The organism is Butyrivibrio sp. LC3010 (genome assembly GCF_000424385.1).
Lineage (GTDB): Bacteria > Bacillota > Clostridia > Lachnospirales > Lachnospiraceae > Butyrivibrio.
This window is the reverse complement of sequence record NZ_AUJU01000004.1, coordinates 173,015-230,685: the sequence shown is the minus strand read 5'-3', so window position 1 is coordinate 230,685 and position 57,671 is coordinate 173,015. Positions and strand designations below refer to the sequence as shown.

The window sequence follows — 57,671 nt, the reverse complement described above, 5'->3', positions numbered from 1 at the left end:
TACCACCATTTGTAAGCTTCATATCATACTTAATAGCCATGGTTGATTTTCTCATATCAGCATCGATAAGAGCTGTCTTAATTCCTGTCTGTGCAAACTGTCTAAATAGCTGCATAGTAACAAAACTCTTTCCCTCATTAGGGGTTGAAGATACTATCATGATTTTCTTTACATCTTTACCCAAAAATCCAATGTTTATACGAAGAGAATTAAGTGCCTCTTCCATTGCATAGGGTAACTCTGGATTATTATTAAATACTATCTTATTCATGAGCACTTAGCCTCCTTTCCACTTTTTTCATCTTTAATATTCTTTATCTTTTTCCCGGATGTTGATTCATTTCCCTCTGCTAAAACTCCAATATTCCCCTCAGGAATAACCGCAAGAGGAAGAATACCAAACATTCTCTCGATATCATCAGCGGTATTAACTGTATCCTGAAGTACAAAGATTACAGTGAAGACTCCTAAAACAAGTACTGTTGCTCCAAGAGCTCCAATCATTATATTCTTAGAATAACTTGGAGAACTCTTAAACATAGGTACAATTGCAGGTTCAATGATATGAGGTTTAGGCGTATCCATGAGCTTTGGAATTTGAATCTCAGCCTGTTTTGCAATATCATTTGCAATCTGTTCAGCTTCATTAGGGTCATTACTTGTAACACTGATAGTCATAATTCTTGTATTCTTAACAACTGCTATTTCTACCATTTTAACAAGTTCTTCATAAGTATAATCAAGATCAAGATCCTTGATAACCTGATTAAAAATCGGTCTTATGGTAATAACCTGCTCATAATCCGCCGATAACCCTGTTCCAAGATTAAGGTCAGTAAGATTAACCATTGTATCAGTCGATGCAGAAACTACATATACTTTTGCTGTGGCAGTATATAAAGGTTCCACCAGAAAATAAGTATAAGCTCCAGCCAATACTGACCCAAGTACAAACGCTGCAATAATTATGATCAGTTTGCTTCTGAAATAACTAAGCAATCCAAAAAGATCAATCTCCATCTCTTCCTGATCATCATCAACTTTTAAAACCTTTATCTGTTTTTGTTCCATTTGTTTCTTTTCCATGTCTTCTCCTCTAAATCAACTTCAATAACTACTCTTTTACAGGCGTAAGGTGAAATAATTTATCCATCACCTGATAATAAGAACCTTCATTTATATAGAACTCCTGATGCTCTAATCCATCGGCGAGTAATTTTCCGATTTCGTATCTACCTTCAAATTTCAATGTTCCAAGGTTTTCTCCTCTATTTGCTCTGTTTAAAACTCTTGAAAAATCATTCCCGGTCATGTTAGTCTGTGCGACTTCTTTCAACTTCTGATATATTTCATTAGGGAATTTAGGATCCTCTTCTGTTTTTTCCATAAGCTTATTCAAATAGGCTTTTATATAAGCTTCCTGCCTTGCCATTCTTCCTTCATTGGTGCCATCTCCGACTTCCATTCTGGCATGAATGTAGTTATAGGCCTGCTTATCATTGAGGGTAATCTCCTCTCCTTCAATTAGAGTCGGATCAACCTGGCTAAAATCGCCTTCTACAGTGACTGTTACTCCACCAATTACATTATTTAGTTTTTCTATGGAATCCATGTTAAGCTCATAGTATCCATCAATTGGTATTCCACCTAAAAGCTCCGAAACAGCATTCACTGTGTTCTCGCTGGACATCTGTGGATTACCTCCAAACCAGTGCGCAGTGCATATCTGCATAAGGGACCTCGCATTGACACTGCCGTCCGGATTCATCATTGGAACTTTCATAATTGTATTACGATCTATTTCCAAAACTGCATAATTATTATCAGATCTGTTGAGTACTACAAGAAGTAATACGTCCGCCATATTCCCATGATAATCAACAGCTTCTTTATCTTTATAAGTCCCTGATACATCTGTTCCTATTACCAGGTAATTCCTGACTGCTGCATTGTATCTACATACATTCCCATTTATCAGAAGTTCGACATCTGAAAGGACTGTATCTTCTTCATAAACATCTTCCATTTCTTGCATATCTATATATTTTTCAACAGCATTTATGCCTAAAAAAAGCACTAATAGTAGAAAAACTATTACAAAAGAAATCCCTACTACCTTAAACTTTCTACGATTCATCATTTCTCCACAGTTTATCTGAAAGCATATCTATATCATTCAAAATCACCTCTCCGAATTTCTTCTTCAAGGCTTCTCTACCTTGTGACATATTCACTGGTCTGTCTGTATTATTATGCGCATCTGTACCAAGAATAATACTATGCCCATCATTAATAAATTTAAATACAAAACGTCGTGACATCCAAGACTGGAAACACTCTGTATTTATCTGCGGTATAACCGGAAGTTGCATAATCTCATTCCAAATTGAAATATCTTTTTGATATTTTCGAAATCTCTCAATATGAGCCAGAATAATTGTAAGGCTCTGCCTCTCTATAATCTCTTTAACTTCCCTGTATACATCTTTTGTCCATTGTCTAAAAGGCATCTCCAGAAGTAAGACCTCAGTCCCTTCAATACACAAATCTGATAAATTCTTGGATTTAGCCATTCCTGAAAAGAAATAGACCTCTGCTCCTAATTTAAACTTCGGATTTGTTTGATCTGAAAACTTCTTATCTAAAGTCAAATCATTATACAATTCTTCGATGACTTTATTATAAGCTCTTTGTCTTCTTTCGATGAATCTTACAGGATCATCCTGCTGTGCATAGAAGTGAGGTGTAAGAACAATTCCGTTAACGCCCTGATCTATCTCTGCTTGAATCATCTCTTTTGTTATATTTATATTTTTGCTGCCGTCATCTATCCCCGGCAATATATGTGTATGGAAATCAAACATGATAAATCCCGCAGCTAAAAACTTCCTTCTGAAAAAACATGATGTACAAAGACTTAAAATACACAATGAATTATTTATCTACATATAAACAATTCATTTCAATATAGTATATATAAATTTTCTATAAACTTCAAATAAAAATAATGTGAAGTTTCCATTAAGTTTTTGTGCAAAAATAATGAATATAATTAATATATAGTTATCTTTTACAACGACTCTATAATTTAAAATTAATTTCAACAATAAATTAGAGCATATCCAGAACTAGTAAAATTATATTACCAAAATACACTTCCAACATCTGCATTACTAAAGTTCATGGTTCTAATTCTTTCCCATCTTTAATAAATTCAGTAACTCAATCATAGGCTAAGTCTTATTCTTTTGTTAAATAATATGCATCAAATGGATAATAATCATATTGTATTCGGGAAAGATATTTTACTTCGAAGCCTTCTACATACTCTTCAGGGAGTTTTTCACCTATATCTACGATAAATATTATATTCAGTTATTCATGTTATCAGATTCAGTTATTCATGTTATCAGATTCATTTTTTTCTGCTTGACATTATTTTTAAATAATGTTTATATATTTAACGTTTCTATTCTAGAAACTTATATGCATTCAGTATATAACCTTCACATATATAGAATTTATTTTCGAATGAAGATGCATTTTGAAAGAAAGGAATTATGATAATCATCATTTAGATGAACAAGATGTAGAAACATGAATATTGATAATTTACTTCCAAAGTTTGATTTTACGCAAGAATTAGCAGAGCGAAAGCAGCAACTAGATAGAGAAATTACAGCAAGAAGAAAGCGTTTAATGGACGCACCCGGCGGTAATCTTCATATTAATAATTTAATAATTTTATCAATCCTAATGATATGAAAAATGATTCTCAATTTTTATGATATTTTAGTTGTATTTTCACAAATTTTTATTTTGATAATTTTAACCAATATTACATCGCTCTTTTTAATAAATAAAGCTTGCTACTATCTGCACCAGGTATCTATGATTTGTTATACTAGATAATTAAAGAGGATGATGTCGAATTAGATGATTAGCTCTAGTAGCTCTTTTCTGCATATAAGGCAGAATTCATAAACTATCTTTTACGTATATCTCATAATTTCAGTAGGCCAACAGTGTATTGAAAACGCTCCGCTTAAACATAGAAGCCTCATGTAAGAGTGATCTTTGTTTTATATATCTTCTTGAATGGATGCCAGTACCAGATCAATCAACTATTGCTTGGGTTATTTCGCTACATATTTTCGGATTTAAGAAAAAAACATAATAATTGCAACTTTAATTCAAATCTTTAAGTTTAATCCGAAGATATCAATATCCCTCATAAAGTTCATTTCATGTTCAAATCATCCTCAAAAAGCACATAATAGAAAATGAGTTACACTTTTTCACCCTCAAAAGTGTAACTCATTTTATTGGCTTTAAAAATTCAGTTCCTTACAATGCTACTATCTCACACTCATGTTTCTTACTTTTGCTATCGTAATTAATCCCAATAAATAGGATATCACCATTATATTCTTTCAAAGCTCTTCCATACTGTTTCTCAAATATCTGCTTAGTCGCTTTATCTACTGTTTTATCCCACTTTAGTTCAACTATAAGCGCTGGACATTTAACATCCTTCTTAGGCCAAAATACTATATCCGCATAGCCTTTTCCTGTCGGAAGCTCTTCTATTTTAGTGTAATAATCCACTGCACTTATATAAGCCATTTTTATAACACTTCTCAGTGCCTGCTCGTTATTGTAAAAATCAGGAGCAGTTTCATCCATATGCATATCTTCTATGATACCGGCAACTACTTCGCAATCCTTATCCCAGGTTGCCCTAAGAAGGCGATCTGACTGCTGTACTGCCTTCATTAGTTCTTTTCTATTACCATTTTTCACAGCTCTGATAAATTCACTTTTAATCTCATCATTAGGAATAGATACCATTTCTGAATCTTCATCGAAGGTAAGATACCCCAAATGTATAAGAAGTGTTAAAACATCATCTCTGCTCTCCATAGATGTAAGATCATTTTGAAATGAATTAGTGTCAACCTTTATTCTATTTCCACCAATCATATCTATGACCGCATCCTTTAGTCCATCAAAATTCATATCTATATAATCTCTGAGAGATTCATAAGTTTCTGTCTTAGTCCAATAATTACTAAGCTTTTTCCGCAGCATCGATTCCATAACAGACTTCGGATTAAATATATGTTCATCTCCGACACGATAACCATCATACCAACGCTTAAGAGCCTGGTAATCCATTGAATTTTGTTCACATAATTTTTTCACTTCCTGCTCTGTAAATCCGATGTATTCCTGTAATGGTCTTGGTTCCACCATACTGTATTCATAAAAATCGCTCATCGCAGATTCGTGTCCATATTTTTTTATAGGTAAAATTCCTGTCATATAAACGCCATCAAACAAAAGATCAGTGAAACTGCTCTTAAAAAGAGATCTTAAAAGCTTGATATATTTTTCCAAAATAACAGAATTCCCTTTATACTCTCTAAATGGCGCATCCCATTCATCTATGATGAGTATGAGTTTCCTTCCTGTTAATGCTACTAATTTGCTAAAAGCATTAACAAGGTTTTGTTCATTGCGCACCTCAGGAAAATCATATGAAAGGTCTTCGATGACATCCCGTTCCATACTGTCTATTAACTCACTGCTCTTATCAACAACTGATATGAAATAAGTCATGTCCAGATAAATGACATCATGGTTATTTATGTGTTTTTCAAATGATTTATCTTTAGCCACTATCAGATCGGCAAAAAGATCATATGAATCGCAATCATTGCAGTAATATGCACAAAGCATTTTAGCACCATAAGATTTTCCAAAACGCCTTGGTCTACTGACACAAACGAGTTTTTGTGGCGTGGACAAACACCCATTCATAAATGAAATGAGGCCTGATTTATCAATATAATTACCATTTCTTATTGTTGAAAATCCATCGTTTCCAATATTTAAATATTTTCGTGTTCTGACTGAATTATCTATAGTTTCACTTACAACTCCGGGTACATAGGTATAATTGTCAGGAATAATCCATCTTCCTTTCTCCATTTTTGCGCCTACTATTTTCCCCTGCGCGCAGAGAGAATTGACCTGCCTTTTAGAAATATTCCATTTATCTGCTGCTTCTTTTGATGTCATAATATATCCTCCTGACATTATTATATCACAATAGTGGGAAGTGGGAAGCCCAGGCTTCCCACTTCCCACTATATAAATTACTATTATAATCCACTCATCCCACAACCTGAATAGCTTTCTTCGGGCACTTCTGTGCGCAGAGGCCGCAGTGTGTGCACTTGTCCTGATCGATGGTTGCGACGTTGTTCTCTACGGTGATGGCACCGGAAGGACAATTCTTCTCACAGATGTGGCAGGCGATACAGCCGACCTTACAGTACTTGTTGACTGCCTGGCCCATATCCTGAGATTTGCAGCGAACTGATTCTGTCGCATCGTAAGGTATAAGATCAATAAGATGTCTGGGACAGATGTTCACACACTGGCCGCAGGCCTTACAAGCTTCTTTGTCGACTACAGCGATTCCGTTTACTATATGAATCGCATCAAACTGACACACGCTTACACAACTGCCGCCGCCAAGGCATCCGAAGGTACAAGTCTTAGGGCCTGCGCCCGGAACCTGGTTGATCACACGGCAATCATCTGCGCCGTAGTACTCGTATCTCTGAGTAGCCTGCTCGCAATCGCCTCCGCAGTGAACATATGCAACCAAGCGCTTTGCATCACCTGCATCCACTCCCATGATTTCTGAGATCTTTGCTGCAACCGGAGGTCCTCCGACAGGACACTGACTTACAGGCGCCTCGCCCTTTGCTATTGCAGCTGCACAACCTGAACATCCCGGGAATCCGCATCCACCACAGTTGTTACCTGGAAGTGCTTCCAATATAGCCTGTTCTTTCTCATCAACATCTACGTGCAGTTTCATGTCAGCAACGCCAAGGATTATTCCGATAAGAATACCTACTCCTGCGACCACTGCCGTAGCAATGAGTACACCACTAATCATAATTTTCTCCTTTGATATTTACCTAAGTGTTGAAAATCCTGTAAATGCTATTGCCATAAGTCCTGCTGCAAGAAGTACAGTGGGCATTCCTTTGAAAGGTCTTGGAATGTCGTTAAACTGGATCTTCTCACGAATACCGGCAAGGATTACTATTGCGATAGTGAAGCCAACAGCTGTCGCAAAACCGCAGATTGTACTCTCAAGAAGATTGTAGCCATCGGTTACGTTGTTAAGAGCAACACCGAGCACTGCACAGTTTGTTGTTATCAAAGGAAGATACACACCAAGTGACTGATAAAGTGATACAACAAACTTCTTAAGAAACATTTCCACGAACTGAACCAGCATAGCAATAACCATTATGAAAACAATAGTCTGCAAAAATGAAAGATCAAGTGGTGAAAGTATAAACTTATAAATTGCATTTGTTACAAGTGAAGCCAATGATATAACGAACACGCACGCCATGCCCATACCAAAGGCGGTATCTGTCTTTCTTGAAACTCCAAGGAAAGGACAAAGTCCAAGGAACTGACTCAGGACTACGTTATTTACAAGAGAGGCAGTTATCATTATGGATAAAAGTCCGATTATAGTGTCTGTCATTTCTTATCCTCCTCTCCCGGTGTTACTACTTCTTTTATAGATGCATTTGTATTAGCCTGTGCTGTTGTAGCCTTGATTTGTTCAAATCCTGATAATACCTTTTCTTTTTCAGGAGCCTTTATATCACCGGGCTTTATTGTCTCAGGCTTTGCCTCAAGCTTTGCTGCCTTTTCTTTTGCAAGAAGTTCTTCCTTAACCTTCTTGGGATCCTTGATTTCAACGTCGCTGCAGCATCCGCCAACACCAAACTTGGATGTGTCCTTGCCCTTCTTTTCCATATTGAACTTAACCTGGTTCATTATGGCAATCAGTACTGCAAGTACGATAAATGCCCCTGCCTGCTGTATGAATATTCTTATAGGCTGATACAGGCTAAAGAAATATCCCACAGGTCCCGGTACTACAGAGCCTTCACCAAAAATCTGAACGTCGAACATTGTGCCGCCGCCGATGAGTTCTCTGAAAAGTCCGATAACAGTAATAGCACAGGTAAAGCCAAGTCCCATGCCGATTCCATCGAAGAAGGAAGGAACCACATTATGCTTTGAAGCGTATGCCTCTGCTCTACCGAAGATGATACAGTTAACAACGATAAGCGGAATGTAAACACCCAGAGCTGCATACATCACCGGCACGTAGGCCTGCATCACAAGCTGAACCAATGTAACAAAGGATGCAATAACAACGATGAAAGCAGGAATACGAACGGTGTCAGGAATCACTTTTCTTAAAAGTGAAATAACTGCATTACTAAGGGCAAGCACGAAGGTTGTAGCAAGTCCCATGGTAACACCGTTGATTGCAGATGTCGTAACCGCAAGTGTAGGACACATACCAATCATAAGAACCAGTGTGGGGTTCTCAACTATAAGTCCATTCAGGAAGCGCTCCGCAGGAGTGTCCTGTTTGAAGCCTAAAGCTCCTTTATTCTCTTCACTCATACGAACCTCCTTAATTTGCAAGTGCAGACTCGAAATACTGCACTGCTGCATTTACGCCAAATGTTATAGCCTTTGATGTGATCGTTGCACCTGAAATAGCTTCTATCTCACTGTCAGATGCCGGATCATTTTTAGTTACTGAAAACTGTGCGGCCGGTTTTCCTTCAAACTGAGGAACGATAACCTTCTCAGCATTCATTCCAAGTCCAGGAGTTTCATTTATAGAAATAATTGAAATTCCGTTAACATTTGAGTCATTAGTAATACCAACTGTGAAAACGATCTTGTCTCCGTAACCGCCACTGGAAACCTGAACAACATAGCCAAGTCCGTTTCCTGAAGCATCAACTGCCTTTTTAGCACTTACTATATCGATTTTGCCATAATCAGCTCCGCTAAGAACTGCTGCTTTCTTCTCTTCGTCAATGGCTACATCCTCGAAATCTGCTGCATCTGAGAACACAGCCTGATTAGCCTTTATCTGAGCAAGCTCGTTCTGATAAGCGATAGGTTCCTTTGTAACCTGATATACGAAACCAAGAGAAACACCTGCAACTAAAGTTATTACGAAAAGAATGAGCGCATTTTTCAGCATTGTTTTTATATCTGTCATGCCTTTTTCTCCTCCTTCTTTTCAACGGGTCTGATACCGAATGCTCTCGGGATTGTGTACTTCTCGATGAGCGGAACGATCAGATTACCGATAATGATCGCATAGGATACACCCTCAGCCGATACTCCAAATACACGGAAGATTCCGGTCAGGATTCCAAGGAAAACACCGTAAATATATTTTCCTTTTGCAGTTATCGGGCAGGTTACGTAGTCCGTAGCCATGAAGAATGCACCGAGCATAAGACCGCCTCCGGCAAGCTGGGCTGAGATATAAGCTCCGTTTAATCCATGTCCTCCAAAGATAATAATGAAGAGCACAAATGAAACTATGTAGGAGCCGGGAATCTTCAGATCAATAATTCCAAGCATTATCAGAATGCAGGCACCAACTACGATTGCGATCATGGATGTCTCACCGATGGTTCCGGGAATTTTACCTATGATCATATCGATGACTGATACTTCCTCTCCTGCCTTAAGAGCTGCAAGAGGAGTTGCTGATGTGTAAGTATCTGTTGTGAAGTTGGTCATGAATGCCGGGAATGAAATAAGCAAAAAGCATCTTGCTCCCAGAGCCGGATTCATGAAATTCTGTCCAAGTCCTCCAAAAAGCATCTTAACAACAAGAATTGCAAAAATGCCGCCTATCACGGGAAGCCACCAGGGGGCTGTGCTTGGAAGGTTCATTCCAAGAAGCAGTCCTGTAACTACCGCTGAAAAATCTCCAACCGTTATCTTTTTATTCAAAACTTTTTCAAAACAAAACTCGGTAAGGACTGTGGATAATACCGAAAGAATCAGTATTATCAACGCATCTATCCCGAAATTGTAAATGCCAAAGCCTGCAGCCGGAAGAAGTGCTATGACAACCCACATCATAATATTTGAGGTTGTCACACCGGACCGAACATGCGGATTTGACGAAACTTTCATCATATCACTCATTGTTTTTTTCCTTTCGTTTACTTCTTCCTCTTTCCAAGCTGGATTTTACGCATACCCTTTATCAGCTGAGTGAGCTGTCTTCTGGCAGGACAAATGTAGCTGCAGCATCCGCATTCGCAACATTCCATTCCATATTCGGCAAGGAATTTTTCTTCCTGACCATTCTCAACATCATCAGCAAGGTTCTTGGGAATTAGTCTCTCAGGACATACATCCACACACTTTGCGCAATTAATGCAGGCACTTGGCTCCATTGCAGAAACTGCATCCTCTGTCAGACAGGTAAGAGCTGATGCCGTCTTGGTTGTAGGAACATCCAGGTCAAATAATGCAAATCCCATCATGGGACCACCTGAAATAATCTTTGCAGGTGCTTTAACAAATCCGCCGGCATCATCGAGTAGTTCTCTGTAATTTGTGCCGATTCTGACCTTATAGTTTCTGGGATCTGCTACTGCATCACCTGTGATGGTAACGATTCTCTCCATAAGCGGGCGTCCCTCTATGACAGCTCTGCTTATGGCGCACAAGGTATCAACATTATCAACTATGCAGCCTGCATCAGCAGGAAGCATTGATGAATTAATCTCTCTTTTTGTACATGCATAAATCAGCATGCGTTCTGCACCTTCAGGGTATTTTGTCTGAAGTGCCTTAACCATAATCTTATCGTCATCCTTTGTGAGCTCACGGAATTTTGCAATACAATCAGGCTTATTGTCTTCGATAGCCAGAATTCCTCTCGCATTTGGGAAAAGAGAAACTGCAATCCTAAGTCCACTCAAAAGTAGCTCAGGATCCTCTATCATACGTCTGTAGTCACTTGTAAGATAAGGTTCACACTCCGAGCAATTGGCGATTACATATTCAATTTTCTCTGGTTCCTTTGGAGACATTTTGACCGCAGTAGGGAATCCGGCACCGCCCATTCCGACAACTCCGGCTTCTCTGATGAGATTGATCTTCTCCTCGGTGGTAAGTTCTTCGAGAGGCTTCGTGGGAAGCATTTCTCCTTCCTCGTACAAGCCGTCATTCTCGATGATGATGCTGTCACACATACTACCTGTAGCCAGTCTCCGTTTTTCGATTCCTTTGACTGTTCCTGATACCGATGCGTAGATCGGTGCTGAGACGAAACCTGCCGATTCTGCAATCTTCTGTCCCACCAGTACATGATCGCCTTTTTCAACAATAGGCTTTGCAGGTGCACCGATATGCTGTGATATCGGATAGACAAGATCACCCTTTGGCAGAATTTCCTTGATGGGTTTATCCTTGGAAAGTTCTTTGCCTTCGTAAGGATGCACTCCGCCCACAAAAGTTAATTTAGCCATTTCCTACCCTTCCTTTTTAGCCATAGCAGGCCATATTTTCTTGTTCAGAATATTATTTACATAATGGAAAATAATAGAAGCCCCCATAAGTGTAATTATTCCAAACGAATAAATACCTTTTTTATTATACTACAAATTAAATAATTAGTCAGATTTTAATAAGAAATCTACTCATTTATTTTCACAATTTCTATGATAAAATGAATATGTTTGAAAAACAGATACTGATCAATGAGGTGTGCTTGTATGAAAATTATTGATGAAATTATCACTGAATCAGCAGAAAGCTATCCCCTTGAGAGAATATCCGACTCTCCGGAGGATATTTTATTTATCGACATTGAAACAACAGGTCTTTCACCAAAAAACAGTCTGATTTACCTGATAGGCTGCGCTTATTACAGAAACGAGACCTGGAATCTTAGGCAGTTTTTTTCCGACAGCCGTGGTGAGGAAGAGGATCTTCTGCTCTCTTTCATGGACTTTGCAAAAGATTTCCATGTTCTGCTCCATTTTAACGGCAATAGATTTGATCTTCCTTTTATTGAATTTAAGTGTGATCGTTTTCATATAAAAAATCATCTTGAAGAATGCGAATCCATAGATATTTATAAGCGTCTTGCTCCATATAAAAATATTCTTGGAGTTCCGGACTGCAAACAGAAAACCATCGAGCTATTCCTTGGCATAGACCGCACCGATGTATATTCAGGAGGTGAACTGATAAAGGTCTACAAGGATTATCTTTTGAATAAGGATGAGAAGTTATATAATCTTCTGCTCCTGCACAATGCCGATGATGTCCGTGGAATGTTCATGCTGCTTCCGGCGCTTTTCTATCATGATCTTTTCCGGGCTCTTTTAGACAGAAAGGTTGTGCTTTTCAGAACCGATGCTCCGGAATACCCACAGGTTCGTTCCGGATTTTGTATAGATGAATGCTCTGATAATGAGTCTCCCGATGCAGTTATTGACCTTCCGGTTCGTGCAATGAAGGTGCAGGCCAATTATTACAAGGATTTTGATGGAAAACAAAAAGAAGAGATACTTATGAAAATATCTCTTCCTGATACTCTTCCATCTTCCATTGGCGGGTCTGCGGACGGATGCTTTTTCAAGGCGGAAGGCGCTACAGCGACTTTGAGAATTCCGCTTTATGAGACTGAGCTTAAGTATTTCTACAACAATTACAAGGATTACTATTATCTGCCTGCTGAAGATCAGGCGCTTCATAAATCCGTTGCTCAGTTTGCTCCCAAATCCCACAGAGTCCAGGCCACTGCCTCCACCTGCTACACCAGGAAACCGGGACAATATCTGGTTGAGTGGGATGCAATATTCTCCCCGGTTTTCAAAAAAGACTATGCCGACAAGTCACTGTTTTTTGAGCTGACCGATGAGCTGAAAAAGAGCCGCGCAGCCATGAGCTTATACGCTGTGCATGTTATGGCTCATATAATTGAACGAGCTTAAACCTTGTTCTTTCTGACGTTATAAAACCTCCCGGGCTACGGGAGGTTTTATTTAAGCAGCGCACAAAGCGATGCCCTTCACGAACTTGTTACTTAATATATCAAGCTTCCAATGCCTGTCTGATATCTTCTATAAGGTCTTCTTTATCTTCAAGGCCGCAGGAAATTCTTATAAGTCCTGCAGGGATTCCTGCTGCTTCAAGCTGCTCATCAGACATCTGTCTGTGAGTTGAGGTTGCAGGGTTGAGGCAGCATGTTCTTGCATCAGCTACATGAGTCTCGATAGCACAGAGCTTTAATCTGCCCATGAACTCCTCTGCTGCCTTCCTTCCACCCTCAATCTCGAAGGATACAACTCCGCATCCACCGTTACCCATATATTTCATTGCAAGGTCATAGTACTTGTTGCTCTTAAGTCCGGGATAATTTACATTTACAACTTTCGGATGTTTTTCAAGAAACTCAGCAATAGCAAGTCCATTTTCAACATGGCGGGGCATGCGCACATGAAGTGATTCAAGTCCAAGATTTAAATAAAATGCGTTCTGAGGTGCCTGAATGCTTCCAAGGTCTCTCATAAGCTGAGAGGTGGCTTTAGTTATGAAAGCGCCTTCTTTTCCGAACTTCTCTGCATAAACGATTCCGTGATAGGATTCATCAGGCTTTGTAAGTCCGGGATATTTGTCGGCATGAGCCATCCAGTCAAACTTTCCTGAATCAACGATGGCACCGCCCACTGCTGCTCCGTGGCCGTCCATGTACTTTGTTGTGGAATGTGTTACTATGTCAGCGCCCCATTCAAAAGGTCTGCAATTCACAGGAGTGGGGAATGTGTTATCAACTATAAGCGGCACTCCGTGAGAATGAGCAGCCTTTGCAAATTTCTCTATATCAAGGACTGTGAGCGCAGGGTTCGCAATCGTCTCGCCGAATACTGCCCTGGTGTTATCCTGAAATGCTGCATTAAGCTCTTCTTCTGTACATTCAGGATCAACGAAGGTTGCTGTGATGCCCATTTTTGCCATGGTCACAGAGATAAGGTTGAAGGTTCCTCCATAGATAGATGCTGAAGCAACGATATGATCACCTGCTTCGCATATATTGAAAAGTGCAAAAAAATTAGCTGCCTGTCCGGAAGATGTGAGCATTGCTGCTGTTCCTCCTTCAAGTTCAGCAATTTTTGCTGCAACATGGTCATTTGTGGGATTCTGAAGTCTGGTGTAAAAATATCCTTCCGCCTCCAAATCAAAGAGTTTTCCCATATCGCTACTTGTATCATATTTGAATGTAGTAGACTGAACTATCGGTATCTGTCTGGGTTCCCCATTTCCCGGAGTGTAGCCTCCCTGAACACACTTGGTGTTGATCCTGTAATTTTTCATAACTTCTCCTCTCTTGTTTATATTGGATATCGAATTTCTTAATAAAAACTGAATCCATTTTTTATTTAGCATCTAAAAAGTAATAGCTGACTTTCCTCTATAACTTACGTCCGTTTATGAACCAAAATACCACTGATAATATAAAGAAAACAAGTGTTGCAAGCGCAAGTACTGCTTCTACTATAAGTGATATCTTCCACTTAAGATGCATTTCTTTAATATTCTGCGGTCTCTCAGGCCAGGATATTAGTATTATAGCCCCTACAATTCCACTAAGTGTAAGGGTTGTTGTTCCTATTAAAATAAAAATATCAAGCATGACGCCACCTCTATATTATTAGACAACCTGCCTGTCACTTCAAGTGTTTTTCAATTGTGTCATTTTTATTATATATTGATAATCAAATCCATTGCAATACATTGCAATTATTGCTATTGTATGTTGGTGATTGTTTTATTCCACAGACAAAATGGAGTTTTTATGAAAAAAAATCTGAAAACAGAATTCAGCACCAGACAGTATATGCTGTCACGTGATTTTGAAATCTATTATTACAATGACAAAACTATCCCGGATGTTAAGGCTCATACCCATGATTATTATGAGTTCTATTTTTTCATGGGCGGCCATATCATTATGTATATTGACGGTAAATCATTTGTGCCTGTTCCCGGAACCATGATCATTATTCCACCCGGGGCTGCCCATTTTGCAAGGCTTTTGGATTCAGACTCTCCCTACAAGAGATTCGTCTTTTGGGTAACTGAGGACTTTCTTCATACACTTTCAAATATTTCTGAGGATTACCTTTTTCTAACTGACAAAACGAAGCCATCAGGTCGATTTTTCATACATAAATTTACTGAAATTGAATTTAATGCTATTCAGGGAAAAGTGTTCACTCTCATTGATGAAATTAATTCTGACAGATTTGGAAAGGATGCAAAGATACTGATATCTGTCAGTGATTTTATGTTATCAATAAACAGAATGGTTCATGAAACAGAGAATCCTTCAATAACCGATTCTGAACCGGATTCACTGTATCAGAGTATCATTTTATACATCGAGTCTCATATAGACGAAGACCTCTCGCTGGACAGATTGTCCGATATTTTTCATGTGAACAAGTTCCATATATCTCATCTGTTCTCTGATACGAACGGTCTTCCTTTACATAAATATGTAATAAAAAAGCGCCTTGCCATGTGCAAAGACGCAATTTTGAATGGTCAGGATATTTCTGCCACAGCTGCAGCTTATGGTTTTACGGATTACTCGGTATTTTACAGAGCATTTGTTAAAGAGTACGGTATTTCGCCTAAAAATTATCGCAATGAGGTGGTGCGTAATAAACAATGATCAGCTTCATTATCACACACTTTTATTTCTATTCTGTCTCCGTACTTTGTTTATGTGCCGCTCAAAATCTCCGCTCTCAATCAGTGTCGCAATCACATACTGATCAAGTGGCGGAACTGGACATTCATAGAACCCGGTTTTTTCATTAAAAAGTTCAAGCAGCTCATCAGGAAGAACCATGTATGCGCATCTGGCATAGCTTCCGATTGTTCTGGTGAAGGTGTTTACATATATGACGCGTCCCTCGGTATCGAGAGAATAAATTGTTTCCTCAGGTTTTCTGCTTGGTGTAAATTCAGATTCAAAGTCATCCTCCACAATATAACCGTCATTTTTTTTGCTCCATTTCAGGTATTCTCTTTTCTTGGCGGCAGATGCAGTTACTCCGCTGGGGAAGCTTCTATAAGGACTGATATGAAGGACTTTCATTTTCCCTTTCCAAAGCTCATCGCTTTCAACTCCATCATTTCCCAAATTCAGCATTTCTATATTAGCGCCGCCTGCTTCGTAAACCTTCTGAATTTTAGGATAGGATGGATTCTCTATTCCGTAGATGATGTCCCGCCCGAAGGTCTGCACGATAAGGCCATACAAATACTCAGCCCCCGCGCCGATAATTATCTGATCAGATGAAACCTCCAGTCGTCTCGATCTGCTAAGATAATGAGCGATGGCATTTCGAAGTTCAAAGGTACCGTTTTTAGGAGACTTTGTCATTATGTAGTTTTCATATTCACTAAGGACACGCCTAACGGTTTTGGCATATATTGAATATGAAAATTTCGCCGCAGCAGGAGCAACCTGCTTTATAGTATTCCCCTTCTCTCCGGTTTCCTCTGTCTTTTTATTAGCTGCAGGCTTTCTTTCTTTTAATCCTGTATAGATTTCCTTGTCATCAAAAGTCACAAAATATCCGCTTTTTTCCTTAGCCGTTATGTATCCTTCCTCAATCAAAAGCTCATAGGCATGCTCAACTGTGATAACACTGACTCCCATAGCTTCTGACATGACTCTCTTTGACGGAAGCTTGGTATTAACCGGATATCGACCATTAATGATATCCTCTCGTACCTGCTCGTAAACCTTAAGATATCTCTTATTTGTGTCCATTTTCACACCTGCCCGTCTTTTGTAAAATCTATTATTATTTTGCTATAGACTTTATATTTATTTCGCCCTGTCTGGTTATATAAAAAAATCCAAATCTGATATTTTTAATACTACCAGTTTGATGATATATTATGTTAAGTCAATAAGTCAACGAAAAATAATTCATATTGGTCACGGAGGAGATTATGAGAAACGATCGAATTACAAGAATTTCGTATGCAGGCCTTATGGCTGCACTTTGCTATGTAGGTTACGCGGTATTTCCTGCTATAAACGCTTCAGGCACGAAGGTTCATGTAGGAAATGCATTTGTGGTACTCGGCGCTTTACTTTTAGGAGGTCTTTACGGCGGACTTGCCGGAGCTATCGGTTTATCCCTTGCTGATATCATCTCCGGCTACGCAGCCTCCGCTCCAAGAACTTTCATCTGCAAACTGGTAATAGGTTTGGTAGTAGGTCTTGTTGCTCACAAGATTGCAAAGATTTCTGATGATAACAAAAAGGCATATGTTCTCAAGTGGTCTATCATAGCAGCTATTGCAGGACTTGGATTTAACTGTGTGTTTGAGCCCTCACTTAAGTATGTGTGGTACACAATTCTTACCCCCAATGCTGAGAAAGCAGCTTCCGCAATCAGCGCTCTTGTAGCAGTTACAACCTATGCCACAATAATAAATGCAGTAATCAATTCACTTATTGCTATAGTTCTTTACAATGCACTTCGTCCTGCACTGTTTAAGGCTAACCTTTTCCCGTCAATAACAAGACACGAGATTCATCAGGCATCATGAAAATACATGGCTTACAAAAAATGACATTATTGGACTATCCGTCAAAAGTAGCAGCAACCGTCTTTTTAGGCGGTTGCGATTTTAAATGTCCATTTTGTCACAATTTTGAAATCGTAAACGGAACTCTCCCTCCTATAATGGATGAGGATGAGCTTTTTTCATTTTTAGAAAAACGCAAAGGTCTACTTGATGGCATTGTGGTAACAGGCGGGGAGCCTTGCTTAAATCCTTCACTCCCCTCTCTTTTATCCGGAATCAAAGACCTGGGATATCTGGTTAAGCTTGATACCAATGGATATCATCCGGAAATACTTAACAATCTGATAGGCGAAAAACTTATAGATTATATTGCGATGGATATTAAGAATTCACGGGATAAATACGCTATGACCTGCGGCTTGTCATTTCTTAATACCGATATCATCTCCAGAAGTATAGATATTATTATGAATTCAGGACTCGATTATGAATTCAGGACTACTGTAATCCATGAATATCACACCGCTTCTGATTTTGAAGATATAGGAAGATGGATTGAGGGCGCAAAAGCATACTATCTTCAGCAGTACATTGAAAGAGATACTGTTCCTGATAAGAGTCTTACATCTCCTTCAAAAGATAAAATGTCCGAATTTCTTGATATTGTAAAGAAATATGTACCAAATTCATCATTAAGAGGTATTGAGTAATGGAAAGCGACCCGCAGGTAATACTTCATCAAACCTGTATCTCGTCTTCTTCCGGCAGGTGGACTTTGGATATAACCACAATGGTATCTCCCTGCTTTAATTTCACACCGCCCTTCGGAACTATTGTGCGGGAGTCGCGTTTAATTGATAACAGGATCGTCTGTCTTGGGAAATTCAGGTCTTTTATAAACTTATCATTCCAAGGGTGAGTGGGACCAAGTGTGACTTCCTTCAGATTCATGGGAGTATCATTTTTTAAAGCCTGCGCTCCGATTACTACTTTGTCCCCCGGTTCAAACACTATATTTCCGTTTGGAATGATAGTATTTCCCTGTCGTTGGATCATTGCTATCAGCGCTCCGTGTGGCAACTCCACTTCTCTTACTTTCTTGTTTACCCACTTATCTTTAGTACTTAGCTGAATCTTTATAAAATGCATGTCGATAGATTTTGAGTAGTCGCCCATGTGCTTAAGCTTAGTGTACTGTTCCACAAAACCTGCGGAAATAATACCTGTAGGGATTGCAACTATCAAAACTCCCAGAAAAGCAAGTATAATTCCAAAGACTTTTCCCATAATAGTCACAGGGTAAATGTCTCCATAACCTACTGTCAGAAGTGTTGATGCAGCCCACCATATTCCTGAAAATGCATTTTCAAACACATCAGGCTGAGCCTCGTGCTCAAGGGAGTACATGCACAGGCTTGATGCAAGCATCATTACAGCTATGATAAATACCGAAGATAAAAGCTGCTGCGCTTTATTTTTAATGATCTCAGTTATTACATTTAAGGAATCATAGTAAGCATTTATTCTGAAAAGCCTCAGAACTCTGGCCACTCTGAACATTCTAAAGGCCGTGGCTCCAGCCGGAAAGAAAACCGGCAAATAGTATGGTAAGAAGCTTAAAAGATCAATTATTCCAAGCAGTGAAAAGAAATAGGCGATAAATGCCTTAAATTCAGATTTATCAGGATACATGCACTTAGCGCATATTGCCCTAAAAATATAATCGATGGCAAAAAACAGAACGGTCCAGTATTCCACCTGTTCAAGAACACTGCCGCATACAGATTGTACGTCATCAAATGTAGAAAGGACCGCTGCGACAAGATTTAATACCAGCGCAGCTGATCCTATAACGTCATAGACTACACTCGGAAAATCTCCGAGATATCCCACAGATATAACTCTGAAAAGTTTACTCCTGAACTCATTAAACCCTTTATTTTTTTCCACAGCACTCTCCCCTATTTAGTTCTCCTGCATTAGTCATTTCCCCATAAAATTTAACAATCCAACTTATTATCAAATTTCTGCAGGAACTATTTATCTGCCCGAATATCACATTCCCTCAAGGTACCAGAATTCTGATATTTTTATTTATCATCGGCTCTGAATTCTATCGCATCACCGGGCATAAGTGGTTTGCTGAAATAATATCCCTGAATAATATCAGCGCTAAATGCTCTCAGCTTTTCATACTGCCACTTCTCCTCTACGCCTTCAACGATTACCTTCTTGTCGATGTCATGTACAAGCTGGATGACATCCTTTATGAAAGAATCCTTTCCATCCTCTAAGTAACCATCAACCAGGGATTTATCGAGTTTTACATAATCAACAGGGATATATGTAAGATAGCCAAGGGAGGAATAGCCGGTTCCAAAATCATCCATTAGAAGCTTGATTCCAAGCTCATTAAATTGCTCAAACAGTCTCTCTGCCTGGTCTGTGCGCTCAAGGAAAAGTCCTTCAGTTATTTCTATTTCAACAAACTCTCCTGAAATATTATAACTCGAAAGAAGGCCCTTAATAAAGTCCACGTAACCTGTATCACCTATCTGGTTACTTGAAAAATTTATGGAAACAGGATGCAGTTTTTTGCCCTCATCACGCCAGGTTGCAAGCTGTTTTATTACCAGTTCGGTCGTAACTCTTCCAAGTCTTCCAATCCATCCGCTGGTCTCAAGAATCGGTATAAACACATTGGGATAAAGCCCTTCTGCCTTTATTCTTACAAGAGCTTCGTAGCCTGTTACCTGCTTGGTTTTTGCATCAATCTGAGGCTGATATACCATGTAGAATCCATCATTATCGAAAGCATCAAGAATCTTTGCCTTGATCTTGTTTTCTTCACGAACTTTTTTCTTTAACTCATCTGCATATTTGAAGGCTTTATTTCGTCCTCTGACCTTTGCTTCATACATGGCGATCTCTGCGTTCATGATATGCTGATCGGGCAAAGTCGCACCGTCAGACACAGAGATTCCGATACTGCAGGACAGAATGATGGTTTCATCTCCAACAGGAATCGGTGTCCTGAACATATTTAATATCTCTTCTATTGAATTTGAGTTTTCATCAAGCTGTTCATTTGGCACCATCAGCAGGAACTCGTCGCCTCCGTATCTGGCGATCATCCAGTTCCTGGCATCCGCCATGTGTTCTAGTTCCAGTGCCAGATATTTCAATATTTCATCCGCAAGCTGATGTCCGTAGGTCTCATTTACATCCTTAAAATTATCTATATCTATCATCAGAACTGAATATACATGTTTTATGGTGAAATTCTCGCGCAGATAATCTACAGCACTTCGCCTGTTCAGAATATCCAAAAAGTCATCATGTTCTGCCTGATACTTTAGCTTTTCCTGGGATTTGATCAGCTCATCCTTGGATTCCCTTAGTTCATTATTGGTTTCTTTACCTATAAGTACCGTAGTGTATACAGCACCCAGAAGTGAAACCATAGAAAGAAAGATAAGTCCGAGTGTAGGGAATAAATTTCCATACATATCCACGAAAGTCAGTGGTCTGTTGAATATGACTGCATCATTGGGAAGCTTTTTCTCATCGATATCATATTTTTGCAGCATCAGATAATCAAATTCGGAAAAATGCGGAGTATCAACCACCAGCTTATCATTCTTTATGCTTTTTCCACTCAGTAGGTCAGTCATATATTTTGCTGCCATTTTGCACTGAATTGTAAAATCTATACCAATACTGCCCAGCACACCATCACTAAAACCACTGGAAAAATTACGCATTATCGGAATATCCGTATTATTTATTATTATGTTGGTCATCTCATTTGTGGAATGGACAATCTTAACAGAATCAGTGAAGCAGGTCATAAAAATCAAAACTGCATCTGATGGTATTTTTTGAATTACTGTATCCAGATCTTCAAAAGGTATTGTGGCGATATTTATCTCATTGAATTCATATTCAGGATGGTTATTTTTTACTCTGTTATAAAGCACCCTGTCTGCCAGACCTGCCGGAGAATTATCATGAATTCCATAATATACTTTCTTATCAGGCATGAGCTTAATGGCAAGTTCCATGGTATCAACAAGATAATCATTTTCAAAAAAGCCATACATTTCGTATCTCTCAACGGCCATCTGCGCGAGAGTCATATTATTTACACCAAAGAAAACAATGGGGATATCATGAAAAATATCCTCGTGATATTGCATCGCAAATTTCACTGCCTCATCATCTGCCAGCAGCACACCATCGTAGTCTCTCTGAATATTTACTCTTTCAACAAAATAATTGTGAAATGTTTCGATATCTTTTGTAGAGCCGTGCTTTTTAGCATCCATGAACATTAAATCAAATTCGATGCCATTTGGTTCAAAGATTTCTCTAAGCCCTTCAACCTGGGGTTCAAATGTATAATACTGGGAATTATAAGAAGTCAACAAAAGAACTCGATGCTGCACCTCACCTTTGTAAATAGGGCTACCCATCGAGAGAGTACTATCCTTTGTCACAAACTGCCGAAGATACCAGACGGCTACCAAGAGACTCAGGACACTTATCAAAATGAATACCAAACGTACTTTTTGTAGTGTACTCTGTTTCGTCATAAAAACACCGACCTCATAATGATATTAATAATTCTACCACTATAAGAATCGATGTTTATGAATTAAGACTTATGTATCTGTATTTATATTAAAGAATACATAAATTTTCTATAAATTTATTGATAATAATTTTATGTTTAAAAATATCGTATTTTTCAAACAAACGGATTATAGAACCTGTTCCCATCGTGATATGTGAGTATAAGCGCCGCAGCACTGAGAATCACAGCCGAAAACAGCACCACATAATCTCTCACGGTCAGCTTTTTTCTTGAATACCAGCTGCGTTTCTTCTTTTTGCCAAAGCCCCTAAGTTCCATGGCATTACTTACTATGTCAATTCTCTCCATGGATGAAAAAAGAAGCGGAAATATTATTACGGCTGTATTGGTGATCCTGGAAATGAGATTCCCCTTTTTGCTCATCTCTATTCCTCTTGCTTCCTGAGCATTTTTTATTTTATGAAAATCATCCTGCACATCAGGAATATATCTAAGGGCAATCTCAACTGAATAAGCTAAAGTGTAGGGAACTCCGATGCCGTTTAAGGATGCCGCGAGCTCACTGGGATCAGTGGTAGTAAGGAAAATGAAAGCTCCCGGTATTACCGTGAAATACTTCATTGTGACGTTAAGTTCATAGAAAAGCTGCTCTTTCGTAACAATGTAATTCCCAAATATAGTAAAAAGATCTGTTCTCGTACCATAGATTTTGCAACCTTCAAAGGGTGCTAATATAAATATTCCCAGCATGTTGATGATCATGAAAAACATGATTGCATAAAAAACTTTCGAGACCTGTTCCCATTTGGTTCCAGATATATAATATATCACCGCACCTATAACCAGCATCGCTGCCAGTACTCTGGTATCATAGGTAAGCGCACTTGTAAAACACCAAAGGAGAAATACTATCAGTTTGGTCAGTCCGCTAAGTTCATGAATAAATGTATCCTGTTTTTCATAGGACAAAACCTTAGCCATTTTTGCCTCCTTGCTCTGACTTATTCCGGTCGGATGCTCTCCTGTGCCTGTTTTCATCATCGATAAATCTGGCTGCAAATTCAGGCGGGTTTTCTATACCACATCTTACGGCAAGATCGTAAAGAGATGTCTTTTTCAGATATGCAGCTTCACAGGTGTTCTCATCAGTAAGAATATCAAACGGAGGTGCATCTTTTATCAGATTACCGTTTGTCAAAACCAGCGTTCTGTCTGTGTATTCGAGCATAAGATGCATGTCATGGGTAATCATCAGTATGGTAATATTCGTCTTATCCCGAAGCTCTTTCAAAAACTCCATTATCTCCGTATAATGTGCAAAATCCTGCCCTGCAGTGGGCTCATCAAGGATGATTAGTTCCGGATTCATCACAAGAATTGATGCTATTGTAAGTCGTTTTTTCTGGCCAAAAGAAAGAGCTGACACAGGCCAGTTTCGCTGCTGATATAAACCGCATATTTTAAGAGTTTCATTTACTCTCTTTTCAATCTCGTCATCAGGCACTTCCCTGACCTTGAGACCAAGTCCGACTTCCTCAGATATCATAGGCTTACTGATCATCTGATTCGGGCTTTGCATCACAATCCCTATCCTGTCCCCTCTCTCCTTTATGGAAAGACCGGAAATATCCTGTCCACGAAAATATATATCACCGGAAACCGGTTTTAAAAATCCGCAGATAAGCGAAGAAAGCGTGGTTTTCCCCGCTCCGTTTTTTCCAACCAGAGCAACCATCTCTCCCCGTCTTAATTTAAAACTGACATTATTCAGAATATCTCTTTTCTTGTCATATCTGAAGCAGAGATTCTTTACCTCTAAAATGACATCCTCTGAATACTGCTTTACCGAAGGCTTAACGGAATAAAACCATTTTTTTATGTCTTCTTTGTACGGCTCTAAGTCCATAATCTCGATATTTCTCGGATTGGACGAAGGCTGTATTTTTGCTCCTGAAGCCTTAATCGCAGATATGTAGAGCGGTTCTCTGATTCCGTTATCAGAAAGTAGATTGCTGCAAAGAAGGTCGTCAGGTCTCATGTCTGCAACTATCGTTCCATTGCCCATCAGAATAATCCTGTCAACATCCCTGTAAAGTGCATCTTCAAGTCTGTGTTCAATGATCACAATTGTGACATCATCATTTTTTGATATATCATCTATCAGCTTAATGGCACTCTTGCCGGTGGCAGGATCCAGATTCGCCAGCGGTTCATCAAACAAAAGGATCTTAACATCGCTCACCATAACTCCGCCAATTGAAACCTTCTGCTTCTGCCCTCCTGACATAGCTCCGGGTGCGTAATCAAGTAAATCTGTAAGTTCAAGCTTTTCCGATATTTTTGCCACTCTCTGTACCATCTCATCCTGCGGTACATTGTCATTTTCCAAAGCAAATGCAATATCTTCAGCAACCGTAAGTGCAATGAACTGACCATCTGTGTCCTGCAGTACTGTTCCTACAATCTGTGACATGCCAAACACTCCGAGCTTGCCGGGATTTTTCCCACAAACTCGGAGTGTTCCATTAACCTCACCTGAATATGAACATGGAATCAGTGCATTAAGGCAATTAGCCAGAGTTGATTTCCCGGAACCTGACTGTCCTACAATCAGAATTTTTTCTCCGGGGTAAATCTTCAGATTAATATCATTAAGTGTTGGAAATTGTTGAGCTTTGTACTTAAAAGAAAAATGCTCAAACTCAATAATGGGCTCACTCACGAAACTGTTAATCCTCCAATTTTAGTCCTGATGATTTTCCTGAAATCTTTGAATATGCAGATATAAGGATTGTTCCAAGAATTGCGATGATAATGATATTACCGATAAATGCAAATGCACCCTGAATAAATACTTTATTTGTAGGCTCTGCATAAATAAGAATATCAAGAGCAGGTGCAATTCCGATCCATGCTATAGCATTGGCTGCTGTCTGCACCCCATTAAAAATCAGTACATTGGTTGTTGATATGAAATTCCCTTCCTTAACAGCGTACTGCTTAGCAAAAAATCCAATTGCAGCACCAACAACTGCTTCAGGAATAACCCAGCTCCACCATACTGAGCCATAAAATATGGCATCTCCAAGAGCATGTCCCAGAACTCCGATCACACCCCCAACAATAGGTCCAAAAGCTGCGGCAAAGAATGCAAGTATTGCCATTCTGGGCTGGAGATATGTGTTAGGTATCAAAAACAACGGTATCTGTACAGCAGTTAATGCCACAAAAATAGCAGTTCCTATACCAACTGCTACAACTTCTTTAATTCCAAATTTTTTATTCATTCCAATCCTCCTCAAAAACATTTTAATTAATTATACAATAATAATTTTAAAAGTAAAATGTACGCAATAAAGTAATTTGGACAATTTGATACATTATTATTACATTATTATTTTGTAGACAGCACACTGTTTTTTTACTCAAATAAATATCCCCTTAAAGTGTATTCCTTATATCAGACTCGGAAATGCTTTAAGGGGATCTAATTATCTTTAAGCCATCAAATCTCGAAGATATTCTGTTATCCGTTAGTTATTTTGCTAAGGAAGATATTATTCTTCTTTAGTTTATTTGCTAAAGAAGTTATTTCTTTCTTCATTGGTTATTTTGCTCCGGAAGATTTTACATTAGCCTTCAATCATGATCATCTTCTTCTCAGGAACCTTAGCCTGTTCTTTCTTAGGAACATTAAGACTAAGAACACCATGTCTGAATGTAGCCTTGATATCTTCTTCCGTAAGGTTCTCACCTACATAGAAGCTTCTCTGCATTGAGCCACTGTAGCGCTCCTGTCTGATAAGCTTACCTCTGTGATCCGTCTCATCCTTATCAAGTCCCTTAGCTGCGCTCACTGTAAGGTATCCGTTATCAAGTTCCAGTGAAATCTCTTCCTTCTTAAAGCCCGGAAGATCAATATCAACTTCATAATGATCATCATTCTCATGAACATCTGTCTTCATCAGTCTGTCAGCGTGTCTTCCGTAGAGCTTCCTCTCGGTGTTATCATAATCTCCAAACATCGGGAAATCAAACCAGTTATCAAACAACTTCTCATCAAAAATACTAGGCATCAACATAATAGTTACCTCCTTATATATAAAAGAATTTATAAACGTTGAGCATCGGAACCGGAGTCCATTCTATTTTATTGCCCCCTTTATTTCTGTTCCCTTGTTCTATAACTGTTATAACATTTGTTAGCACTCTTGTCAAGTGAGTGCTAACAATTTTTTGAATCATTTTTTCTTACGAAATGCATTTTGTGCTATATTATTGAATATAAAAAATAGAAGGGGTTTCAAGATGACTATTTTACAACTTAAATATGTTATTGCCATTGATGAAGAGTGTTCCATGAGAAAGGCTGCTGACAGGCTTTATGTATCTCAACCCGGTCTTTCAAGCGCCATAAGAGATTTGGAAAAAGAACTTGGAATACAGATCTTCGAGAGAGTCCACAACGGAGTTGTGACAACATCAGCTGGAGCATCATTTATTGCATATGCCAGAAATGCTGTGGAACAGTTTGAAAAGGTTGAAGAGAAATATCTTAATACCAAGAATGATAAGCCTACATTTTCTGTTTCCATGCAGCATTATACTATTGCTGTTAATGCATTTATTGAAACTGTTAAAGAATATGACCTTGATGAGTATCAGTTCTCCATTAAAGAAACTCAGACAAGCGAAGTAATTGAAGATGTCAAAAATCTTAAAAGTGAAATAGGTGTAATAGCGCTCAGTGATTTTAATAAAAACACTTTTAAAAAGATATTTGCTGATGCTTCTTTGGAGTTTCATGAGCTTTTCACCAGAAATACTTATGTGTACTTAAGAAAAGATCATCCTCTCGCAGGCAGAGACGAACTATCATTAGAGGAGCTTCAGGATTATCCCTGCATGGTATTTGATCAGGGCGATAATACATCTTTTTATTATAGAGAAGAGGCTCTTGCAACCTATGATTACAAAAAGATAATAAGCACCAACGAAAGAGCCACATCAATTGAACTTATGCTTGGACTCAATGGCTATGCTGTCGGAGCCGCAATGCTTGGTGATAGTCTCAATTCTTCTGATCTTACTCATATTAAATTAAAAGAGGAAGAGAATCTCACCTTCGGATACATTTTACGAAAAGGCGTGAAGCTCAGTGAAATGGGTGAAAAATTTGTAGAAAAACTGGAAATCTTTGCACAAAGTAATCCTCAGGATGCGTAAATAGACGATAAGATGTTATTTCGTGAATAAAGCCCACAACTTCTATGACCGGAAATTGTGGGCTTTTATAATAGAGCTTCCTTAACTGAAGAAATTATCCTGTTATAGTGTAAAGCTCATATACATCACTATTTAATTAACAACATAAGTTTATCTTACTTTCATCGGTATCAGCCTAAGGTTCCCCGTTCCGAAAAAAAGAGAATTTCTTATCATTCCTATTCTGTAAAGATTTAAAATATAAAACATCATACACATTACAGTAGGTATACTAAAAGCTCTGATAAGCTCTTCAACGGTAGGTGGATAACCATGCCTTCTTGTGTAATTCCCAACATATTCTGCAATTTTTGATTCAAGTATTCTCATACGCCTTCCTTTCTTACAGTTTTTTGAAATACCAATAAAGATAATACCGAAAAAATGTTATTAAAATGTGTCTATTTCGTAAAAATCTAAAGGTAAATCAAATCAGGAAGTCATACTCAGCACAAGTGAGAATGCTTCAAAAAACTGATTAAGAGAGGATTTGGATTCATTATCGTCCAGAAGCGTTTTATAGACCATAGATATGGTATCTATAGTGTTTATTCCTGCTTTATCGCTAAGAATTATTGATGATAGCCCTTCAGACTTAGTGGAGTTATTAGTTGTAACCCATAAAAAACCTGCATCCTTAAGCTTGTTATTAAGCATAATCTCTCCTGCAAGAATTCCAAAAGGAGCAGCAATGTTCCTTGCTATTTCCTCAGTTACGAGATTTTTCTTTCGTAATGATTTGATCTGATCAATAACATTATCAAGCTTGTTCAGCGAATCATTGCCGGTAGGGCTGATTTCAATATTTGCCATCTTGGCACACATTTCAATGGCGCTGTCTGTAAGAGCAGTTATTTGCTCATGTGAAATATTTGTAATTTCAGAACTATTATCAGGACTCATTATATATTCCTTCCATGACCCTAAGGAGTACTGCTTGATGTGGATCCCTTAGGACAGTTTACTGTTTTCATAATTGACTTTACATTATCTTATTATTTATTCAATGTAATAAGATATCCGGCTTCAAAACTCTGACCTTCAGAAAGCTTCTGCTCATACTCTCTTTCTGCCAGTTCTCCGTTAAAGCCTTCTGCATCTGCTCTTCCATACCATGGTTCAAGGCAGATAAAAGGAGCATTTTTTCCTACAGGTGACCATATGCCAAGAACCGGTGCTTCAAAATCAAGCTTAACAAAGCACTTTCCTTCTGAATCAGCTATTCCAACACTTGATACCTGGTTGTCCTCAAGTATAATTGCACCACCGTCAAATGTATGCTCATCAACTGCTATCCTGCCGTTGTCAGGAGTAAGCTCATAAAATTCATTAGCTGCCAGAGGATCGTGGAATTTTCTTACTTTCAGAGCCTTTCCAGAATAGCTTATATCATTGGAGGCAGATTTTTGCTCACAATCTCCGAGAACAATGTAATTTCCTTTAAGTGTTCCATCTTCGTTTAGTTCACAGTTAAATGCAGGATGCGCACCTATTGCAAACGGCATAGTCTCATTACCTGTATTCTTTACAAGCCAGCCGACTTTTATTGTGTTCGCATTCAAAACGTATGAAATCTGAAGTTCGAAATCAAAAGGGTATTTTGTAACCGTAACGTCATCTGATTTCAGTTCAAAAACTGCCTTGTCCGGAGTACTCTCTATACAGGTAAACTCCATATCTCTTGCAAAGCCATGCTGTCCCATATCATATGTCTTCCCGGCATGGCGATATTTACCATCAGCAACAGCGCCGACAAACGGGAAAAGAACCGGTGATGTACGTCCCCAAAATCTGGCATCGCCGCACCACATAAACTCTCTCTCGGCTATTTTTGCACTTTTAAGTTCAGCACCATGAGTATCTATTTCTGCACTTATGACACCATTATCCAATTTAATTCTCATTCAAACTTCCTCCAACCATTCTATTTCTAAATCAAATATGTCACATTAAGCTATGGAACATGCACAATATCAGAAACAATAGGTTCCACTTCATTAGCCTCTCTGTTCACATCAGGCTAAGCTAATATCAAACAATCTGCCTAATCACCGATAAAACGGCTTCATATTTTTCAGTTCTTCATAGATAATCTTGTAATTATCGTATCTTACCTTTGAAATCTCTCCGTCCTCCAAAGCCTTTTTCACTCCGCAATCAGGTTCTGCAATGTGGCTGCATCCGCCAAATCTGCAAAAAGGCTCGTAGGGCTCAAACTCAGGATAATACAGTGGTAATTCCTCCGCAGTTATATCCTTTAGTGAAAGTGAGGTAAATCCCGGAGTATCAAAGATGTAGGTTGAACTCTCCTCATCTGACAAAGCAGGTATAAAAAACATCTCAGAGTGCCTTGTTGTATTGCGTCCACGGGAGATTTTTTTACTAAGCTCTCCGGTCTCCATGGCTGCCTCAGGATGAAGCCTGTTTAGAAGCGATGATTTTCCAACTCCACTGGGGCCTGCAACTACTGACGTCTTCCCCTTGAGCTTTTCACATAGTCTGTCTATCCCTGCACCCTCATGAACACTTATGAAAATGACTTCATAACCGCATTTTTCATAAGCATCCATCAGCTCCTGCTGCTCTTCTTTTGAAGCTATGTCCTGCTTGTTAAAGCAGATGATTACAGGCAGGCCATTCCTTCTCATCTGAATCAGGAACTTATCAAGCACATTGTAATTCGGATCCGGCTTTACTATAGCAAACAGAACAACCGCCTGATCGACATTCGCGACCGGCGGTCTCATAAGCTCATTTCGCCGGGGTAATATCTTAGTAATATTACCTGTTCCGGCTTCCTCATCAATGATCTCAATATCTACATAATCACCAACGAGTGGTTTTATATTGTCTTTTCTAAAAATGCCCTTTGCTTTACATTCATAAACACGTATGCTTCCTGTGTTTACATAGTAAAAACCGGCAATTCCCTTAACAATCCTTCCCTTCATAGTACTCCTACTTAAATCAGTTGCTCTGTGTAAAAGTAACTGCTCTGGTCACTGTATATTCCTCAGTACGACCTTCAATCACGTTACCGTACTCATCAGTTGTAGCGGGACTTGTTGCTGTGTAGGTGAATGTTATCACACCTGTTGCAGATGTAAGTCCTGTACGGATAACCCCTGTGATAGGAAATGAAGCCGTTGTTGTATCAAGAAGTGAAGTACCATCAGCTGTTACAAAAGATACGTGAACAGAAAGTCCATCAGTGTAATTCTGTCCTTCAGTGGGAGCTGTGATATCTCCTGAAAAACTATAAGATACACTGGTCGGTCCAATCGATTTTTCCATATCAATGGATGTTCCCGGCTCAACCTTTGTTCCTACAGGCTGGCTCTGTGCAGTAACAACATCAACCCCGTAGCTGTCATTATTAACATCAACTACTCTGCCCTGAACAAGTCCGACCTCTGAAAGAGTTGCCACAGCTTCGTCAATTGTAAGTCCCACCAGATTAGGAACAGCAACCTTAGAGTCCTTAGGCTCTTCCTGTGTTGAGGCTACGCTGGATGAATCTGCACTGGAAGCTTCAGCGGAAGGCTCTGTACTTTGCTCAGATCCCTTTCCTGTGCTGACGGTTATCTTAACTGTTGAACCGCTTTCTGCATACTGTCCGGCATCAGGTTCCTGTGAAACGACTGTGTTCTTAGCAAGTGAACTCTCGTCGTCCTCAACTTTTTCAAATTTAAAGTTTTTATCTTTAAGTGTTGTGACAGCCTCTACATATGAAAGTCCGGTGACATCAGGCACCTGAATTCCATCTGAAAGAAATGTCTCACCTGTAATACTCTCTGTCTGTATCTCAGCCTCAGTGGGTTCACCTAAGATTCCAAGGCTCCTTCCCACAAGTATGATCACTATGACACCGACAAGAACTGCTCCTATTATGGCAAGTGCAATGGTCAGTCTCTCAATTCTGGCACTGTCCCCAAAACCTCGTCCATCATAATCATCCTCGTCATCATCATATTCATCACGATGTCTGCCGTAATCCTGATCGTGTCTCTTATGATTCTCATACTCTCGTATAACATCGGCATTCAGTCTCATCTGCTCAGTATCAGTCATATTACTGATGCTTTTAGCCTCTGCATCTGTCGCAACTCTTGTAGCACTCTCTTCATCCGGATCTACCAGATTAACGAAGTCTTCATCAGGCGTTATAAGTGATCTCTTCAGATCAGTAATAAGCTCTGCAGCGCTCTGATATCTTCTGTCAGGACTCTTCTGGCAGCACTTCATTACAATCTTCTCAACACTTATCGGAATCTCATCACTAAACTCCGCCGGTGAAGGAAGCTCCTCCTGAATATGCTTTATAGCAATGGCAACAGTCGTATCTCCATTGAAAGGAAGACGTCCTGTAAGCATCTCGAATAGTGTGATACCAAGTGAATAGACATCACTCTTGGCATCTGAGTATCCGCCTCTGGCCTGTTCAGGTGAAGTATAATGTACGGACCCCATGACATTAGAAGTAATAGTATTACTGGTTGCTGCCTTCGCTATTCCGAAATCAGTAACCTTAACTTTTCCTTCTTTAGAAATAATAATGTTCTGAGGCTTGATATCACGATGGATAATATGGTTATTATGGGCAGCCTCAAGGCCCATAGCAACCTGAATAGCAATACTTACTGCTTCCTTAACGGAAAGTCTCGATTTTTTCTCTATATATCTCTTTAGAGTAATACCATCTACGAGTTCCATTACAATATAATGGATACCATTCTCATCACCTACATCATACACATTCACGATGTTGGGGTGCATAAGACCGGCAGCCGCCTGGGCTTCAACACGGAATTTGGATACAAAATTATCATTCTCTGAAAATTCCTGTTTTAGTACCTTGACCGCAACAGGACGATTCAGTTTATGATCTTTTGCCCTATAAACATCAGACATACCACCGGTTCCGATCTTCTCAAGAATCTCGTATCGGTCACCGATCATCATTCCAATCTTAATCATTCAGCTCCTCCGTCAGCAAAAGGCTCAATCAGGATAACAGCGATATTGTCCTTACCGCCATGCTGGTTTGCCATATCCACTAACTTCTGTGCCTTCTCTATAATATCCCGTTGACCACTGACGATCATGCGAATCTCCTGATCCTCGAGCATATTGGTAAGCCCGTCGGAACACATGAGCACGATATCCCCCTTTTCGAGCTCAACATTGAAGAAATCCACATCAACTGTATCATCAGCGCCTATAGCACGTGTAATGATATTTTTCTCTTTATGAGTGCGTGCCTCTTCAGGATCAAGTCCGCCTGCGCGCACCATCTCCTGCACCAGTGAATGATCACGGGTTATCTGACGAATATCATCTCCTATGACATACAGTCTGCTGTCCCCCACATTAGCAACCTGTAAATAACGCCCCATAACGGTTGCTGCAACAACTGTTGTTCCCATGCCATATAGATGCTCATCCTCAGCAGCTTTCGCTCTTAGCTTCTGATTAGCGATCTTGATTGCATTTTCGAGAATACGCACCGGATTCTGTTCAAAGGATCTCTCAATCTCCTCGACCATTGTATTAACAGTAAACTTTGATGCATAGTCTCCGGCATTATGACCGCCCATTCCATCAGCTACAATAAATACATTTGACAGATTACCGATCCGTCTCTCGGAGGAAAAAACGTAATCCTGATTCAGTTTTCGTTTCTGACCTATGTCAGTTATTGAAAATGTCTTAAGCAAGGATGCCTCCGAATTAATAATTTTATTTTGGCAAATTGTTCTTCATAATATCGTTCAAAATGAACCTTTGCCAATTTAAAAATATACCACAAAATGTGGCTTTTGACAATAATAGCCATGCAATGAAACAGGGCTTGTGCACTGGAAAATTTCACATCCTGGCACAGCCCTTATTTCTAAAGTAATTGTAATAATTATTACTTTCTGAAATTTATTTCTTACCGGTCACACGGTTAATAAGTATTTTGCCTGCACGTTTAGCCGCATATGGACCAACTTTCTTAAGTTTGTCCTCTGATCTTACCATGGTACTTGCTTCAGGTATATCACGGCTAAGATGGATAGCGTCAAACTCACACTTTGTAGTGCAGAGTCCGCAACCGATACATCTGTTTTCATCAACGGTAGTTGCTCCGCATCCAAGGCATCTGTTTGCCTCGATCTTCACCTGTTCTTCTGTAAGAGTAAGTCTAAGATCATCATAGGTTTCCTTAGCTATACCTGCTTTCTTACCGGGTATCTGACGAGGTGCATTGTCGAAGCTCTCAATTCTGATGTCATCCTTATCAAGTTCAATGAACTCTCTTCTGTCTCTTGCAAGATCAAGACGATTTCCGGGATGTACAAATCTGTTCATGGAAACGCATGCCTCACGTCCGCCTGCTATAGCATCGATGGCAAATCTGGGACCTGTAAATACATCTCCACCTGCAAAGATATCAGGTTCTGCAGTCTGAAGAGTAAGAGAATCAGCAATAATACCACCATTAGGTCTTAACTTAACCTGAGTTCCTTTAAGAAGATCTCCCCATATAATTGACTGTCCGATTGAAAGTAAAACATTCTCACAACTTATTGTAATAGTTTCATTTTCATCATACTTGGGATTGAATCTTCCATCCTTATCCTTAACAGAGGTGCACTTTTTAAATACTATACCGGTAACCTTGCCGTTTTCAGTAAGTATCTCTTTAGGTCCCCAGCCGTTCTTTACTTCAATTCCTTCTTCTTTTGCTTCTTCTACTTCATCCTTTGCAGCAGGCATTTCTTCTGCACTCTCAAGACAAAGCATTGTTACCTTTGAAGCTCCGGCTCTTACAGCAGTGCGGGCTACATCTATTGCAACATTACCGCCGCCCACAACGACTGTTTCTCCATTCAACTTCACACTGTGATCAAGGTTAACTTTTCTAAGGAAATCAATACCGGTCTGAACGCCTTTTGCATCCTCACCCGGAACTCCTGCAAGTCGTCCGCCCTGGCATCCGATTGCTATGAAAAATGCTTTGTAGCCCTGCTTTCTGAGTTCCTCGATGGTCACATCTTTTCCGACTTCTACGCCACACTTGAACTCAATGCCCATCTGCTTCATTACATCTATCTCAGCTTCAATGACATCTTTCTCAAGCCTGTAGCCGGGAATTCCGTTCATAAGCATACCACCCGGACGGCTTTCCTTTTCAAAAACAGTTACGGGATATCCATCTATTCTGAGGAAATATGCTGCTGACAGGCCTGCAGGACCGCCACCGATTATTGCCATCTTATAGTCATCTGACCACATTCCGCCATCATGCTTTTCACAAAGAGGAACATATCTGTTCTCCTTCTTAAGATCAAGTGAAGCTATAAATTTCTTGATCTCATCAATAGCAAGGGGCTGGTCGATGGTACCTCTTGTGCAGGCGTCCTCACATCTTCTGTTGCAGACTGCACCGCAGATCATAGGAAGCGGATTATCCTGCTTTATAAGCTTTAATGCATCTTCGTATCTGCCCTCAGCTGCCATCTTGATATAACCCTGAACAGAAAGATGAACAGGGCAGGCTGTCTTACAAGGTGCTGTTCCTGAATCGTAGCAGTTAATCTTGGCATCATCTCTGAAATTGTAATTCCACTTTTCAGGTCCCCATTTCTTACCATCTGGAAGCTCTGTCTTGGGATATTTAACCTCTGAGCCGTCCTTCTTGCAAAGCTTCTGTCCAAGCTTTGCTGCTCCAACAGGACATACCTCAACACATTTTCCGCAGGCAACACATTTATCCTTTTCTACATGCGCACGATATGCTGATGCTGACATGTTGGGTGTGTTATACAACTGAGATGTTCTTAGTGCATTGCAGACACCGGGTGCACAGTTACAAATAGCAACAATTTTTCCTTCACCATCTATATTGGTTATCTGGTGAACATAGCCATGACGCTCAGCTCTCTCAAGGATTTCGTAGACTTCTTCCTTGCTGACATAGTGCCCTATTCCACGGCTGTCCATGTATTCAGCCATATCACCCATTCCGATGCAGTATTCACCGCGAATCTGACCACTACCTTCGCCTCGCATGGTCTGCTGCTTTCTGCAGGAGCATTCTGAAATACCAAACTTATCATACATATCTATCCAGCGTGAAAGATGTTCAACGGGAACAGACTTATTCTCAATACTTATAGCCTTCTCAACCGGAATAACATGCATTCCGATACCTGCGCCTCCCGGAGGCACCATCTGAGTAATACCTGCCAGAGGAAGCTGAGTCATCAGGTTAAAGAATGTTGCAAGCTGAGGGAACTCATCTGTGAGTTTCTCCTGCATCATCATAAACTCAGCAGAACCAGGAACGAAAATAGGAAGCTCATACTGCTTGTGCTTATCAGGAGTTTTAGCGCGATTCATCTCGACTATACCTATCCAGACAAGGCGATCTACCATCTTCTGCGCATTTTCAACGCTCATGTTATTCATGCTTGCCAGTTCTTCAATGCTGTAAGGAACTCGTGTCTTTTTGAAATTGATCAAAAACTTTACCTGTTCTTTGTTCAAAACAGCATCCAGCATCCAATACTCCGGATCTTTGTTATTGATCTTTCCTGTGAGTTTTTTCACATAACGGTCTGTGATCAATGTTGCAAGCTGTAATACAAGCTTTTCCTTCTCAGGATCCTCTGCCACATAATTTGGATCCTGCCAATAATCATTCTCGTTGATCATTGGATCCCCAATTTTCCATTCTTTCATACTTTTTGCCATAAATAAATCTCCATACTTTTTAACTATTTTTCCATTAATAAGCATAAACCTCTCTGTGAAAGCTCCACCGGGTTCGAAAATGCCTCACCAAGTGCTCTGCTCAAACTGAGGGGTTTATGTATTAATAGCCCTATGAATTCCTTTAAAATTCACATCTATACTAATTATATATTATAGATTAAAGATTTTCATCCATAAAAATCGAAACGTACGTCGTAATATCCTTAGAAAACCAAGGCGTTTCCAATTTGTTCGATTTTTATGCGATTTTTTCAGCCAAAAAAAATTTAAATTCCCTTAAATAAAAATACAAATTTCATATTCTTTCCTGCAGGAAGTCTGTACTGCGGATGAGGTCTTGCTCCCCAGCTGTCATCACCGGCTATTCCCATCTGACCAAGTGCAGCTCTCACAACCGTATAGTGCACACGAGGAAGTTCAAAGTCATGCATGGCATTTTCCATCTCATGAGGAGTATAAGGCAGTGCGCTAAAGGAAATATTATCTCCAAAGAACTTCATCCCACGCCCCTTAAGGTCAGTAACTTCTGCCCAGCGAACATCACATTTATTTCCGCATTCCTGAGGCACCAGATATTTTGCCATATTATCTGAAACCTTATTTTTGTAAATTCCTATCTTTCCGCCACATTTTCTGTCTTCATAGGTTTCCTGCGGTCCAAGACCATACCAGGTCACGTTGTCATAGTCAGCATTTAGCTTGAAAAGCATACCGAATTCAGGCATATCAGGGAGCCCTTTTACTGCATCAAAGCTCATCTCTGTCTTTATAGTGCCATCACCAAATACCTCATAGCTTACGGCACAATCTGACTCAGGAGATGTGGGAAGATAATAATTATAGGATATGGTTATGCTGTTCTTCCCCTCTGTGATATTTGCAAATCTCATCATTTCATCAGGCTTTCCCCTCATTGATGCATATAAGCTTGCAATCTTCCACTGAGCATATCTTTGTTGCATCATGCTTCCGCAGTCATTATCGTTTGGCGCTCTCCAGAAGTTAGGCGCAGGAGCCTTTTCTATCATCTCTCTTCCGGCATAAACATAGGATGCAAGTCCCGGAGATCCATATGTAAACAGGGCTGAAAACTCATCACCATATATTCCGATATTGTTTTTACCGCGAACAATGCGAAGTTTGTCACTGCATTTAAAAGGCTTCGTGGTCTTTTTAAGGATGGTCTGTCCGAAGGCTATCTCATGTCCTGCCTTAGCCCAGAGAGTATTTTCTTTTAGTGCAAACGATACTATAAGCACAAACTCAAGGCTTCCTGACTGTAATGAAAAGCCGGATTCATATTCCATCATTACTTCAGTGATCTCATTTGGAATATTGAAGTTTTTGTTTGATAAAGGCTTTACATCACATTCAAAATTCATTTCATGGATTTTAACGCCATTTGCCAAAAGTGTTAATGTAGCATCAAACTCGTCTGTATTTACAAAAAGGTTCTTGTTTACAACTTTGAACTTGTTCTTTTCAAAAATCACAGAGATGTTCTGGTAATTAAATTTAACCTCCTGCATTTTGGGTGATTCAGTTCTGTCACCGTATGCAATACCATTTCCGCTGAAATTGTAATCTGTTGGTCTGTCGCCAAAATCTCCGCCATATGCCTCAAAGTACTTGCCATATCGGTCTTTTTTCAAAATACTCTGATCAATGTAATCCCAGATAAATCCGCCCTGATATCTGGGCTCTGTGTCGGTAAGATCTGTGTAAAGATGCATGCCTCCACAGGAATTACCCATGGCATGGGTGTACTCGCAACAAATAAAAGGTTTATCCTTTTCCTTCTTCAAAAATTCTTTGATAGCTGCAACCGGAGGATACATCTGGCTCTCCATATCAGAAGTGTCATTGTATCTTCTGTCGTGACATATTCCTTCATAATGAACAAGTCGTGTCTTGTCATGTTCCTTGAAACGTTTGCTCATGGCATATGGAACCGTGCCGCCAAAGGCTTCATTTCCTATAGACCAGATAAGGATTGATGGATGATTCTTGTTTCTGTGATAACAGGAATCCACTCTGTCCAGCATCATTGCCTTCCACTCTTCCTTATCCTTGGGAACAACATAATCCTCAGTCTCAATGCCTCTTTCAAAAGCCTCCCAAGTACCGTGGGTTTCCAGATTATTTTCAGCAATCATGTAAATACCATAAATGTCGCAGAGTTCATAGATCGCAGAATCATCAGGATAGTGACTTGTTCTGATGGCGTTGATATTGTTCCTCTTCATGGTGACAATATCCTGAACTAATTCTTCTCTGCTGGGAACGCGGCCATTAACATGGCTGAATTCATGGCGGTTTACGCCCTTAAACACGATGCGCTTTCCATTAAGAAGCATCAGGCCATCCTTCATCTCAAACTTGCGAAGTCCAACATGTTGACGTATAACCTCGTGTACGACTCCCATGGAGTCTGTGATAGTAAGATACAGCTCGTAAAGATTTGGTTCTTCCGCACTCCATAAATGTATTTTTTCAAAGTCGCACTTTCCGGTGGTCAGACCATTTGATGAAAGCGGTATTTTACCTTCAAGAACCTTTTCACCCTTGTACAGGAGCTTCAGCTCCATCATTCCGGCACCGGATGTAGCAGCGCTAATGAGGAGTGTGGCATCCTTGAAATCATCTGAAAGCCCTGTTTCTATTTTAAGGTCGGTGACATGAACCTTTGGCACAGCATATAAGTAGACACTTCGGAAAACTCCTGAAAATCTAAAGAAATCCTGGTCCTCACACCAGCTGCTTGAGGTCCATTTAAACACTCTCACAGCAAGCTTATTCTCACCCTTAACAAGTGCATCAGTAAGATCAAATTCGGAAGGGTCAAATGAATCCTCACTATAACCTATGTATTTTCCATTGAGCCAAAGAGCAAAGCCGCTCTCAACACCCTGGAAAGAAATGCAGACTTTCTCTCCCTTAAAATCTTTTGGGAGTGTAAACAGTTTTACATAGTCAGCCACCGGGTTGAATTTTTCTGGAATTTCGCCTGGTCGTATATCTTCTGAACCATCCCAGGGATACTGCACATTTACATATTGAGGCTTATCATAGCCCTCCATCTGAATATGTGCAGGAACATTTATCCTGTCCCATCCAGATGTGTCATATTCATTTTTCCAGAACTCTACGGGTGCATCCTTTACATTTTTTGAATAATGAAAGTGCCATACCCCGTCCAGGCAAAGCCTGTAACTTGTTTTACCTAGCAAAAGCTCTGCCATTGATTTATATGCCACATGATCAGAATGGGCAGGTAGCCTGTTTTCCTGAAAAATCTCAGGGTTCTTAACTATTTCATAATTAAACTCGCTCATAATTTCCTCTCCAAGTACGCTGCCAATAAAGTTTATTTCACAGAACCTGTGATACCTTCCGTAAACTGCTTCTGCAGTACGAAGAATACAATCATTGTAGGTAATGAGCAGAATAAAACGCCCATCATCAGCATACCGTAATCAATTGTGTAACCGCCTGCCAGATTGGCAATAAGCATAGGCATTGTCTGTGCTCTGTTGTCTGTCATTACGACTCTGGGCCACAGATAAGCGTTCCATGAGTTCATGAAGGTGATAACAGCAGCTGCTGCATAGGTTGACTTCATTACAGGCATATACATACGGAAGAAAATCGCAAACTCTGAGAGTCCGTCAATTCTTGCAGCTTCCATAATATCCACAGGGAAGTTTCTGGAATTCTGCCTGAACATCATGATCATAAACGGCGTCGATATGGCAGGAAGCGCAAAGCCCCATACTGTGTTAAGAAGCTTGAAGCTGCTCATCATGGTAAACAGAGGAATCATTGTAGCAACACCGGGAATCATCATTGCCATAAGAAGTATAGCAAAGAGGATATCCTTAGCCTTGTCGTGATAAAGCTCGAAACCATATCCTGCAAGTGAGCATATGAAAATACAAAGTAATGTCTGTACTGTTGAGTACAAAAGCGAGTTACCAAATGACTTCCAGAGATTGGAACTATTCACAAGGTTGTTGAAGTTCTGTACCATGTAATTACCAAACCATATCTTACCTCTTGATACATCAACAGTCTGGTTGGTTGCTGCCGTGAACATCCAGAAAAGAGGAAACACGGAAAAAACAGAAACTATGATCAAAAATATGTATGTAGGAATTAGCCTTCTCTGAATGGCGCTTTTATTCTTTTTATCAGTCACGTGTATCACCTACTTTCAAATTGATTGCTGCAAGTATAGCAACAAGAATAAGTACGAAGAATGACATTGCCGATGCGTAACCAAAGTTAGCTACACCCTGTCCAAATGAGTTATTGTAAATGTAATGAGACATTGTAATCGTGGTGTTTGCAGGTCCGCCGTTTGTGAGGTTTACTGACTCATCAAAGAGCTGCAAAGTACCATTTATTGACATAATAAATGTCATTATTATTACGGGCTTAAGAAGCGGAACTGTCATGTACCAGAATGTCTTCCATGCATTTGCTCCGTCAATCTTGGCTGCCTCATACACTGAATATTCAATGTTCTGAAGTCCGGCAAGATAAAATACCATGTTGTATCCTGTCCAGCGCCATATCAGCGCTATGATAATTACAAATCTCGCCGTGTTGGTCTGGCCAAGCCAGTTAATGTTTTCATGAATGATTCCAAGGTTTGTAAGAATAATATTCACAAGACCCTGGGTTGCAAATATTGATCTGAAAATAAGTGCATATGATACCAGCGATACTGCACAAGGAAGGAATACACAAGTACGGAAAAGACCGCGGAATTTAAGATCCTTGTTGTTTAAGAGCTGTGCCAGTAAAATTGCAAGAATCAGCATGATTGGCACCTGAATAATGAGATAAAGGAAGGTGTTTCCTACTGATTTCATAAACATCTTATCCTGGAACATTCTTATGTAATTGTAGTTCCATGGCTCAGCCCATCTGAAATTTTTACCCGTTCCTGTCTTGAAAGAAGTAATAAGTGCCTGTACCATCGGATAAAAGCTCATTATTATAATCATCGCGGATGCAAGAACAAGGAATAGCCAGCCTGCTGCTCTTTGTTTAGCTAAAAGGCTCATCTTCTTTTTCTTTTCCATTTTTGTTCTCCTTAAAATCACAAATACCTATATTGAAAAATATCCCAAATCTTTTTATAGATATGGGGAACCGAAAGACGGTTCCCCATATAAATTTAACCTTCTCTAATATTTTTGCTCAGGAAGTTCTGCTATCACCTGGTTTTTCACAAGGAAGTTCTGCTCTCGCTTCGCTCGACAGAACAACAGTCTTAACCAACTGTGATAGTCTATCATTCAAAGCGGGAAGTTCTGCTCTCGCTGCGCTCGCCAGAACAACAATTCTAACTAGGCTCGAAAATACCTCGCCAAGTTATCATTGTCCCATCTCGAACTTAACCTGATCTTCAGCGTTCTGAAGTTCTGTATCGAGGTCGCTACCATTGATTACGTTTGTGATAGCTGCCTGGATGTATGTACGTGCATTGTAGTGATAATCACTCTGCTCTACTACAGGAACGTTAGCACCCATGCTAACGATATCAGCATAGATTGACTGACCATTGAAGAAGTCTACGCCTTCCTGATATACATCTGACTTTGAAGCAGAGATGCATGTTCCGATAACACCACCGTCACGAAGAGCATTGTCATATGTATCCATAGCACCGTCTCCGCCACCGAATGTATAAGCAAGGAAGCTCTTTGCAAGATCAGGCTTTGTGCAGTTAGCTGTTACATAAAGTGATGAACCACCGTTTGCAGCATAGCCTTCTTTACCTGAAAGTGTAGGAATTGTTGTGATCTGCCACTTACCACTGTTCTCAGCAACCTGCTCCATTGTAGGAATGATCCAGTTACCATTGAATACGCCTGCTACCTGATCACCGATGATTGAAGTGTCTGTGTACTCAGACCAGTCGTTGCAAAGATAGATAACGCCGTCCTGTGCGCCTGTGATAATAACCTGAAGGATCTGCTTAAGTTCTTCATTACCTACGAAGAAAGGCTGTCCATCCTTCCACTGTGAAAGACCTTCTGCCTGCATCATCATGTAAGGAAGATCATCTCCGTTGTGGTCCATGGAAAGAAGGTACTTACCTGTCTTTTCCTTAACATCACGGCCAATCTCAAGCCATCTGTCCCATGTAATGCCAGTTACATCATCGATTGTGTATCCACATTCTTCAAGGATGTCTGTACGATATGCAAAAATTGATGTTCCGTTGTCTACAGGTGCACCATAGTGCTTGCCGTCGATAGTTGAATATGAAATCTTCTCAGCACCAAGGTTACTCCAGTCAATACCTGCATCCTCAAGATCGATCCAGGCATCCGGATAGTTTGTTACATAGCTCTGGATGTAGTGATCCTGGAAAAGAACGATGTCAGGAAGCTGTGAATAATCACCTGAGTTAGCTGCAAGTGTTACAGCGTTCTCAACGTCTGAAGAAGCTGACTGCTCAATGATATTAAGCTTGAATTCAGGATCAACTGTCTGATAAGCCTTCTCAGCTGCTTCAAGAGCAGGGATGTTGAAGTTCTTATCCCAAGCGTAAACTGAAAGCTCGTGCTCACCTTCTGATGAAACATCAGCTGTAGGTGCAGCCTCTTCTTCTGCAGTTGCATCAGCTGTCTCTGTAGCGCTATCAGTAGCTTCTGTGCTGTCTGTAGACTCAGTAGCTTCTGTAGTCTCATTTGATGTTGTAGCTGTGTCTGCGCTTCCGCTTCCACCGCATCCTGCTATCATTGAAAGTGTCATTGCAGATGCGAGTACCATTGATAATGCTTTTCTTTTCATTATTGTGTCCTCCCCTAATGAAAATAAAATATAGTATCTTACTTGATTCTTATTAGTGAAATTATCTAATCTCAGATTATTTTTATCAAAACCATCAAATTGTACTTTTTGGTCATTTCGACTGAAATAATCTCTTTCTGAATCAAATATATGTATATTATACCAATCGTACATAAAAATAATGCACATTTTAGTAACTAAAACGTGCATTATCGACCAAATATGAACAAATTTTGAATAAAGTTTGAACTAAACTAATTGTTTAAATAGAGTATCCCTCACTATTACCAGCCTTTTAGGGCATGAATATTGTAATCTAAGAGTTTTCCCACATAATTATCCTTATTTTTCTTCCATTGGTATGGCGATGTGCCCAAGAACTTTTTAAAATTCCTATTAAAAGTCGATACATTGCCAAAGCCACATTCGACGGCAACAATCTCCATGGAGTAATCAGTTTTCTTCATCGTGTCACAGGCTTTCTGAACCCTGACAAGATTTAAATAGTCCATGGGTGCCATATTTATAATGCCATCAAATGTCCTTCTGAAATGAGTCTCACTCATGTTGCATGAATTGGCCAGATCAAGCGCCCTTATCTCATCTGCATAGTGCTCTTCTATATACTCAATCGCAGGCTTTATACTCATCATATCATCACCGGTCTCCCGCTCAACAAGCGTCGGTGATTCAGCCTCCATTGATTTGTGCATTCTCATTATCATGAAGAACAGAGTCTTGATAAGGTTCTTTGTAGTCTCCTTGTAATAAGGCTTCTTATCGCGCATCTCCTCCATGATACTTTTTATGATTCCGGCGATTTCCGGCTTTTCATAACCATGGGTAAGATCAGCCCTTTTATTCAGAATAGCAACCGCCTCTCTCTGTTTTGGCACATTCCCCGGATAAATCTGCTGTGCCACAAGATCCACATCAAAATAAAAATACTCCCAGAAGTTCTCTGTCTCACTTGTTGTCGTGTGCGGATAATTAGGAGGAATGACTGTAAACATATCAGTCTCATACTGGCATACTCTCTCATCAAGGACAACGATACCATTCCCATATCTGCAATAACCCACTTCAAACAGATTGTGAAAATGCAAAGTATTTATCGTTTCTCCGTACACCCTGATCCATTTCTCACCAAGAAGAGCCAGACAGCTCTGGCCCTGCGGAATCTCATAAAAGCGGAATTCAATTGTCGGTTTCTTTTTTCGTCCCATATACAATCCATCAAATTATCATCGGTTAATATTTTCCTGCGGAAAAATAATTATCTAAAAATGCCTGTCCAGAGCGCCTATAATCTCCTGCTTTCGCCTTGAATATTCCTCATACCAGTTCTCGTCAGGTTTGATGTTAGTAACGCTTGTATCTTCTTTTATCCTCACACTATAAAGTGATCTGGGCATTATATCCTTAAAAGCCTGCCTGAAAATATAGCGTTTTACGCCATGCTTCATGTATAGATGCCTTGGAATTGAAACAGCATAATCTATAACCCTATAATCAAGATATGGAATAAGATATCTCAGATCCGTCAGGCGAAATTATTATACTCGCCTGTTCCATCCTTTCAGCTGCTTTTTGCGCATATCTATTTCCAGAACGCATAAAGTTACATAAAATGCCTTCCTGTTTATAAAAACGCGAACAACAATTAAATGAAAAAGATCACCAAATGTATACAATTAAATCAACATTCATTGCAATTTTGTATGAATTAATTCAGGTTGTTTTAATTGCTATTACCGCACTTTATGTTTTTTATGTATTCTCGTAAAACACCAGGTCTGCTTTCTGCAAATTTCTTCATAGCTTCTACATTATTTTCCCAATTCTCAACTGTATAAATGTCATCTTCTGAATAGCCTGGCTTTATCATGTTTTTAATCTTTTTCAGCCATCCATCGGTAGTATGCCAGCGTAAAAACTGAGATTCTATCTCTGGAGCGTAAATCTCATAGATAGTATCAATTTTGTCAATTACTGTCGCCTCAGAAAAACAAGTATCCAGACATTCTTTCAGCCTATTATAATACTTATCAGAAAAAGCCTTATTTTTTATAAGACTATAGAAGAGCTCCCTGTTCTCATCATGATAGTGGCTCATTCCTTCCAAAATTGATTTATCATAATTTTCTTCAAAAAGAAATTCCAACGAATTGAAATCCGAAAACGTTAAGGCTTTATCAAGGTCATATAGGAAGAATCTCCATTTATTATCGCCGTAAGCTGAATCAGGCTGGTCTGCTCTCCAAATACGATAATTATTCCCCGGCCAATCATAATTAGCAAAATAAACTTCTGCCACTAAGTAATCTATAAGATTATCTACATCCACGCTATCACAAAAATATGCATAATTAGCCTGCTCATTCATATCATGAGTTTTAACATACTCAATAAGATCATAGTATTCCTCAAGATCATCATCTGTACCGGCAATTATTTCCGTTACATACGGAGCCGTACCAATATTAAGATTGATTAAATTTAGATTTTCACTATCAATCCCATAGTGTCTGTAAAAATATTCTTCATTGCACACTTCTCTGATATTATGAATTCCCCAGTATTCTCCATTGATAAAAAGCACTGCAGGTTCTGCAGCAAGATATGGAACATCGAGGTTTCCGGCTATAAGAGCTTGACATAACACGTCACAAAACATAGTCTTGTTAAAATCTGATCCGCTGGGTCTTAGTGTAATCGCATTAACGTCCCCACTAATCTCATCCTCAAAATTATCTGCCGGAAGTAGTTCAAATATCCCTACATCAAAACCAGCAGTTTCATCATTAACTATCAATCTTAGTCCCTTTGCTGCATTGGATTTTGATGCTGAACCAGCCACCTTCAGTTTTACATCATTATCAGCTTTAAGTGCTCCGTCTTTATTAAAAATTTGAACATGCGCATTTACCTTTTTATCCGAATAATAATTTGCAGGTGTAGAAAAAGAATTCTCTATGCTTTTATTATATTTTTTCCATAAGTAGTATGTTTTGCCAGGAACATACAGACCATCCCATTCATCAAACATCTCCTCCGGATTTACTGTCAATGAAACAATATTCATGGATGTTTTAGGCGCTATAAAAAAAGACTCTGTTGAAATATCTTTGGACAATACTCCATCTTTTAAAGCTCTGGCTCTCACCACCGCGCCTTTGTAATTATATGAGTTTTCCCACTTTTTCTTAAACAGATAATCGAGTGTAGTCTTTGTATTTCCAAATATATTTTCCTCGTCACTTCTGTCTCTGATTGTCAAAGGTCCTGTATAAACATGCGAATTTTCATCAGGTTCTGAACCATCCAACGTATAAACAATCACACTTTCTTTATCATTTGTAGATAGTTCAAGCGCAAATTCTTCATATATTCCTGATGGTACAGAAAAAGAAGGTGCTTCCAGCTTGGTATCCACTCTTGGTACATAGGAAACAGGCTTAGCATTATTGGGAAATCCGGGTGAATTATTTGAAAGAATTGCAAGGACTTGTGGTTCTTTTACAGGTCTTCCGACCGATATCCCAGGTTGAACAGCAGATTTAATTTCCATTTCATCAATAATATTATTATTCTCATCATATAAGATCAGTCTGTCAGATGGATTTATCAAAAAATCAGTATGCATCTCCCCATCATCTGTGACTTTATCTTTCCCTGAAGCCCATACAATAAGATAATTTCCTGCCCCAAGTTCATAAACAGGAAAATGCCATCTCTTATCATCAACAACATGATCGGCAATTGAAATACCATAAAGATCAACCGCTTCTGTTCCATAATTATAAATTTCAATCCAGTCACTGTTATCTCCATCTGAATCTAACTGCTGACCTAGATTTTCATACATAACTTCATTAATGCAGAGAGTAATTCCTGTTACATTTTCAGGATAAGCATTAATATCTCTATATTCAGATTTGATACAGTATATTAAAAGAAAAACCAGAAGCATCAAAAGTATGCTGCCGGTTAATCTGTAAAAATAACGGTTCCTCAAAATATTACCCCGCGATTTCTCCGTTATAAGTAACTATGTTAATTGCTTTAATCCCATCAACTTCTTTAATTGCTTTTGTTATTTTGGAATCTTTTCCTTTGCTAAAGGACACCTCATAAGTTATATCTGTCCCCTGAGAATTAACATTTTTCATTTTCAGATTGGTCTTTGTGCAATGCTTTTCAATAATATCAGTTACTTTATCTACATCAGCATTCTCTCTTGTATGAACTATGATCAGGTATGTTGTATCATCAAAGACTCCTTTACTTATAAAGAAAAGAATGGCTGCAATAATAACACTTCCCAAAATTGCAATTATGTAAATTCCGGATCCGCAGGCTATGCCAACCGCTATCGTCCAAAATATAAAAGCACTATCCTTCGTATCCTTAACGGCTGTTCTGAATCTGATTATGGAAAGTGCACCTACCATACCAAGAGAAAGCGCCAGGTTACTTCCTATTATCATCATTACCATCGTAGTAATAATTGTTACCAACAATAATGTAACGTTGAAATTTTTAGAATACATTACTCCGGTATAGGTTTTCTTATATACAAAGCAAATAAAAAATGCCAGAAGTACTGACATTATTAACCCAATCGCAATCTCTTCAATTGAGATATTTGTGTTGTTTTCAAGCAAATAATATAGTAACTCTCGTTTACTCATTCTAAAATTAAAATCCTTTTAAAATTGAAAAATCTTTGGCTAAGCTAATGCCTCTCTAACCATGCAATATTTACTTATAGAAGAATACTGAATAGCTGCTGAACTCATGGCTTGTTTAATAAATTCAGGAAACACCCTATCATATTTTACTTCCATTACCATTACAGACTCTCTGAAAACCGGAACCATGCCAATATTCTCATCAAACAACCGATCAGAAAAAGCGCCTCTGATATACTTATCAAAGGTCACTCTGACATTATGCTCAGGGTAAACATAGGCCTCTCTATCATAATCAACAATTACTTTTGGCTTATACAACTTTCCTGTCATAATGTTAAGTGCTTTTACAGCAACACTATCAGTATATGTTTCAAGATACGAATAATTTCCATTTATTACTGACAGCGCAGCTTCTTTAGTAATTGTTAATGATTCCTTTTCAATATAATCACCATAACGGTTCTTTATTTCAAGCTTTACAGCTGTATCAGCAATATCATAAATACGAAGCCTTAGCTTTTTTCTTTCTTCAATTCCGGAAATTTTTGAGTAATAATCTATGTTATCAACAGAATCAAAATACAAGCTTCTTACATAGTACTGTCCTTTATCTTCCATATGAGGATCTGGTTTCATCAAAGCTTGTATAAGCTGTTTAATGTAATAATATTCCGTAATGCCGATATAAAATTTCTTTTCACTCCTAAATACTTGGTTCAAATCATTATTCATGTTTTATATATACTGTCAATACAAAATATCATTCCACTTTTCCAACAAGATTAATACTAAATAAATGTCACATCTGTTTTGTGAACTCAATTTCTGGTTGCAACTCTTTTGGCATGTTTTTTCTGAAAATAAGTATATCCTTTTAAAGAGAACCTGAAAAGTAATAATCTCATTTTGGTTTTGAAATTGACATGTGGCGATAATTCTTTTGCAAGATTACGATAGACTCCATATAGTCTCTTTATTTCCTTTTTACATATTTCATCCTTTAAAACGCCACTAAGATCTATAATTGATCTGGTCCCCATTCCGAATTTAAATTCAGCAATATCAATATATCCCTTTGAAATGAGATAAACGATTATTTCTGAAACTCCTGCTGCATGAAATAGATTCCATCTTCCATATTTGCTTCTTGAAATGCTCAATTTAGAAATAACCTGATTATATACCACTTGATCAGTTAGATATATTTTTTTGCAAGACTCCATCAAGTCCGAAAAGACAAACTGATCTTCACTTTTATTAATTTCAACTGGAAACCTAATGTCGTCCCACACATGTTTTCTATATAATTTCCCCCAATTTACGATAATTAACTGTGTTTGTTCTGTATATAATAATAACTCACATGCCTCTCGGTTATTAATAAGCTTATTGCAATATTTCTCTGGAATTTCAACCGTCTTGTAATAACTACCATCGTCTCTAAAATATGCATAATTCCCAATAACAAGATCTGCCTCATGGTCAATCGCCAATTGTAAAAGTGTTTCTAGCGCATCATCAGGAAGAAAATCATCATCGTCCATAAAGAAAATATAATCTCCGGTAACATTATCTAGTCCCACATTTCTCGCTACACTTATACCGACATTTTCTTGATGAATGATCTTAATATTTTCATTAGCATTAGCATATTCGTCACAAATAATTGATGACGAATCTTTGCTGCCATCATCAATTATTATGATCTCGATATTAACATTTTTTTGAGCCAATATACTGTCAATACATCTATGTATATAGTTTTCTCGATTATAAACAGTGAGAATTACTGATATTAAATTATCCATTAGTTATTAATTGAACTCTTCTTTCTTCACTTCAATTATTTACTGCCATGCACTATTTTTTAGTATCAATATACTTGTCATTACTTCTCATTACAAATTCTTAGCTTTACCAATGAAAATATTACACAAATACAAGTTTTTTTGTCAACAATTCTGGTAACTGCAAAAGCAAATAAGCATCCTACTACGCTTAAATAAATAAAAAATGTAGAAATAAACCATCCTAAAATGGTATACTTTATCCTAGATTTTCTCAGCTAGAAACCATAAAAAATCAATTATTATATGCATATTTTTATCTAATAAACAATATAATATAATACCTCATAAAAAACATGCTTTACATTTATGTGAAATCATTTTAAAGATTTACTTAGGAGATTTTCTAATGAAAAACAAAACAAGTATCAATTATATTTGCGTACTGGGATGTATGTTATTATCCGCAATAGTGTTTGTAGGTTTGGCATCTACAACAACAAGCCCGACTTTTTATTTTAAGGGCACAGATTCTAATATATTTCAGGTTATTGGAAAAGGCTGGTGTGAAGGCCTAATACCATATAAGGATTTATTTGACCAAAAGGGTCCCGCTATATTCTTCATTAACATGTTAGGTTATATGCTTCTTGGAAATAGATATGGTATTTTCTTATTACAAATCCTTTTTATGTTGGCTTCTGAAATAATAATCTTCTTAATTTTTCGCCGTATCTATTCTGAAAAAATATCGCTCATAATTGCTTCATTTGGTATTTTTGCATTCATGTGGAATTATGATACCGGTAATTCATCCGAAGAATATGCAAATCCATTTTTATTAGCATGTTTATATTGTTTTACTAATTGGCTACATGATAAAAATGAAAACCGCAAAAATCATGATCCTATATACGCTTTTGTATATGGTATTACATTTGGCTTTTGCATGATGTCCAGATTAACTAATGCAATTAGTGTTTGTGTGGTTGTTTTTTTCATTCTTATATATCTGATAATCTCAAAAAGTTACATGAATATACTTAAAAATATCATCGCATTTATATTGGGCACGTGCTGTATGGTTGTTCCATTTATGATTTATTTTGCATTAAACCATACAACATATGATTTTTGGTTTGGCACAATTTTGTATAATTTCATGTACGCTGCTAAATCTAAAACAAGTTTATCCATTATGGCAGGCAGCATTGTTAGTCAATTAGGAAGTTATGCTTTAATGGTTGTCGGTATAATATATGCCACACGTAGAAAATTCTATGAAGGAATCCTCTTTTTCGTGATTGGACTCTCTACGGAAGTATTATTTATGCATATGTTACATTTTGGGCATTACTATATGATTGCATTCCCGTACCTTCCTATAGCATTTTATGAACTTATATTGTTATTACGTGATTCTAACCATAAATCAAAAATAGCTATCTATATAAATAAACTAATTCAAATATTTGTGATTTGCTTATTAGGTATTACTGCGGCCAGAACCATTAAACAGTTTTATAGCGAATTTCGCTTTTATATGACCTTCCCTGGAAGTGATTCAGATAAAAAGTACGAACAACAATTGAATTTCGTAAAAAACATTCCAGCTAATGACAGGGATTCTGTTGCATTATACGAAATGGATTCAAGTATTTATATAGTTTTAGATATTCAACCTAAGTGTAAATATTTCACTCTTCAGGATTGGCAAGCCGGCTTTTCAGAAGAGCTAAAGAATAATCTTATTGATGAATTCGAAACAAAAAGTCCCAAATGGATTGCTTGTAATCATCCAAATGAGACTATTATAACTGAACTATTGCAAACTAATTATGAAATAGTTTACGAAGAAGATATTCCAGATGATGATGAAGAAACAAAACTCATTTTATATAGGCAAAAATAGTTCTCATCAATCAGCTAACTCCATTACTCTCATATTTATTGCGCATTCAAGAAAACACCATATAAACTTTGAAGGTATTTCCTAAGCTCTGTATTCCTTATCTACTACTAAAAAACTAGATTATAAAAGAGGATGAAAAAAGCAGTTCCATCCTCTTTTGTAATTCAATGATAATTATTTAGAATAATAACACAGCATTAGCTAAGTACATCTGTTCTGCTATCATCAGGATTTACCGGATCTACCGGATGAGGTGTCGGTTTAGCAGGAGTCAACGGAATTGCAGGAATAACCGATTCCTTTGGATCATTAGTAGCATGTCCTGATATATGTCCGTCTCCAATATAACCTCCATCCCACATTTTACCAAGCCAATGTTCTTCAGTAGAACTCAACTCAATAAAATTAATATCAGCATTTTCCCATTTCTTCATTGTAAACATTCCTCCAAAACAATATATAAATTACAATTTATAATATACATACTTATCAAATATATGTATACCATTCTATCAAACTTGTAATATTTTTCTTCTATAATACCGACTAAAAATATATGTTATAAACAGGTATAAATACTCATCTTCGTTTTCTAATGAAAATGCTTTTCTATCATGAATCACTTTTTTAATGGCCGAAATATTCAGATATTTATTTAAATTATCTAACTTATATTCATTATTAACAAGTTCATAGATACGATTTTCATTTTCCAGTCTATATATCCAATCTGTACTCTGTATTCCTCTTTTAAATATTGGAAACAGTATACATTTAGGAAGTAATTCGCTCATAAAGCCGCGTATTAAGTATCTTGGTATACCATTATAACAGTAATAATGATACGGAATTGATTGACAATAATCAAGAACTTCTGGGCTTCTTGTGGGATCACGTATTACAATCCCGGTATACAACCCCATTTTAGTTTCCATAGCTCCTATGTAAGATAAAGCTGGCAGCATATATAGTATTTTTTTAAAGTCCTCCTTTGCAGTTATTGCTGCTACATTTGTTAAAGGTAAACCACTTTTATTTCTATCAGTAAAACTATACTCATCCAGAAGGCTTATATTCACGTATGGATTAATTAATTCTTCATCTAATCCTATTTGTTCCATGTTAATTTTTCTCTGATTTAAAGTTTTCTTTATTTCTATAGGAATATTATATTTTCTACTAATACCCGCAATTTTACAATAATTATTGTAATATTTTAAGGCTTTAAAATATTCTCCGGATTCATACAACTCAAAAACAATATCATCAATATCACCAAAAGAAACACTGTTATTTCCGGTTTGCCCATTAAGGAATATCTTACAGCCTCTTTGATAAGCTGTTCTATATATTTCTAACAATAATGGCAGATTAACATAAGCTTTAAATGGTATTTCCAAAATATCAATAATCTCATCAATATAACCAAAAAAGCTTTTTCCTCCATTATCTGTAAAATTTGTTTCAATATTCGGGTAAGCTTTAGCCATTTCCCTAACATAAGCAGATTCATTTGTAATATACTCACGCTTATAAAATGGAGTCATGTCATAATGTGGAACGTATGTATATGAAATTAAGTTTTTGCCCTTTTGTTGAAGTTTCGGAGCTGCCAAAGCTGCAACTGATGTCGAATCCATTCCTCCACTTAATGCTATTCCCACCTCGCCATTAGTTCTAAGTGCTTGAGAAACCGCATTCCTATATATACTAAGAAAATCATCTTTTAAAACATCTATTTCATCAGATATTTCATATACTTTAGGTTCATAATATCTATATAAATTCACATCATCGGACTCAACCATTAAATAACAACCGGCTTCAATAATATATACATTTTCCCATGGGGTTTCTGTAGAAGACAAATTTGGCATAACCCCAGGACTTAACAGGAAATCCCTTAAATACATCTCATTTTTGCTTATTTCAGGATATAACTCCTTAATTGGACTAAGTAAAGTTGAAAATGTCAGACTGTTATTATCCTTATAATAATACAAACATCTACTAGATGTTCTGTCTGTACAAAGGAATACTCTATTTTCTATGGTATTATAAATGGCAATAGAAAATATACCCTTAATATACTTTACAAAGTCATAATGCCATTTTTCATAAGCAAATGATAATAGTTTTACACTCGGAACTAAAGGATCATCTTCTATACCCGAATATCCCGGAAAAAGTTGTGATAATAATTCCACTCTGTTATCAAGTATGCAATCAGCAACAATAATAGTATTCCCATCATCCACTATATAGGGCATATTCTCAAAATTATCTTCATCGTTAATAATTTGTAACCCCGAACCTATTAGCGAATTTTTGAATCTAACTTCATTAATATTATCAAGCTTGCATTTTCGTTTATACTCAGAAGACATTGATTCTACTAAGCAATTGCTTTCACCAAATTCTATGTGCCCCCAAATAGCTGACATTTTCCACCTCTTGTAATTCTAAAAATTTCTTACTTCATTATTTATACGTATTACTTCATCAGAAATCTGTTCCTGATAGTACCCTTCTTTTGGTCTCAATATCAAGTATACAGGACATTTCCCCGATACTCTCATACATAATTCAATAATTTCTTTATCATTCTCCCATTCACCAAATAGCCTATGCAAAAAAATATTATTTCTTAAAGCCATAAACTGATCAAGCCCAGAGAGTCTTTGTACCTTAAGTTCTTTTATATCTGCAGTGATTAAATATATCATAAATTTCAACTTCTTCGGTTTATCAACAAAGCATTCCTTAACTGGAACCAAAAATTTATCCTTATTTTCATCGATATATATTATTTCATCTTTAGAAAAATTTCTGCTCTCTACTTCATTCCTGCATAACTTTTGGTAAGGGAATGCCGGAAAAACCATTGCATGATCCAACACGTTCCAGGTTTCAATATAATCGGCACTTAATCTTTTATTTTCTTCATTATCATAAGCTACTGCTTCCATTTTTACAGCAGCTACATCATCAGCCATTATCTTGAAACCCTTTTCGATAAGCTTTCTCGTAAGTGATGATTTACCTGCTCCCATCTCCCCTGAAATAAGGAATGCACCGCTATCACCATCAGTAACTGCGCTGCAATGAATAGCAAGAATTCTTCTTTGCAAAAGTAACATTGCCATTGAAAATCCTAGAAGCCAAGGAGATACTTTTTCTGGCGTATAGTCTTCTTTTGTCTGAAAAATAATCTCCCTTCCATTTTGGATAACAAAATATCCTCCTATATTCATAAAACATGAATACTCAAGTCCAATTTCATATTTTCTTTTCAAGGAATCATGTTCAGTTAAATAATCTATTACTTCATATTCACATTCTCGCTGCCTAATAGTAGCATCAATTTGTATTTCACTACTGCCCTCTTGTGCCGAATTGATTTCATCAAGCTGCATGAACTCTACTTCTGATTCAATTGTAAGTCCGTATAAAGTATACCTTTTCATATAAATCCTTTTTTAATATAGTTATCCATATTCCTAAATACATTGATTTTTCAAGATCATCAATATATCTCTTCAAATATAATCTTATACTCTTTTGATTTATTATTCATGTAAAGTATTTATGACTTGCTTGCATGAACAAACTTCCATACCGGAGTGCTATATATTACATCCACCTGAACTGCTTCTATATCTTCTCCATAAAATCTTCGCACATATTTTAGAGCAAACTGACAATCATCTGCTATATAATATGTATTATCTCTTTCTAATAATGCTTTTATTGGATTTGAAATGCCCACATCAGCCAAATTTTTAATGTAATATTTTTGTCCGAAAACCCAGCTTCCTACATCTGAATTATGATTTAGGAATTCTTCTTTCGGGAGTCTTCCTTCACTCATATAATAATCCGATACTTTTGTGAACCAATCTCCCCAAAAATAGAAATCATTACCTATACAAGTTTTTTCAAATAATTCATCAGTCATATCGCTTCTGGCAAGTAATGCAGTATTAGGCTTAGTAAAGCCTTGATGTATGCATATTAACATTACAGAAATAATTGAGATAATCGCAATCAAAGCACTAAGAAAAAGTTGTTTTTTTGAAATTCCGTCTTCCCTAGTCATTCTAATTACTTGTAATAATAAAATTAAGAAAATCGCATATATCACAGCATACCAGATACGCAAAAATGCACGTCCAAGTATAGTAAAATATAAAAGTATTATTATCCCACCAAGAACTGCTAATATGCTTTCTACTTTTCTATATAAAGCAATCTTACTAAACAGAATAATCAGTATCGTTAATATTATATTTATTAAAACGAGCCACAATACTTTGGTTTGACTAATAACAAATTTCACCATTATTATGCTTGCGGTTTTGATTCCAGATAGGTTTAATGGATATCTTGTTGTAGCTGCAACTGATGCTATTTTGCCATAAGTATCTGAATTAAGCCTATCAGTATCCAGCAAAAACCACTGTAAAACAGCATCATAATCCAATTCATCAATATTATTAAGTTTCCCACTAATATCATTCCATTCCAGGACAGGATAATCTTCTAATATTGTCCTTTCCTGATCATATCTTACAGCATCTGAATATTGTTCAGTTTTTTCTACATAATTCTGACTTATAATCAAAATTATAACCATAGCAAATACAATAGTATTCCATGTCCAATTATGCTGTTTTTTTAATGACAATATGAGGCTTTCATATAAAATGGTAAAAAGCTCCAATATTATGAAAGGTAAAAAAATTAAAGCTGCTTTAATTCTCCACATTGTACCAAAAAAGATAAAAACTATTCCCAAAGTTCTGAACACAGTCTTTTTTTCACAATTTCCCACAAAAAAAGTTAGCCATCCAGTAAAAACAAATGATGCTCCTTGAATTGTGTAATTTGCACTAAATAAACCAGTAGCAATAACCACAAAAATAGCAAGGCCACACCCCCCTACCTGAAAAGCCCTGCTTTTTGGTAAAGTCAAGGATAAATATACAATCCAAGTAAGTTCAAGCCATATCAGAAAATGTGATAATAATAAAAATCCATCAGCCTTTGGAAAAACCATACAAATCATTTTTATTATTATGCATAGTAAAGGATGTAAATGAATACAATAATTCTCTGTATCATATAACCCATTTGTTACAAGCGAAATTGTAAAATTGTCCACATCTGCATATAAGGGTCGCATTACTCCTGACATCAACAGTACTACAGTCGCTAAAGTAATCGATATGATTATTTTTTTGATTTCATTTTTTATTCTGCCATTTTCCATTTATCACTCATCCTAAAAAATTACATAGAATCTTGTTTGTTATTGACACTTTATTATAATATTATCAGTATAAAAAACAAGAATATATAATCGCCATATACTCTTAATTCATTAATGTATTTAACTATATTCGTTGATTACATAAAAAATCAAAGATTATTTTTCTCAAATATTGGAGTTTATATGAAAATAAAATCTATTAGCTTTATTTTTATATTTATCATAGTATTCTGCACATCTTTTCATTTCACATTCTTCTTTTCATTTGCAGCAAATACAGATATTACTGCAAATGCATTCGTAAATCAGATGACTAGCGGTTGGAATCTTGGAAACTCTCTGGATTCTCATTATGGAGAGCCTACAGGTGATGGAAACCTTTCCCAGGAAACCATTTGGGGAAATCCCGAAATTACCAAGGAACAAATTGATTATGTCAAAGAGCTGGGCTTTAATATTATTAGAGTACCGGTAACCTGGCATACTCATACTTTTCGTGATGATAAAGGCAATCTGCACATTCATCCTGATTGGTTAAAAAGAGTTAAGGAAGTTGTGGACTACTGTGTTTCAGATGATCTTTATGTAATAATCAATATCCATCATGATGGAAACCTCTTCCACACAGGTGTAAATGAAAAAGAATTCAATCAAATTAAAGCCGATGCAACTTCCCTTTGGACAGAAATTGCAACAACTTTCTCTTCTTACGATACGCATTTATTATTTGAAGCTTACAATGAAGTAGATAATTATGAAAAATACTGGAGTTTTGGCAAAAAAGCTGCCCAGCAGATGAATGAGCTTAACCAATTATTCGTTGATGTTATCAGAAGCTCCGGTGACGAAAACAATAATCGAATTTTATTAGTTCCGACTCTCCTTCACGCAACAGGTGATCAATTTCAAGATGCTTATGTTTTACCAAAGGATATCGTACAGGATAAGTTGATTATATCTGTTCACGATTATTCTCCTCAATTTGATCAAGCGATTGATCTAGTTTTTTCTTCTTTACAAGCCTTTTCTGAAAAAGCAGGTGCTCCAGTAATAA

The 57,671-nt window shown here is 37.9% G+C and carries 48 protein-coding genes and 1 pseudogene (2 of these 49 running past the window's edge); 8 read left to right on the top strand and 41 right to left on the bottom strand.

Annotation, left to right across the window (positions count from 1 at the left end):
- The 4 genes in view from G622_RS21685 to G622_RS21670 are tightly spaced (at most 28 nt apart) and all read right to left on the bottom strand, a layout consistent with a single transcriptional unit that may run on beyond the window.
- A protein-coding gene (locus G622_RS21685) for a CpsD/CapB family tyrosine-protein kinase (protein ID WP_044957131.1) crosses the window boundary here: on the bottom strand, positions 1 to 271 show its 5' end (the start). 425 nt of this gene lie to the left of the window's left edge; only the first 271 of its 696 coding nucleotides appear in the window; it begins with the start codon at positions 269 to 271; its stop codon lies beyond the left edge, outside the window.
- Entirely contained in the window at positions 268 to 1,086 is an 819-nt protein-coding gene (locus G622_RS21680; protein ID WP_049945691.1) for a YveK family protein, read from the bottom strand. The genes G622_RS21685 and G622_RS21680 overlap by 4 nt, the downstream gene beginning before the upstream one ends.
- Positions 1,087 to 1,114: 28 nt before the next feature.
- Positions 1,115 to 2,140, bottom strand: coding sequence for an LCP family protein (locus G622_RS24315; RefSeq protein WP_081675183.1), 1,026 nt, complete (start codon positions 2,138 to 2,140; stop codon positions 1,115 to 1,117).
- Positions 2,127 to 2,864 (bottom strand): CpsB/CapC family capsule biosynthesis tyrosine phosphatase, encoded by a 738-nt coding sequence (locus G622_RS21670; RefSeq protein WP_044957128.1) that lies wholly within the window; start codon positions 2,862 to 2,864, stop codon positions 2,127 to 2,129. The genes G622_RS24315 and G622_RS21670 overlap by 14 nt, the downstream gene beginning before the upstream one ends.
- A 733-nt stretch (positions 2,865 to 3,597) precedes the next feature.
- Here G622_RS21670 and G622_RS25675 point away from each other — a divergent pair.
- A complete protein-coding gene (locus G622_RS25675) occupies positions 3,598 to 3,765 on the top strand; it encodes a hypothetical protein (protein WP_155831417.1) in 168 nt (55 codons plus the stop codon).
- A 582-nt stretch (positions 3,766 to 4,347) separates the two neighbouring features.
- On the opposite strand, the gene G622_RS0104920 is transcribed toward G622_RS25675, so the two are convergent.
- The 7 genes and pseudogenes from G622_RS0104920 to rsxC form a co-directional block, all read right to left on the bottom strand.
- Positions 4,348 to 6,084, bottom strand: a complete 1,737-nt coding sequence (locus G622_RS0104920) for an AAA family ATPase (RefSeq protein WP_049945689.1) — start codon at positions 6,082 to 6,084, stop codon at positions 4,348 to 4,350.
- Positions 6,085 to 6,178: 94 nt separating this feature from the next.
- The gene (locus G622_RS0104915) at positions 6,179 to 6,979 is read right to left on the bottom strand and encodes an RnfABCDGE type electron transport complex subunit B (protein ID WP_026509768.1); all 801 of its coding nucleotides are present in this window, start codon (positions 6,977 to 6,979) and stop codon (positions 6,179 to 6,181) included.
- A gap of 15 nt (positions 6,980 to 6,994) precedes the next feature.
- Positions 6,995 to 7,582, bottom strand: a complete 588-nt coding sequence (locus tag G622_RS0104910) for an RnfABCDGE type electron transport complex subunit A (protein ID WP_026509767.1) — start codon at positions 7,580 to 7,582, stop codon at positions 6,995 to 6,997.
- 221 nt (positions 7,583 to 7,803) lie between these two features.
- Positions 7,804 to 8,523, bottom strand: a pseudogene (rsxE, locus tag G622_RS21665) (electron transport complex subunit RsxE); the annotation flags it as partial.
- Between the two features lie 10 nt (positions 8,524 to 8,533).
- Positions 8,534 to 9,136, bottom strand: a complete 603-nt coding sequence (locus tag G622_RS0104900) for an FMN-binding protein (RefSeq protein WP_044957126.1) — start codon at positions 9,134 to 9,136, stop codon at positions 8,534 to 8,536.
- On the bottom strand, positions 9,133 to 10,083 hold the full coding sequence (locus G622_RS0104895) for an RnfABCDGE type electron transport complex subunit D (RefSeq protein WP_026509765.1): 951 nt from the start codon (positions 10,081 to 10,083) through the stop codon (positions 9,133 to 9,135). Before G622_RS0104895 ends, G622_RS0104900 begins: the two co-directional genes overlap by 4 nt.
- Positions 10,084 to 10,100: 17 nt before the next feature.
- Complete coding sequence (gene rsxC / locus G622_RS0104890) at positions 10,101 to 11,417, bottom strand: electron transport complex subunit RsxC (RefSeq protein ID WP_026509764.1); 1,317 nt, start codon at positions 11,415 to 11,417, stop codon at positions 10,101 to 10,103.
- Between the two features lie 246 nt (positions 11,418 to 11,663).
- Between rsxC and G622_RS0104885 the strand changes: the two genes are divergently transcribed.
- A complete protein-coding gene (locus tag G622_RS0104885; RefSeq protein ID WP_044957124.1) occupies positions 11,664 to 12,890 on the top strand; it encodes a ribonuclease H-like domain-containing protein in 1,227 nt (408 codons plus the stop codon).
- Positions 12,891 to 12,990: 100 nt separating this feature from the next.
- On the opposite strand, the gene G622_RS0104880 is transcribed toward G622_RS0104885, so the two are convergent.
- Both G622_RS0104880 and G622_RS0104875 read right to left on the bottom strand, forming a co-directional pair.
- The gene (locus G622_RS0104880; protein WP_026509762.1) at positions 12,991 to 14,271 is read right to left on the bottom strand and encodes an O-acetylhomoserine aminocarboxypropyltransferase/cysteine synthase family protein; all 1,281 of its coding nucleotides are present in this window, start codon (positions 14,269 to 14,271) and stop codon (positions 12,991 to 12,993) included.
- Between the two features lie 97 nt (positions 14,272 to 14,368).
- Positions 14,369 to 14,590: a hypothetical protein gene (locus G622_RS0104875; protein ID WP_026509761.1), complete on the bottom strand. Its 222-nt coding sequence runs from the start codon at positions 14,588 to 14,590 to the stop codon at positions 14,369 to 14,371.
- 162 nt (positions 14,591 to 14,752) lie between these two features.
- Here G622_RS0104875 and G622_RS0104870 point away from each other — a divergent pair, with 162 nt between their 5' ends.
- A complete protein-coding gene (locus tag G622_RS0104870; RefSeq protein ID WP_026509760.1) occupies positions 14,753 to 15,634 on the top strand; it encodes a helix-turn-helix transcriptional regulator in 882 nt (293 codons plus the stop codon).
- Between the two features lie 12 nt (positions 15,635 to 15,646).
- On the opposite strand, the gene pdxR is transcribed toward G622_RS0104870, so the two are convergent.
- Positions 15,647 to 16,744: a MocR-like pyridoxine biosynthesis transcription factor PdxR gene (pdxR, locus tag G622_RS0104865; protein ID WP_026509759.1), complete on the bottom strand. Its 1,098-nt coding sequence runs from the start codon at positions 16,742 to 16,744 to the stop codon at positions 15,647 to 15,649.
- 185 nt (positions 16,745 to 16,929) lie between these two features.
- Here pdxR and G622_RS0104860 point away from each other — a divergent pair, with 185 nt between their 5' ends.
- Positions 16,930 to 17,535 (top strand): ECF transporter S component, encoded by a 606-nt coding sequence (locus G622_RS0104860; protein WP_026509758.1) that lies wholly within the window; start codon positions 16,930 to 16,932, stop codon positions 17,533 to 17,535.
- Complete coding sequence (locus G622_RS0104855) at positions 17,532 to 18,224, top strand: anaerobic ribonucleoside-triphosphate reductase activating protein (RefSeq protein ID WP_026509757.1); 693 nt, start codon at positions 17,532 to 17,534, stop codon at positions 18,222 to 18,224. The genes G622_RS0104860 and G622_RS0104855 overlap by 4 nt, the downstream gene beginning before the upstream one ends.
- Positions 18,225 to 18,252: 28 nt before the next feature.
- Here G622_RS0104855 and G622_RS21660 read toward each other — a convergent pair whose 3' ends face one another.
- The 6 genes from G622_RS21660 to G622_RS0104825 all read right to left on the bottom strand — a co-directional run bounded on the left by G622_RS21660 (position 18,253) and on the right by G622_RS0104825 (position 26,193).
- A complete protein-coding gene (locus G622_RS21660; protein ID WP_044957122.1) occupies positions 18,253 to 19,464 on the bottom strand; it encodes an ion transporter in 1,212 nt (403 codons plus the stop codon).
- A 140-nt stretch (positions 19,465 to 19,604) separates the two neighbouring features.
- Positions 19,605 to 21,989 (bottom strand): GGDEF domain-containing phosphodiesterase, encoded by a 2,385-nt coding sequence (locus G622_RS24310; protein WP_049945688.1) that lies wholly within the window; start codon positions 21,987 to 21,989, stop codon positions 19,605 to 19,607.
- Positions 21,990 to 22,264: 275 nt separating this feature from the next.
- Positions 22,265 to 23,092, bottom strand: a complete 828-nt coding sequence (locus G622_RS0104840) for an energy-coupling factor transporter transmembrane component T family protein (RefSeq protein ID WP_026509756.1) — start codon at positions 23,090 to 23,092, stop codon at positions 22,265 to 22,267.
- Positions 23,085 to 24,833 carry an ABC transporter ATP-binding protein gene (locus G622_RS21650; RefSeq protein ID WP_044957119.1) on the bottom strand — a complete coding sequence of 583 codons (1,749 nt, stop codon included), beginning with the start codon at positions 24,831 to 24,833 and terminating at the stop codon, positions 23,085 to 23,087. The genes G622_RS0104840 and G622_RS21650 overlap by 8 nt, the downstream gene beginning before the upstream one ends.
- A gap of 7 nt (positions 24,834 to 24,840) precedes the next feature.
- Positions 24,841 to 25,398, bottom strand: coding sequence for an ECF-type riboflavin transporter substrate-binding protein (locus G622_RS0104830; RefSeq protein ID WP_026509755.1), 558 nt, complete (start codon positions 25,396 to 25,398; stop codon positions 24,841 to 24,843).
- 345 nt (positions 25,399 to 25,743) lie between these two features.
- Positions 25,744 to 26,193 carry an Hsp20/alpha crystallin family protein gene (locus G622_RS0104825; RefSeq protein WP_026509754.1) on the bottom strand — a complete coding sequence of 150 codons (450 nt, stop codon included), beginning with the start codon at positions 26,191 to 26,193 and terminating at the stop codon, positions 25,744 to 25,746.
- Positions 26,194 to 26,419: 226 nt separating this feature from the next.
- Between G622_RS0104825 and G622_RS0104820 the strand changes: the two genes are divergently transcribed.
- On the top strand, positions 26,420 to 27,337 hold the full coding sequence (locus tag G622_RS0104820) for a LysR family transcriptional regulator (RefSeq protein ID WP_026509753.1): 918 nt from the start codon (positions 26,420 to 26,422) through the stop codon (positions 27,335 to 27,337).
- Positions 27,338 to 27,487: 150 nt separating this feature from the next.
- On the opposite strand, the gene G622_RS0104815 is transcribed toward G622_RS0104820, so the two are convergent.
- The 17 genes from G622_RS0104815 to G622_RS0104735 all read right to left on the bottom strand — a co-directional run bounded on the left by G622_RS0104815 (position 27,488) and on the right by G622_RS0104735 (position 49,454).
- Complete coding sequence (locus G622_RS0104815) at positions 27,488 to 27,706, bottom strand: hypothetical protein (RefSeq protein ID WP_026509752.1); 219 nt, start codon at positions 27,704 to 27,706, stop codon at positions 27,488 to 27,490.
- A gap of 102 nt (positions 27,707 to 27,808) precedes the next feature.
- The gene (locus G622_RS0104810; RefSeq protein WP_026509751.1) at positions 27,809 to 28,279 is read right to left on the bottom strand and encodes a hypothetical protein; all 471 of its coding nucleotides are present in this window, start codon (positions 28,277 to 28,279) and stop codon (positions 27,809 to 27,811) included.
- A gap of 92 nt (positions 28,280 to 28,371) precedes the next feature.
- Positions 28,372 to 29,280 carry an aldose 1-epimerase family protein gene (locus tag G622_RS0104805; RefSeq protein ID WP_026509750.1) on the bottom strand — a complete coding sequence of 303 codons (909 nt, stop codon included), beginning with the start codon at positions 29,278 to 29,280 and terminating at the stop codon, positions 28,372 to 28,374.
- 144 nt (positions 29,281 to 29,424) lie between these two features.
- Positions 29,425 to 30,327: a ribosome small subunit-dependent GTPase A gene (rsgA, locus tag G622_RS0104800; protein WP_026509749.1), complete on the bottom strand. Its 903-nt coding sequence runs from the start codon at positions 30,325 to 30,327 to the stop codon at positions 29,425 to 29,427.
- 16 nt (positions 30,328 to 30,343) lie between these two features.
- Positions 30,344 to 32,353 carry a Stk1 family PASTA domain-containing Ser/Thr kinase gene (gene pknB, locus G622_RS0104795; RefSeq protein ID WP_026509748.1) on the bottom strand — a complete coding sequence of 670 codons (2,010 nt, stop codon included), beginning with the start codon at positions 32,351 to 32,353 and terminating at the stop codon, positions 30,344 to 30,346.
- Positions 32,350 to 33,093 carry a Stp1/IreP family PP2C-type Ser/Thr phosphatase gene (locus tag G622_RS0104790; RefSeq protein WP_026509747.1) on the bottom strand — a complete coding sequence of 248 codons (744 nt, stop codon included), beginning with the start codon at positions 33,091 to 33,093 and terminating at the stop codon, positions 32,350 to 32,352. Before G622_RS0104790 ends, pknB begins: the two co-directional genes overlap by 4 nt.
- A gap of 211 nt (positions 33,094 to 33,304) precedes the next feature.
- Positions 33,305 to 36,079, bottom strand: coding sequence for an FAD-dependent oxidoreductase (locus tag G622_RS0104785; protein WP_044957163.1), 2,775 nt, complete (start codon positions 36,077 to 36,079; stop codon positions 33,305 to 33,307).
- A 326-nt stretch (positions 36,080 to 36,405) separates the two neighbouring features.
- The gene (locus G622_RS0104780; RefSeq protein ID WP_026509745.1) at positions 36,406 to 39,474 is read right to left on the bottom strand and encodes a glycoside hydrolase family 2 TIM barrel-domain containing protein; all 3,069 of its coding nucleotides are present in this window, start codon (positions 39,472 to 39,474) and stop codon (positions 36,406 to 36,408) included.
- Positions 39,475 to 39,506: 32 nt separating this feature from the next.
- Complete coding sequence (locus G622_RS0104775) at positions 39,507 to 40,337, bottom strand: carbohydrate ABC transporter permease (protein ID WP_026509744.1); 831 nt, start codon at positions 40,335 to 40,337, stop codon at positions 39,507 to 39,509.
- On the bottom strand, positions 40,330 to 41,229 hold the full coding sequence (locus tag G622_RS0104770; protein ID WP_026509743.1) for a carbohydrate ABC transporter permease: 900 nt from the start codon (positions 41,227 to 41,229) through the stop codon (positions 40,330 to 40,332). Before G622_RS0104770 ends, G622_RS0104775 begins: the two co-directional genes overlap by 8 nt.
- Before the next feature lie 295 nt (positions 41,230 to 41,524).
- Positions 41,525 to 42,949 carry an ABC transporter substrate-binding protein gene (locus G622_RS0104765; RefSeq protein WP_026509742.1) on the bottom strand — a complete coding sequence of 475 codons (1,425 nt, stop codon included), beginning with the start codon at positions 42,947 to 42,949 and terminating at the stop codon, positions 41,525 to 41,527.
- 284 nt (positions 42,950 to 43,233) lie between these two features.
- Positions 43,234 to 44,175: an AraC family transcriptional regulator gene (locus G622_RS0104760; protein ID WP_026509741.1), complete on the bottom strand. Its 942-nt coding sequence runs from the start codon at positions 44,173 to 44,175 to the stop codon at positions 43,234 to 43,236.
- A 54-nt stretch (positions 44,176 to 44,229) separates the two neighbouring features.
- Positions 44,230 to 44,475, bottom strand: coding sequence for an asparagine synthase-related protein (locus G622_RS0104755; protein ID WP_256374503.1), 246 nt, complete (start codon positions 44,473 to 44,475; stop codon positions 44,230 to 44,232).
- A 215-nt stretch (positions 44,476 to 44,690) separates the two neighbouring features.
- Positions 44,691 to 46,967: a CotH kinase family protein gene (locus tag G622_RS0104750; protein WP_026509739.1), complete on the bottom strand. Its 2,277-nt coding sequence runs from the start codon at positions 46,965 to 46,967 to the stop codon at positions 44,691 to 44,693.
- Positions 46,968 to 46,971: 4 nt separating this feature from the next.
- Positions 46,972 to 47,643 carry a DUF4956 domain-containing protein gene (locus tag G622_RS0104745; RefSeq protein WP_026509738.1) on the bottom strand — a complete coding sequence of 224 codons (672 nt, stop codon included), beginning with the start codon at positions 47,641 to 47,643 and terminating at the stop codon, positions 46,972 to 46,974.
- Positions 47,644 to 47,682: 39 nt separating this feature from the next.
- Entirely contained in the window at positions 47,683 to 48,378 is a 696-nt protein-coding gene (locus tag G622_RS0104740) for a polyphosphate polymerase domain-containing protein (protein ID WP_026509737.1), read from the bottom strand.
- An 86-nt stretch (positions 48,379 to 48,464) separates the two neighbouring features.
- The gene (locus G622_RS0104735) at positions 48,465 to 49,454 is read right to left on the bottom strand and encodes a glycosyltransferase family 2 protein (protein ID WP_026509736.1); all 990 of its coding nucleotides are present in this window, start codon (positions 49,452 to 49,454) and stop codon (positions 48,465 to 48,467) included.
- A gap of 388 nt (positions 49,455 to 49,842) precedes the next feature.
- On the opposite strand from G622_RS0104735, the gene G622_RS0104730 reads away from it, so the two are divergent.
- Complete coding sequence (locus G622_RS0104730) at positions 49,843 to 51,345, top strand: glycosyltransferase family 39 protein (RefSeq protein WP_026509735.1); 1,503 nt, start codon at positions 49,843 to 49,845, stop codon at positions 51,343 to 51,345.
- 197 nt (positions 51,346 to 51,542) lie between these two features.
- On the opposite strand, the gene G622_RS0104725 is transcribed toward G622_RS0104730, so the two are convergent.
- The 4 genes from G622_RS0104725 to G622_RS0104710 form a co-directional block, all read right to left on the bottom strand.
- A complete protein-coding gene (locus G622_RS0104725; RefSeq protein ID WP_026509734.1) occupies positions 51,543 to 51,779 on the bottom strand; it encodes a hypothetical protein in 237 nt (78 codons plus the stop codon).
- A 78-nt stretch (positions 51,780 to 51,857) separates the two neighbouring features.
- Positions 51,858 to 53,789 carry an asparagine synthase-related protein gene (locus tag G622_RS0104720; RefSeq protein ID WP_026509733.1) on the bottom strand — a complete coding sequence of 644 codons (1,932 nt, stop codon included), beginning with the start codon at positions 53,787 to 53,789 and terminating at the stop codon, positions 51,858 to 51,860.
- Positions 53,790 to 53,807: 18 nt separating this feature from the next.
- On the bottom strand, positions 53,808 to 54,812 hold the full coding sequence (locus G622_RS0104715; protein WP_026509732.1) for a hypothetical protein: 1,005 nt from the start codon (positions 54,810 to 54,812) through the stop codon (positions 53,808 to 53,810).
- A 119-nt stretch (positions 54,813 to 54,931) separates the two neighbouring features.
- On the bottom strand, positions 54,932 to 56,617 hold the full coding sequence (locus G622_RS0104710) for a hypothetical protein (RefSeq protein ID WP_026509731.1): 1,686 nt from the start codon (positions 56,615 to 56,617) through the stop codon (positions 54,932 to 54,934).
- Positions 56,618 to 56,800: 183 nt separating this feature from the next.
- Between G622_RS0104710 and G622_RS24305 the strand changes: the two genes are divergently transcribed.
- Positions 56,801 to 57,671 carry the 5' portion of a glycoside hydrolase family 5 protein gene (locus tag G622_RS24305; RefSeq protein WP_049945686.1) on the top strand. 617 nt of this gene lie beyond the right edge of the window, so the window shows 871 of its 1,488 coding nt (coding positions 1-871); its start codon is at positions 56,801 to 56,803; its stop codon lies off the right edge, out of view.

What these genes read in the sequence shown, in the direction of transcription:
- G622_RS21680 (WP_049945691.1), bottom strand. Translation starts at nt 1,086, where the DNA reads ATGGAAAAGAAACAAATGGAACAAAAACAGATAAAGGTTTTAAAAGTT.
- G622_RS24315 (WP_081675183.1), bottom strand. Translation starts at nt 2,140, where the DNA reads ATGATGAATCGTAGAAAGTTTAAGGTAGTAGGGATTTCTTTTGTAATA.
- G622_RS21670 (WP_044957128.1), bottom strand. Translation starts at nt 2,864, where the DNA reads ATGTTTGATTTCCATACACATATATTGCCGGGGATAGATGACGGCAGC.
- G622_RS25675 (WP_155831417.1), top strand. Translation starts at nt 3,598, where the DNA reads ATGAATATTGATAATTTACTTCCAAAGTTTGATTTTACGCAAGAATTA.
- G622_RS0104920 (WP_049945689.1), bottom strand. Translation starts at nt 6,084, where the DNA reads ATGACATCAAAAGAAGCAGCAGATAAATGGAATATTTCTAAAAGGCAG.
- G622_RS0104910 (WP_026509767.1), bottom strand. Translation starts at nt 7,582, where the DNA reads ATGACAGACACTATAATCGGACTTTTATCCATAATGATAACTGCCTCT.
- G622_RS0104900 (WP_044957126.1), bottom strand. Translation starts at nt 9,136, where the DNA reads ATGACAGATATAAAAACAATGCTGAAAAATGCGCTCATTCTTTTCGTA.
- G622_RS0104895 (WP_026509765.1), bottom strand. Translation starts at nt 10,083, where the DNA reads ATGAGTGATATGATGAAAGTTTCGTCAAATCCGCATGTTCGGTCCGGT.
- rsxC (WP_026509764.1), bottom strand. Translation starts at nt 11,417, where the DNA reads ATGGCTAAATTAACTTTTGTGGGCGGAGTGCATCCTTACGAAGGCAAA.
- G622_RS0104885 (WP_044957124.1), top strand. Translation starts at nt 11,664, where the DNA reads ATGAAAATTATTGATGAAATTATCACTGAATCAGCAGAAAGCTATCCC.
- G622_RS0104880 (WP_026509762.1), bottom strand. Translation starts at nt 14,271, where the DNA reads ATGAAAAATTACAGGATCAACACCAAGTGTGTTCAGGGAGGCTACACT.
- G622_RS0104875 (WP_026509761.1), bottom strand. Translation starts at nt 14,590, where the DNA reads ATGCTTGATATTTTTATTTTAATAGGAACAACAACCCTTACACTTAGT.
- G622_RS0104870 (WP_026509760.1), top strand. Translation starts at nt 14,753, where the DNA reads ATGAAAAAAAATCTGAAAACAGAATTCAGCACCAGACAGTATATGCTG.
- pdxR (WP_026509759.1), bottom strand. Translation starts at nt 16,744, where the DNA reads ATGGACACAAATAAGAGATATCTTAAGGTTTACGAGCAGGTACGAGAG.
- G622_RS0104860 (WP_026509758.1), top strand. Translation starts at nt 16,930, where the DNA reads ATGAGAAACGATCGAATTACAAGAATTTCGTATGCAGGCCTTATGGCT.
- G622_RS0104855 (WP_026509757.1), top strand. Translation starts at nt 17,532, where the DNA reads ATGAAAATACATGGCTTACAAAAAATGACATTATTGGACTATCCGTCA.
- G622_RS24310 (WP_049945688.1), bottom strand. Translation starts at nt 21,989, where the DNA reads ATGGGTAGCCCTATTTACAAAGGTGAGGTGCAGCATCGAGTTCTTTTG.
- G622_RS0104840 (WP_026509756.1), bottom strand. Translation starts at nt 23,092, where the DNA reads ATGGCTAAGGTTTTGTCCTATGAAAAACAGGATACATTTATTCATGAA.
- G622_RS0104830 (WP_026509755.1), bottom strand. Translation starts at nt 25,398, where the DNA reads ATGAATAAAAAATTTGGAATTAAAGAAGTTGTAGCAGTTGGTATAGGA.
- G622_RS0104825 (WP_026509754.1), bottom strand. Translation starts at nt 26,193, where the DNA reads ATGTTGATGCCTAGTATTTTTGATGAGAAGTTGTTTGATAACTGGTTT.
- G622_RS0104820 (WP_026509753.1), top strand. Translation starts at nt 26,420, where the DNA reads ATGACTATTTTACAACTTAAATATGTTATTGCCATTGATGAAGAGTGT.
- G622_RS0104815 (WP_026509752.1), bottom strand. Translation starts at nt 27,706, where the DNA reads ATGAGAATACTTGAATCAAAAATTGCAGAATATGTTGGGAATTACACA.
- G622_RS0104810 (WP_026509751.1), bottom strand. Translation starts at nt 28,279, where the DNA reads ATGAGTCCTGATAATAGTTCTGAAATTACAAATATTTCACATGAGCAA.
- G622_RS0104805 (WP_026509750.1), bottom strand. Translation starts at nt 29,280, where the DNA reads ATGAGAATTAAATTGGATAATGGTGTCATAAGTGCAGAAATAGATACT.
- rsgA (WP_026509749.1), bottom strand. Translation starts at nt 30,327, where the DNA reads ATGAAGGGAAGGATTGTTAAGGGAATTGCCGGTTTTTACTATGTAAAC.
- pknB (WP_026509748.1), bottom strand. Translation starts at nt 32,353, where the DNA reads ATGATTAAGATTGGAATGATGATCGGTGACCGATACGAGATTCTTGAG.
- G622_RS0104785 (WP_044957163.1), bottom strand. Translation starts at nt 36,079, where the DNA reads ATGATCAACGAGAATGATTATTGGCAGGATCCAAATTATGTGGCAGAG.
- G622_RS0104780 (WP_026509745.1), bottom strand. Translation starts at nt 39,474, where the DNA reads ATGAGCGAGTTTAATTATGAAATAGTTAAGAACCCTGAGATTTTTCAG.
- G622_RS0104770 (WP_026509743.1), bottom strand. Translation starts at nt 41,229, where the DNA reads ATGGAAAAGAAAAAGAAGATGAGCCTTTTAGCTAAACAAAGAGCAGCA.
- G622_RS0104765 (WP_026509742.1), bottom strand. Translation starts at nt 42,949, where the DNA reads ATGAAAAGAAAAGCATTATCAATGGTACTCGCATCTGCAATGACACTT.
- G622_RS0104760 (WP_026509741.1), bottom strand. Translation starts at nt 44,175, where the DNA reads ATGGGACGAAAAAAGAAACCGACAATTGAATTCCGCTTTTATGAGATT.
- G622_RS0104745 (WP_026509738.1), bottom strand. Translation starts at nt 47,643, where the DNA reads ATGAGTAAACGAGAGTTACTATATTATTTGCTTGAAAACAACACAAAT.
- G622_RS0104740 (WP_026509737.1), bottom strand. Translation starts at nt 48,378, where the DNA reads ATGAATAATGATTTGAACCAAGTATTTAGGAGTGAAAAGAAATTTTAT.
- G622_RS0104735 (WP_026509736.1), bottom strand. Translation starts at nt 49,454, where the DNA reads ATGGATAATTTAATATCAGTAATTCTCACTGTTTATAATCGAGAAAAC.
- G622_RS0104730 (WP_026509735.1), top strand. Translation starts at nt 49,843, where the DNA reads ATGAAAAACAAAACAAGTATCAATTATATTTGCGTACTGGGATGTATG.
- G622_RS0104725 (WP_026509734.1), bottom strand. Translation starts at nt 51,779, where the DNA reads ATGAAGAAATGGGAAAATGCTGATATTAATTTTATTGAGTTGAGTTCT.
- G622_RS0104720 (WP_026509733.1), bottom strand. Translation starts at nt 53,789, where the DNA reads ATGTCAGCTATTTGGGGGCACATAGAATTTGGTGAAAGCAATTGCTTA.
- G622_RS0104715 (WP_026509732.1), bottom strand. Translation starts at nt 54,812, where the DNA reads ATGAAAAGGTATACTTTATACGGACTTACAATTGAATCAGAAGTAGAG.
- G622_RS0104710 (WP_026509731.1), bottom strand. Translation starts at nt 56,617, where the DNA reads ATGGAAAATGGCAGAATAAAAAATGAAATCAAAAAAATAATCATATCG.